This is a genomic window from Variovorax pasteuri (assembly GCF_051216435.1).
GTDB lineage: Bacteria > Pseudomonadota > Gammaproteobacteria > Burkholderiales > Burkholderiaceae_C > Variovorax.
The window spans coordinates 1-56056 of record NZ_JBPJZS010000001.1; the positions used below are offsets into that span (position 1 = coordinate 1).

A 56056-nucleotide genomic window follows, 5' to 3' on the forward strand; every position below is an offset into this window, starting at 1 on the left:
TTCAAATCCGTTCGTGCCCGTCTACGACGACTGGATGGCCTGCGAGGCTAGCGGTGGCCCTCGCGACGTGAATGCTCGGCATACTGGAGCGCCGAAGGCGTTTCCACACAGCCTCGGCCCGTTGCGGCCAAACCGTTTGGTCCTGTCGGAGTACCACACCATCGGATCGAAGTCGACTGGGCAAGCGTTTGGGGAGCCCCCTGAAAAGGGTGGTCGAACAATCTCGTTCAGGCGGCTTACTCGAACCTGCTTGTTGATTTTCGACAGCAGACGCGAGTAATGAAAGCCCGGCCACCATGCACCCATCGCCCAGCCCCATCCTCCACCAAGGCTCGACCTTCGCTGAGCTCTACCGGTCCGCGTTCAAGGCCTTCGCCACCCGCGAGGCGTTGGTTGGCGGCGACGTACGCATGAGCTACCGCCAACTGGAGCAAAGCTGCCATCGCATGGTGCGCAGCTTCCAGGCCATGGGCCTGCAGCGGCAGGACGGCATTGCCGTGCTGGCGACCAATCGGCCCGAGTCGGTGGTGACCATCATCGCGGCGCACCTGATGGGGTTGGTCAACACGCCGCTGCATCCGCTGGGCTCTGAAGATGACCAGGCTTTCATTCTGGTCGACGCGAAGGTCAAGGCGCTGGTGATCGACGTGCCGCGCCATGCCGAGCGCGGTCAGGCGCTGGCGCAGCGCAATCTCGTGCCGCATGTATTGACGCTGGGGCCGGCCCCCTACGGCAGCGACCTGCTGGCCGCATCGAACGGCCTGGACGGCAGCGACATCGCGCTCGACGTGCGGCCGGACGACATCCTCAAGATCGCCTACAGCGGTGGCACCACCGGAAAGTCCAAGGGCATCGTGCATCACCACCGCACGGTGGTGACATCGGCCTTGCAGCAACTCGCGTGCTGGGAATGGCCGCAAGAGGTGCGCTTTCTGGCGGCGACGCCGGTGTCGCATGCAGCGGGCGCGATGATCCTCACGACCTTTCTGCAAGGCGGCACGGTGCATCTGCTCGAACGCTTCACGGCCGACGGCTTTTTGCAGGCGGTAGCGGCCGAGCGCATCACCACCACCTTTCTGGTGCCCACGCAGATCTACGGCCTGCTCGATGCGCCCCACGCGCTGGATGCGCACGACCTCACAAGCCTGCGCCTGGTGCTCTACGGCGCCGCGCCGATGGCACCTGCGCGGTTGCGGCAGGCGCTTGGCCGGCTCGGGCCGGTGTTCGCACAGGTCTACGGCCAGGCCGAGGCGCCCATGACCATCAGCTATTTGCGCCGCGACGAGCACGATCTCGAACGATCCCAGTTGTTGGGCAGTTGTGGCCGCAGCCTGCCGGGCAATCAGGTGCGCCTGCTCGATGCCCACCATGTCGAGGTGCCGGTGGGTGAGATCGGCGAGCTGTGCGTGCGCGGCCCGCTGGTGATGTCGGGTTACCTCGACCGGCCCGAAGAAACGGCCAAGGCCTTCGCCGGCGACTGGCTGCACACCGGCGACATGGCGCGCCGCGATGCCGACGGGTACCTCTACCTGGTCGATCGCGCCAAGGACATGATCATCAGCGGCGGCTTCAACGTGTACTCCAGCGAGGTGGAAAGCTGCCTTGCGCAGCATCCGGCCATCGCCCTGTCGGCGGTCATTGGCGTGCCGCACGAGAAGTGGGGCGAGGCGGTGATGGCGGTGGTGGTGCTGAAGGATGGCGCGCAAGTCGAGGCCGCCGAACTGATCGCCTTCGTCACCGATCGCAAGGGCGTGGTGCAGGCGCCCAAGGTGGTGGTGTTCGCCGATGCGTTGCCGCTGACCGCGCTCGACAAGGTGGACAAGAAGGCGCTGCGTGCCAGGTACTGGGCGGGGCAGGACAGGCAGGTCGGATAGATGGACAAACGGCCGCGAGCAACGGCCGTTTGCATTCCATCCTCTTCAATCCACCTTCGCGCCCGACACCTGCACCAGCTTCTGGATCACCGGGCCGCTGGCCTCGAAGTTCTTTTTGAATTCGGCCGAGCTGTTGCCCATGCCCACCAGGCCAAAGGCCTGGAAACGCGCCTTCATGGCCGCCGTCTGCACGACCGCGCGAGCCTCTTTCTCCAGTCGTGCAAGGACTGGTGCGGGGGTCTTGGCAGGCGCGGTCAGCATCACGCCGCCGACCGGATTGAATTCCTCGTCCGGGAATCCGGCCTCGACCATGGTGGGCACGTTGGGCAGCTCGGGCAGGCGCTTGTTGCCGACGATGGCCAGCGGGCGCAGGCGGCCGGTGGCGATGTGCGGGGCCATCGTGCCCAGGGTGCCGATGCCCATCGGAATCTGGCCGCCGAGGATGTCCTGGATCATCGGTGCTTCGCCCTTGTAGGCGGCGTGAACCATGTCGAGGTTGCGCGATTCGCTCAGGTACGCCATCAGCAGGTGGCTCGATGAGCCGACACCGAAGGAGCCGTAGTTGACCTTGCCCTTGTTGGCCTGGGCCCAGCTCACCAGCTCCTTCATGTTGTGCACCGGCACGTCCTTGCCGACCGCGAACACCAGGCTGGCCGAGCAGATCTCGGTGATGAAGGCGAAGTCGCGCCGCACGTCGTAGGGAACCTTCGCGAACATGTAGGGCGCGTAGTAGATCGGCGTGGCGTGCGAGAAGAACAGCGTGTAGCCGTCGGGCGCGGAACGTGCCACCACCGAGGCGCCAAGCAGACCGGAGGCGCCGGGCTTGTTGTCCACGATGACCGTCTGCCCCAGGCGCTTGCCCAGCTCATCCGCCATCACACGGGCCAGCACGTCGGTCGCGCCGGCCGGCGGAGCCGGAACGACCAGCGTGATGGGCCGCATCGGGTAGTCTTGCGAGAAGGCGAGGGCGCTGCAGGCGATGGCGGTGATGCCGACGAGTCCCTTGGTGAAATTGAAAGCGATGCGCATGGTGTCTCCGGTTCTGATAATTTTTTTGGCGAAGCTCGCGCGACTCTCAGGCGCGTGCAACCTGCGGGCCCGGCTGCGGATGGAGCAGCTGCTCCACCAGCTGGGCCCGGCGCAAGCGCGTCGCCGCCTGGTTGACGTAGCCCTTGTCCGCGATTTCGTTGGCGTCCATCGACGGCGGCTCGGCCATCAGCAGCAGGCGCTCGACGCGCAGGCTGGCGCTGCCGGCGTCCCGACACAGGCGCTCGGCAATGGCCGCGACCAGGACGGGATGGGCCACCAACTCGGCGGCGTTCAGGCCCGCGAGTTCGGGCAGCAAACGCTGGCAGGCGGCCACGTTGGGCCAGGCCAGCGCGGCAACGTAGTTCTGGTCGTGGCCGCAGATGACTGCGTCGGAGATCAGCGGCGCGCAACGCTCGACCAGTTCGAGGCGGATGGCGCCGGTGCGCACCCAGGTGCCGGTGACCAGCTTGAAGTCTTCCGCCACGCGACCGTCGAAGCGCATGCCCTTGGCGGGGTCGTCGACATCGACAAGGCGCACCGCGTCGCCGAGCTTGAAGAAGCCTTCTTCGTCGAACGCCGCCGCCGTGAGGTCGGGCCGCGCGACGTAGCCGCTGAAGTTGTGGGCGCCGCGCACCCGGATCTCGTAGCGGTCGCCTTCCAGCGGCACCAGCTTGACCTCTGTGCCGGGTGCAGGCGCACCGATGTTGGCGAGGTCGTCGCAAGCCCACATGCGGTACGTGCCGACGCCGGCGGTTTCGGTCGAGGCCAGACCGGTGCCGAACACGATGCGCTCGCCCACGGTGCGTTCGGCCACGCGCTGGATGCGCTCGTTGACGTCCTTGGGCAGGCTGGCGCCGCCGTACCCGAAATTGATGACTCGGGCGAACACGCTGCGCGCCAGCTGCGGATCGCGCTCGAGTTCGGCCGCCAGCATGGTCCAGGCCGAAGGCACGCTGGTCAGCAGTGTGGGTGAGATTTCGCGCAGGTTGCGCACCGTGCGATCGAACAGGCCGGGCAGTGGTTTGCCGTCGTCGATGTAGTGCGTGGCGCCGAGCAATACCGCACGGCCGAGGTTGAGCACGCCGCCAAGGGCGTGGTGCCAGGGCAGCCAGTCGAGAAAGACGGGCGGCTCGTCCTGCTCGCCGAGGCTGGCGTACATGTCCGACAGGTTTGCCGCTGTCGCCTGCAGGTTGCGGTAGCTGATGGGCACGCCCTTGGGCACGCCGGTGGAGCCTGAGGTGAAAAGAATCTTGGCGATGTCCTCCGGGCGGATGGCCGCGTGCGCGGCGGCCACCTTGTCACGGCGCTGCACCGTGAGTTCGACGTTCGACAGCGCTTGCCAGGACAACGCGCCCTGCGTGGCGCCTTGCACCGCGATCACCGATACGCCGGTGCCGCCGACCGCAGCGATCGCGCGTTCGAAGGTGACGGCGTCCTGCACGAACAGCGCAGACGGGGGCACGAGTTCGCACACGCCCTTCAGGCGCGCGAAGTCGCGGCTCAGCAGCGAATAGGCGGGTGACACCGGCGCGACCGGCACACCGACGTATTCGGCCGCCAGCAGCAGCACGAGTTGCTCCAGCGAGTTGGGTGAGAGCACCACCAGCGGACGACCCTGGCCCAGGCCCAACTCCAGCAAGGCTGCGCCGATGGTCTGCACCTGCTGCCACAGGCTGCGCCAGGTGATGCGCTTCCACTCGCCTTGCGCGTCGCGTTCGCAAAAGGCAGGCAGGTCGCCGCGGCGGTCGGCCCAATGGGGGATGAAGCCCGCAAAGCCCGTGCGACCGGTGGCCTTGGGTGTGAGCGGGGAGCGCAGGATCAGCGTGCCGTCGGCGCGTCGCTCGCAGATGGCCTTGCGTATCGCATACGGCACGGCCCGGTAGCGCACGGCGGCTGGCGCAATGGGTGATTCGGCGGCGAGGGTTGTCATGCTTGTTGTGTCTCCGGGTTTTTCTGACCAACGCGAGGCAGCGGGTTTTTTGTTCCACCCGCTGCCATCCCCACTCGGCGCGCGCTTATTGCGGCGAGCCGGCCACCGCCACGACCTGGCCGGTGATGTAGTTCGACTCGGGCAGGCAGAACAGGTACACCGCGCCGGCCGCTTCTTCCGGCGTGCCGCCCCGGCCCAGCGGGTTGCGCTGCGCGTGCGACTTGAGCAGCTCGGGGTTCAGGCCCACGCGGATGTCGCGGCCCTCGATGTTCACGGTGGCACCGGCCTTGGCGTCGGCATTGGTCATGCGGGTGTGGATCAGGCCGAACGCCACGGCGTTCACGTTGACCTTGAAGCGGCCCCACTCGCGACTTAGCGCCCGCGTCATGCCGATCACGCCGGCCTTGGCCGACGAGTAGTTCATCTGGCCGGCATTGCCGTTGAGCGCCGAGGTCGACGAGACGTTGACCACCTTGCGGTACACCTCGATGCCCTTTTCCTGGTCCGCCTGCGCCTGTGCCTTGATGACCGGGTAGGCCGCGCGCAGGATGCGGAAGGGTGCCGTCATGTGGCAGTCGACGATGGCGTGCCATTGCTCGTCCGTCATGCGCTGGATCACATCGTCCCAGGTGAAGCCGGCGTTGTTGACGATGATGTCGATGCCCTTGAAGTTGTCCATCGCCGCCTTGATGTAGCGCTCTGCGAAGTCGGGTGCGCTGACGTTGCCCGCGCAGGCCACGGCCTGCGCGCCGCTCTTCTTCAGCAGCTCGACCGTCTCTTGCGCCGGATCGGCGTCCAGGTCGTTGACCACGATGCGCGCGCCCTGGCTGGCCAGCTTCATGGCAATGGCCTGGCCGATGCCGCGACCCGAACCGGTGACCAGTGCCACCTTGCCGTCGAGAGTTCCCATGCGTCTATCTCCAAAAAATTTGATGTTCAGAGCGCGACCACGGCATCGCCAACGATCTTGGTCTCGCCGTACTGGTTGCGCGTTTCGATTTCGAGCCTCACGCGCTGCTCGCCATCCACCTCGAACTTCTCGACCACCTTGCCCGCGCAGGTGATCTGGTGGCCCAGGTGCGTGATGCCGGTGAAGCGCACGCCGAAGCTGCGCAGTCGCCGCTGGTCGACCCACTGCGTGAGCAGGCGTCCCAGGTAGGCCATCGACAACATGCCGTGCGCGAACACGTCGGGCATGCCGGCCTTGCGGGCGTAGTCGAGGTCGATGTGAATCTGGTTGTGGTCGCCCGAGGCGCCCGCGAACAGGGCCAGCGTGGTGCGGCTGATGGCCGGCAGTTGCAGCCCGGGCAGGGCGTCGCCGACGTCGAGGCTTGCGAATGCGGGTTGGCTCATGGTGTGTGTTCCTGTCTTCTTCATGCGTTCTTGTGGACCAGCACGCTGCGCAGGTCCGCCACGTGCTCGCCGCGCTGGTTGGTGACGCGCGACTTGCGCTCCACGAAGCTCAGCGCGCCGCCCTTCTTGTCGTAGATGTCGGCGATGTGCGTCTCGAACTGCAGCGTGTCCCCGGCGTAGGCCATGCGGTGGTAGCTGAAGCTCTCTTCGCCGTGCAGGATGCGCGAGGTCACGATGCCCAGCGTGTCGCGCCAGGCGCTCGAAGGAATCTGGAACTCCAGCGAGAACAGGAAGGTCGGCGGCAGCGGCAGGCCCGGATGCCCGGCGTCGCGCGCGGCCGATTCGTCGAGGTAGACCGGGTCGGTCTCGCCGATGGACTTGGCGAAGAAGCGCAGTTGCCCCGCCTCGGCCGTGGCCTTGTAGACCGGCAGCTTCATGCCGATGTGCTTCTTGTCGATCATGCCGACGCCTTCTGGTAGATGGTGACCACGCCGGCGCCGCCCAGGCCCAGGTTGTGCTGCAGCGCGACCTTGGCGCCCGCAACCTGGCGCTTGTCTGCGGTGCCGCGCAACTGGTGCGTGAGTTCGTAGCACTGCGCCAGGCCGGTGGCGCCCAGCGGGTGGCCCTTGGACAGCAGGCCACCCGAGGGGTTGGTGACCCAGCGGCCGCCGTAGGTGTTGTCGCCGTCGTTGACCAGCTTCTCGGCTTCGCCTTCGCCGCACAGGCCCAGGCCCTCGTAGGTGAGCAGCTCGTTCTGCGCAAAGCAGTCGTGCAGCTCGATCACATCGATGTCCCGCGGTCCGACGCCGGCTTGCTCGTAGGCCTGCTTCGCGGCAAGGGCTGTCATGTCGAAGCCTACGACGCGGATCATGTCCTTGGCGTCGTAGGTGCTGGGCAGATCGGTGGCCATGGCCTGACCGGCGATGACCACGTCGGTGCGCAGGCCATGCTTGCGGGCGAATGCTTCGGAGACCACGATCGCCGCTGCGCCGCCGCATGTCGGCGGGCAAGCCATGAGGCGGGTGATCACGCCGTCCCACAGCATGGGCGAGGCTATGACGTCCTCGGTCGTCACGATGTTGCGGAACACGGCGAGCGGGTTGTTCGCGGCGTGGCGGCTGGCCTTGGCACGGATCTTCGCGAAGGTTTCCAGCTTGGTGCCGTACTTCTGCATGTGGGCCTGGCCGGCGCCGGCGAACTGGCGGATGGCCGAGGGAATCTCGGGCCGGCCGACCAATTCATCGACCACCTTCTGCGCACGCTCGAGCGCCGGTGCGCGGTCGTCCCAGCGGGACTTCAGCGCACCCGGGTTCATCTGCTCGAAGCCGAAGGCGAGTGCGCATTCGACCGCGCCGCTTTGCACCGCCTGGCGCGCGAGGAACAGCGCCGACGAACCGGTGGCGCAGTTGTTGTTGACGTTGAGCACCGGGATGCCGGTCATGCCGACGCGGTACAGCGCCTTCTGGCCGCAGGTGGAGTCCCCGTAGACGTAGCCGGCATACGCTTGCTGCACGTCGCTGAAGTCCAGTCCGGCATCGGACAGCGCCATGCGAATGGCCTGTTCGCCCATCACGTCGTAAGGCTCGCTGGTGCCGGGCTTCTTGAACGGAATCATGCCGACGCCGGCGACGAAAACCTTGTTTGTCATGTAGTTCCTCGGGGTGGTTTGAATCAGAGTTTTCGGGCGATGAGCTCGCGCATCACCTCGCTGGTACCGCCATAGATGCGCGTGACGCGCATGTCGACGAAGTCGCGCGCGATCGGGTACTCCAGCATGTAGCCGTAGCCGCCGTGCAGTTGCACCATCTCGTCGAGCGCCTTGCCCAGTGTCTCGGTGGCGAAGAGCTTGGCTATGGCCGCTTCTTCCAGCGTGAGGCGGCGGCGCATGTGCTCGCCAATGTAGTGGTCGATCAGGGTGCGCACGGCCACCGCCTGCGCCTTGACATCGGCCAGCTTGAACTTGGTGTTCTGGAAGTCCCACACGGTCTGGTCGAAGGCGTGGCGCTCCTTGACGTAGGCAAGTGTGTTGTCGAGCGCGCGCTCCAGCCTGGCGGCGGCCGATATGGCGATGGTGAAACGCTCCTGCGGGAGTTCGCCCATCAGGTAGGCAAAGCCCTTGCCTTCCTCGCCCAGGCGGTTGGCCACCGGCACGCGCACGTTGTCGAAGAAAAGCTCGGCCGTGTCCTGCGCATGCTGGCCTACTTTTTCCAGCTTGCGGCCGCGCCGGAAGCCCGCGCGCGTGGCCTCGACCGCGATCAGGCTGATGCCCTTGGCGCCGGCAGCCGGGTCGGTCTTGCAGACCACGATGATCAGGTCGGCCGTCAGGCCGTTGCTGATGAAGGTCTTGCTGCCGTTGATGACGTACTCGTCGCCTTCGCGCACGGCCGTGGTACGCACCGCCTTCAGGTCGCTGCCGGTGCCCGGCTCGGTCATGGCGATGGCCAGGATGATCTCGCCGGAAGCCGCGCCGGGCAGCCACTTGCGCTTTTGCTCCTCGTTGCCGGCACGCAGGATGTAGGGCGCGATGATGTCCGAGTGCATGCCGAAGGCCGGGCCGCTCACGCCGGAGCGCGCCATCTCTTCGCCGAATACGGCCGCGTGGCCGAAGTCGCCGCCGCCGCCGCCGTATTCCTCGGGCAGCGAGGCGCACAGCAGGCCTTCGCGGCCGGCCTTCAGCCAGGTCTCGCGGTCGACCTGGCCGGCCTGGTCCCAGGCGGCCTGGCGCGGCTTGCATTCGCGCTCCAGGAAGCGGCGCACCGTCTCGCGGTACATCTCATGGTCGTCTCGAAAGACGTTGCGGGTCACGTTCACGGATTTGTCTCCTGAGGGGATGCGCGGGGCAAGACTCAACGGTAAATCTCGGGGCGCGCGCGGCCACCACTCCCGATGGGGGGCGGGTTCACCCCGGGGTGCGGTCCCAGTCGTAGGCGGGCGCCTCGCCGCGCAGGAAGGCATCGACGGCGGCAGCGTGATAGGGCGCGGTCGAAGCCACCGCCTGCGCGTTGGCTTCCAGTTCGGCCAGGGTGGCGTAGGGCGTCTCGAAGCTCCTGTTGAGGAGGCTCTTGGTCAGGCCCAGGGCCTCGCGTGGGCCGGCGACGAAGCGACGAGCGAAGCGCAGCGCGTCGGGCAGCAGTGCTTCCGGCTCGTGCAATGTGTGGACGAAACCCAGCTGCTTGCCCTCCGCGGCGCTCACGCGGCGCGCGGTGAGCGCCAGTTCCTTGGCCATCGGAAGGCCGACGGCGCGCGGCAGGAAGTGGAAGATGCCCAGATCGGGAACAAGCCCGATCTTGACGAAGGACATGCAGAACATGGCGCGGGTGGAGGCCAGCACGAAGTCCGCCGCCAGCGCGATCGAGAAGCCGGCGCCGACGGCCGGCCCATCGACCGCGGCAATCACCGGCACTTCGATTGAGCGCAAGCGCTCGATCCAGCCGTGGCCGGCTTGTACGCGCCGGCGCATGGCGTCGGCGCTTCGAAATTCAGGATCGGCGTTGTTCTGGCGGGACTTCAGGTCGCCGCCAGCGCTGAAGCTCCCGCCAGAGCCGGTGAGTACCAGGGCGCGCACGCGGCGCTCGGCCTCGACGTGGTCGAGCATGTCGCGGTAGTCGGCGCGCAACGCGATCGACAGGGCGTTGCGTGCTGCCGGCCTCTGGTGCGTGAATACGGCCACGCCGTCGTCTTCGATCGAGAGCTGCGATTCGCGCAGGGCAATGACTTCGCTCGGCATGGGGCCTCCTTGCTTGGGGAGGCCGATGATCGACCTGGGCGCGCACACGCAGCCCACCCGAAGTGGGGGGCGGGTGCGTCAGGTCGGTGCCGCGGTGGCGCCCTCGGCGGCGTCCCAGCCAAGGTCGCGCACCCGCGCCACCGCCTCGTCGCGGCCGGACACGCGCAGCTTGCCGTAGATGCGGCTCAGGTACCACTTGACCGTCTCAGGCGACAAGCCGAGGGCGCGGGCGATCTTCTTGTTGGGCATGGCTTGCGCGAGCAGGCGCAGCATTTCGATTTCGCGTTCGCTGAAGGCCTCCAAGCCGGCCGGCACGGCGCCGCGCGCGCTTGGCTTGGCCCTGGCGTCGTCCGTGGGAGCGTCGGGCCGTGAGCGGATGGCCAGCAGACGCTCGACGTAGAAGGCCAGCACCGGATCGAGCGGCTCGGTCTGAGCGAGTTCGCCCAGCATCCTGCGCGCAGCCGGGTCGGCATCGACCAAGCTGCGCAGCAGGCCGAGTCGGTGCCCGCTCTGCAGCGCGTCGAGCAGCTTCACGCGGGCGGATTCGCAGCGCCCAAGGTGGGCGTCGACCACCGCACTGCGAATGAGCAGGTGCACCACGCTGCGTTGCCGGCCACGTGCTTCGCAGCGGGTGAGCAGGCTGGCGAGCTGCGCGGCGGCGCTTTCGAATTCGCCCAGGGTCACGGCCAACCGGATGCGTGCGCGCTGTGTCACCTCACCGATCTCGCCGAGTGATCCCGACTCTGATGAGTCGGCATGGCGGGCATTGATCGCCTCCAGCCGTCCCAGGGCCGCCTCGGCGGCCATCAGTTCGCCGAGCAGGAGGCGGTAATTCACTTCGTCGGCCAGGCGGTGTGCGAGCAGGCGGTCCAGTTGATGACGCGTGGCGTAGGCCTCCAGCCGCTCCAGGTGGGCGAAGGCGCCGGCCGGGTCGCCGGCCTGCCAGTCGGCTGCGGCCAGCACCCGGTACACACGCAGCACCGCGTCGGGAATCGCGATGCGCTCCAGGATGTCGACCTTGTCCTCGAGCAGCGCACGCGCCTGCCGGGCATCGTCGAGCTCATAGAGCACGTCGGTGAGCAGGCTGAGCGCAAGGTAGCGCGAATCGGCGCAGGCCTTGCCGGCCTGTTCGGCTTCGGCCGCCACGGCGCGCAGGACGCGCTCGGCCTGCGTCATCTTTCCTTCCATCGCATAGCTCAGGCCGACCATGCCGCGACCTTGCAGGCTGCCGGCGGCGGTGGCGACGAGCGGTGCGCCGTCGACCATCAGCGGCGGGGCTTCGAGCTGCACGCGGCGGGCCTGTTCGTATTCCCCCTGCTGCACGTAGAGCCACGACAGGATGTTGTGGCGCACCCCGACGGCCAGCGGATCGGCGTCAGGCGGCACCTGCAGCAGTTGCGGCAGCATCGTCAGGGCGGTGTCGGTGTCGTCGCGCTGCAGCGCCAGCGCGGCTTGCAGGGCCGCAACGTGGAAGCGGTGGGCGGCGGCATCCATCGGCAACTGGCGCGCCAGTTCGTCGAGGGTCCGGGTGCAGGCATCCAGGTCGCGCTCGAAGAACTGTGTGCGCACCAGCCACAGGCGCATGCTAAAGCTGCGCTGGAGCTGCTCCGGTGGAAGCTGGCGCAGCAGCGCCGCAAGCTCCCGCCGTTCGCCGCGCACGATGAGCGACTGAGCGCACTGGTCGACCAGCGCCGCGGCCTGCGCCGGTTCACCCGACTGCACGGCATGGCGCACTGCGTCCTGCAGCAGGCCGCGATCGCGAAACCAGGCAAAGGCGCGCGCGTGCACGGCTTGGCGCGCAGGCTCGCCGATGGCGGCAAAGCGGGTCAGCAGCGCTTCACGCAGCAGCGGATGCAGGCAATACCAGGTCTCGGCAGGCTGGTTCTCGACGCGGACGACAAAGAGATCTTCGCTTTCGAGCCGCACGAGCAGCGTCGCCAATTCGGCGACGCGGTCCGGCGCCCCGACGAGCGCGGCACACAGCGGCGCGCACACGCGTTGGCAGGGCGCGGCGTGCACGAGCATCTCGAGTTCGTCGGGTGACAGGTGCGAGCACACCTCCTGCTCGAAATACCGGGTCAGGGCGACCGCATCGCGTGTCGGCAGGCCGGCGAACGGCTTGCCCGCTTCTGGCGTGCCGGGTTCCTGCCGCTTCCTTTTCCAGTCAAGCGTGAAGAGGCGAAGGCCGGCCACCCAGCCTTCGCTGAGTTCGTGCAGGCCACGGGCCGTGCGGGCATCGATCTCGCCCAGTTGCGACTTCAGGAACTGGGCGCTCTCCGCCGCCGTGAAGCGCAGGTCGCGTTGGTCGAGTTCCAGGGTTTGTGCCTGGCTGCGCAGCCGGTCGAGCGACAGCCGCACGCTGCCGCGCGAGGCGAGCACCAGGTGCAGGTTGGGCGGGGCATAGTCCAGCAGCCATTGCAGCGCGTCGAGGATCGCTGGGTGGCGCAGGTGATGCAGGTCGTCGAGCACCAGCGCCAGATCGCGCGGATGTGCCGCGACGCCGCGTACCAGCGAAATGATCAGCCGCTCGATGGCGTCGGGGTCGGTGTCGAGGCCTGCGGTGTTCCACAAGGCACCCTCGCGCAACGGCGGCGGATCGACCCGCGCCACGCTGGCGAGCAGGCCTTCGAGGAAGCGCGCGGGTTCGTCGTCCTGCGCGCTGGGCGAGAACCAGGCGATGTCGAAGCCCAGCGGAACGATGCTCTGGCGCCAGGCCGCGATGAGCGTGGACTTGCCTGCGCCGGCGGGCCCGGTGACGACGATGCAACGCAGGCGCCGCGCCTCGAGCAGGCGTGCCAGCAGGCGCTCGCGACCGACGATGCCCACGCCCGAGCGTTGCGCCGCCGCCTCAGGCAAGGCCGGCTGCGTGGCTGAGTGGGCGGGGCGCGGTGGCATGGATGAGTGCAGGGCGGTCCAGAGGACCAACATCGCCGTGGATTGTGCTGCAGCATAAGCGCGCAGCACCGCTGCGGTGGGGCACTACCCAATGCGGGTAGGGGTGATGCGCACGGGGCTCTGCTCTACTTCATCGCATCGAATCGACGGGCCTGCGTTCCTGGACGCGGCGCGCCATTCGCCCGGCATGGGCCGGGTTCATCCTGCAACGAACTGGAGACTTCCATGGGTGTTTTGTCCGGCATTCGGGTCCTGGAGTTCGAGGCCATCGGCCCCGGGCCCTTCGGCACCATGCTGCTCGCCGACATGGGCGCCGACGTGATCCGCATCGACCGGCCGGTGGCCCACGCGGACCTTGGCCCCAAGTCGAGCGGTCCGCGCATCGACATCACCGGCCGGGGCCGCCGCTCGGTCACGCTCGACCTCAAGCAACCCGCGGCAGTGGCCGTTGCGCTCGATCTGATCGAGCGGGCCGACGTGGTCATCGAAGGCTTCAGGCCCGGCGCGATGGAGCGCCTGGGCCTTGGCCCGGACGTGGCGTTGGCGCGCAATCCGCGGCTGGTCTATGGCCGCATGACCGGCTGGGGCCAGACCGGTCCGCTGGCCGAGCGTGCCGGGCACGACCTGAACTACATCGCGCTGTCGGGCGTGCTCTCGGCCATCGGGCCGGCCGGCGCCAAGCCGACGGTGCCGCTCAACCTGGTGGGCGACTATGGCGGCGGCGGCATGCTGCTGGCCATGGGTGTGTTGGCCGCCATGCTGAACGTGCAGCGCGGTGGTGCCGGGCAGGTGGTCGACGCGGCCATGATCGAAGGTGCGGCCCAGCTCGGTTCGGTGTTCTGGGGAATGATCGCCGCGGGCAGCTGGCAGGAAGAGCGGGGCAGCAACTGGCTTGACGGCGGCGCACCGTGGTACGACAGCTACCTCACCAGCGACGGCCACTACATGACGGTCGGCGCGGTCGAAGCGCGCTTTTATGCGGAGCTGCTCGACAAGCTGGGGCTCGCCAATGCCGATCTGCCCAAGCAACACGACCGTGCTGGCTGGCCTCGCCTGCGCAAGACCTTCGAGCGTGCCTTTGCGAGCCGCACGCGCGCCCAGTGGTGCGCGGTGTTCGATGGCAGCGACGCCTGCGTCGCGCCCGTGCTCGGCTTTGCCGAAGCGCCCAACCATGCCCAGCACCGCGCGCGCGGCAGCTTCGTGGAAGTGGGCGGCGTCATGCAGCCCGGCCCGGCGCCGCGCTTTTCGGCCACGCCTTCGGCGCTGCCGAAAAGCGCCCCGGCGCGCGGCGAGCACGGCGCCGCTGCCCTGCGCGACTGGGGCTTTGATTCCGATGCCATCGGCCGCCTGCAACAGCAGGGACTGGGCCTGAAGGCAGACCCGACAGCAACCTGATGATGGAGTACAGCAAGTGAAGGCACTGGTCGCAGTGAAGCGCGTCTTGGACGCGAACGTGAAGGCGCAAGTCGGCGCCAACGGAACCGGCGTGAATCTCGCCAATGTGAAGATGAGCATGAACCCCTTCGACGAGATCGCGGTCGAGGAGGCGGTGCGCCTGAAAGAGAAGGGTGTGGTGACCGAGATCGTCGTGGTGTCTTGCGGGGTCGCGCAATGCCAGGAGACGCTGCGCACCGCCATGGCTATCGGCGCCGACCGCGCCGTGCTGGTCGAATGCGCGCAGGAGCTGCAACCGCTCGCCGTCGCCAAACTGCTGAAGGCGCTGGTCGACCGAGAGAGGCCCGAGCTGGTCATCCTGGGCAAGCAGGCCATCGACGACGACTGCAACCAGACCGGCCAGATGCTGGCCGCGCTGCTCGATGTGCCGCAAGCCACCTTCGCCTCGAAGGTCGAGATTGCCGACGGCGCCGCCACCGTGACGCGCGAAGTCGACGGCGGCCTGGAAACCGTGAAGTTCCGACTTCCCGCAGTGATCACCACCGACCTGCGCCTGAATGAGCCGCGCTACGTGACCTTGCCCAACATCATGAAGGCCAAGAAGAAGCCGCTTGTCACGACGACGCCCGTGGAACTCGGTGTTGACGTCGCGCCACGCCTGAAAACCCTGAAGGTCGCCGAGCCGCCACGGCGCGGCGCCGGCATCAAGGTGCCCGACGTGTCGACCTTGATCGACAAGCTGAAGAACGAAGCGAAGGTGATCCAGCCATGACCGTACTTGTTATTGCCGAACACGACCACGGCGCACTGAAGAGCGCCACACGCAACACCGTCACTGCGGCCCTGGCCTGCAGCACCGACGTCCACGTGCTGGTGGCCGGGCACGATGCGGCTGGCGCGGCACAGGCTGCGTCGCAGATCGCCGGCGTCGCCAAGGTGCTGCACGCGGATGCACCGCAACTGGCCGACCTGCTCGTTGAGAACGTCGCAGCCCAGGTGCTCGCCCTGGCCGACGGCTACAGCCACTTGCTGTTTCCGGCGACGGCCCACGGCAAGAACGTGGCGCCGCGCGTGGCTGCCAGGCTCGACGTGGCGCAGGTCTCAGAAATCACCCGTGTCATCTCGCCGGACACCTTCGAGCGGCCGATCTACGCTGGCAACGCAGTCGCCACGGTGCAGAGCACTGATGCGGTGAAAGTCCTGACGGTGCGTGGCACGGGCTTCGACGCGGCTGCAGCCTTCGGTGGCACGGCCGTCATCGAACAAATAGCGGCCGTGGCCGACACCCACGCCGCGAGCCTGGTGGGCCGCGAAGTGACGAAGAGCGATCGCCCGGAACTGACGGCCGCAAAGATCGTGGTCTCGGGCGGGCGCGCGCTGGGCTCCGGCGAGAAGTTCGGCGAAGTGTTGACGCCGCTGGCCGACAAGCTCGGCGCGGCGCTCGGTGCCAGCCGCGCCGCAGTGGATGCCGGCTATGCGCCCAACGACTGGCAGGTCGGCCAGACCGGCAAGGTGGTCGCGCCCGCGCTGTACATCGCGGTGGGCATCAGCGGGGCCATACAGCACCTGGCTGGTATGAAGGAGTCGAAGGTGATCGTCGCGATCAACAAGGACGCGGAAGCCCCGATCTTCAGCGTAGCGGACTATGGCTTAGAAGCCGACCTGTTCACCGCTGTGCCTGAGATTGTGGACTCGCTCTAAGGTGGCCGCAGGACTGTGCCTTTCTGCGTCAAGAATCGAAAGGACAGCCTCGGTGCACATTTCTTGTGGCTACCACGTGTACTTCGCTCCTAAACTCAGCGTCGTGGTTCTGTAGCGTTGGCTGCCCCATTGGTAGCCCAGGATGCCCCAGCCAGTCCACCCCGTGCCCAAGTCCGCGTTCAGTCCCAGCTTGGCTTCGTAACGGTCTTTGGGATAAAGGTTGCCAAGTGAAACTTCGTTGAACGCCGCCGCGTTGCTCAGACTGTCACGCCACCAATTCACTGTGATGTATGGCTGGATTTTTCGTCCGTCATCGCGGATCCACGTACGGTGCGTTCGCAGGCCGAGCCTTGAGATAGAGCCGCTTCCCCTGCCGCCGCTGACGCGTGTCCCATTTGGCTCGCTGATGTCGTTCGCTCCATACTTGACGTACGCCAACTGTGCTTGCGGCTCAACGACCCACTCCGTGAGGCCGAGCTTCATCGCGTAGCCTATTTCGCCCGAGAGCGTCAGCGCATCGGCGTGATATTTCACCTTTGGCAGAGTGTTGCCCTGCACCGTGCTGTTGAACCAGCCGTAGGTACCCCAAACATCGACGTACCACCCCAACCTGTTCTCGTCGTTCTGATACCAGGTGCCATAGGCGCCTGCGCTCCAACCCTCGACCTGCGCCTCGGCACGGGCAAGGTTTCCCACCGCGGATGCGTCCGTGTTGGCCTTGCCGTACCCCATCATCAATCCCAGATGCAGGCGATCGGCCGAGGTCGCTTCCTTGTCATTGATCAGCGACCAACTTGCGATGTCACCGCCGCCCTGGATGAGGGTGGTGTCGGTGTCAACATTGAAGTTTCCATCGCGACTTGCGGCTTTGCCGTCCTTGCGCGAGAGGCGAAGCCACCCAGATCGACGATTGTTGCTGGCTCCATCAAACGCCTGCGTCTCGATCCACTGAGGCTCACCCAGCCGGTCATGCAAACTGTGGAGGAACATGCCGCTGGCCTGGCGTTGGTTGGAAAGATATGCGCCCACCTCAGGGCGATACAACGGCGCCTTAGCGGGGGAGGGCACTACGTCGGGTACGGGCTGCGGAGGTGTTGGAGGCCCAGGTGGCACAGGTGGCGCCGGCGGCGTTGGCTGTTCGGAACGGAGGTACCACGCCTGTCCATTGGAGGCATCGACGCTGCTTCGATAAAGAAGGTATTCATACGGACCAGCGACCACGCGCGTGCTGAGGACGAACGCGCCTGGAGCTGTGGTTCCACCGTTGATCGCATCAACGACCTGAATGCCGTTTGCCAATGTCAATGCCCCGCCGCCCCCGGCATTGACGATGCGCAAGCTGCTCAGGCCAGTCGCTGCGCCGCCGTCGACGACGAGCCGATCCGAGGGAGAACCGTCACCGCCGAGAAATGTGTTCAGGCCAATGACCCCACCCGCGCCTGCATAGTTTACGGCTGTCAAGCTCTTGAAAGCACTCGCCACTGGAGCGGAAAAAAGGACCTGACTTGCGTTGTTAGTTAAAGCGGTGACGTTCGAGCTGCCGGTCATGTTCCAGACGGTGCCGTTGCTCAGAAAGATGCTCGACGTCGCGCCCGGCTCGGTTATCGCAGCGCCGTTGAGTCGGGCGCCGGAGGCCGTGACGATGGCTGTGCTGATCGGACCTGCAACGGGCATTGCCACGCTGCGTGGCAAGATATTTATACCGACACCCGACAGCCCAGCTGATTGGGTACTGAAAGTGGCGACGTCATCGGGTGCGTCTATGCGTTCGCCTGCCACCACGGTGCCTCCGATCACACGCAGCCAATTCGGCGCTCCGGTCACTTCCGTTCCAGTGAGGCTGACTTGCGCGGCGCCGCCGTTCAAGGCGATGGCGTCCGACTGGGCGCTGCGCAATATTCCGCCAGTCAGGCTCGCCCGTGCCGTCAGTCCGGCTCCACTGCTCAAGCCAAGACCAACGGCATCTGCGCCGTTGGCTTGAAGGTTGGCATTGGTCGCGGTGAGCGTGGCATCGAGCACCCTCGCAGCCGAGGCGCCTTGCCCGCTCGTTGTCACCGTGGCATCGTTGACTGTGATGCTTGCCATCGACCCACGCGCGTAAAGCCCGTGTGCGTTGGCGCCGTGTGTTTGCACAGAGCCGCCCGAGAAAGTTGCCTGCACGTTGTCGCTTGGGTTGACGCCCCAAGCCGTCAACCCAGGTCCGCTCGAAGAAACATCAACATTCGTTGCGTTCAAGCGAGAGTTTGCGCCATAGCTCAACGCCCCATAGCCCGTCGTACCGCTCGTTTCGACCCTTGAATCGCTCAATGCAATGGTCGACCCCTCGTTGGCGTAGATGCCGTACGCACCGCTGCCTGCCGCAAGCACGTTAAGGCGGGAGCCCGATATGGTCGATGCAGTCCGCGCGAAAACGGCATGGGCATTGTTCCCCGAAGGGTTGACCGTGGTGCCATCGGCGACAACATCCGAACCGAGGGCAAAGATCCCGTAGGCAATATTGCCGGCTGTCTTCACAGAACCACCCGTTATCGACAGCGTGCCTCGCACCCCGTTGAGACTGTTCGCAATGGTGCCGTACGCTCCGTAGTTGCCGGTTCCGTCGGCATACGCCGCAGCCCTCGTTTCGACAGCGACGTTGTTCAATGTCACTGTGCTGCCGAACGCATAGGCACCCGAAGCGCCGACTCCCTCCGTCAAGATGGAGCCGTTGGTGAGCGACATCCGGGCGTTATGGCTCGCAACCGCACCGTACGAGCCGACCGGCAGCCCGCCCACCGTGCCGTAGCCCCCGGTAGTGCGAATGCTCAAGCCGCCCAACGAGGTGGCCGCAACGCCAGCGTTTTGAATCCAGAGCGCGGCCGATGCGTTTCCGCTTGTGAAAAACGACGTTGGACCGTTGCGCATTTCAACCGTACCACCCGTCGCGTAAATTGAGAACGAGTTGAAGGCCGTTGCGTTCAGATTGATCGGGCCCGGCAAGGCGCCACTGGGATCTAGTACCAGCGTGCCACCGGTGAGCCTTACTGCATAACCGGGAGTTTGCACTGTCGTGCCACCGACCACTGTGGTAGTCCCGGTGCCGACGTTGATCGTGGTGCCAATGCTTCCTGGTCCTACGGTTTGGGCCATCGCGTGATCGAGCAGCATCAAAAACGCCAGTCCAACCGCGGGGCGCGCCTGCTTCCAACGATTTCCTGTCGAGGCCGCTCGTGCGGCATCCATGAACGTGATGTTCAGCATCGGACTGCGATGTCTTGGGGTGTTCCCCGTTGTAGACATTGGCGTGCGCGCTCCGCAAGGTAACCAACGCGAGTGCCAAGAGACCACCTGCATGATGGACTGCATGCTGTTCTCTTTCGCAGGTAGTTTCGAGGCCAAGCCATTGGTGAAGCCTGCGGCGCAACCTAGTTGCTGCCGCCCGCCGCCGCCTCGGACATCTTTGCGAGGGCGTCGTCGATGGTGAACGTGTTCGGCTTCTGCACCGGAGGAAAGTCTTTAAAAGTAGCAGCGAACTTGTCCGCAATGGCAAAGGCGCCAAACAGGATGTACGCGTGGTATAGGAACCAGTCGTAGTAGCTGTTGGACGTGACATCGGCACGCTCGTACGGGTCGGTCCGAAGGTTGAACAGCTTGGGCAGCCGGAGCTTTACGAAAGGTTCGGCCCACACGCCCATCGTGCCGGCCAGGCGTTGCTCCATGAACACCACCTTCCAGTTGTCGTAGCGAATTCCTAGGACATCGCCGTCATCGCTGATATAGACGAAAAGCTTTCGCGGGCTTTCTTTGTCCTTGCCGGTCAAATGACCGACGAGGCTCAGTCCGTCGAGATGGTTCTTGTAGGTTCGTCCGATCGCCTTGACACCCTTCTTCAAGTTCTCTGCTACATGCGGGTCTCCCGCGATCTCCAAAAAGGTCGGGAGCCAGTCGTGATGTTGGACGATGCCGTTGGAGATGCTGCCGGGTTCGATCCGCCCAGGCCAGCGCACCACCAGTGGAATGCGGAAGGCGCCTTCCCAATTGGTGTTCTTCTCACTGCGAAACGGAGTCATCGCACCGTCGGGCCAGCTGTTCATGTGCGGGCCGTTGTCGGTCGAATAGATGACGAGGGTGTCTTCGGCGATGCCCAGTTCGTCGAGATAGTCGAGCATTTCGCCCACGTTCTTGTCGTGATCGATCATCGTGTCGTGATACGGGGACTGCCAACGGCCAGCCTGACCTTTGCTTTCGGGCTTGGTGTGCGTGAACAGGTGCATGTGCGTGAAGTTGAGCCACATGAAGAAAGGCTTCCCGTCCTTCTGCGTGCCGTCGATGAAATTCTTGGCGGCGGCAACGAATTCGTCGTCGCAGGTTTCCATGCGCTTCGTGGTCAGCGGCCCGGTGTCGGTAATCTTTTGCATGCCCACGCGGCCCCACCGCGGTTCGACCGTGTCATCGTCTGCGTCGGACGCCCAGGAATGGATCACGCCGCGCGGCCCGTTGCGCTTTTTAAAATCGGGAAAGTCGTGCTCGGGGAAGTAGTCGTACATCTCCGGTTCTTCCTCGGCGTTCAGGTGGTAGAGGTTGCCGAAAAATTCGTCGAAGCCGTGGTTCGTCGGCAAGTGCTCGTTGCGATCGCCCAGGTGATTCTTGCCAAACTGGCCGGTTGCGTAGCCTCGCTCCTTGAGCAACGCGGCGATAGTGACGATTTTCTCATTCATGCCGATGGGCGCGGCCGGGATGCCCACCTTGGAGAGCCCGGTGCGGTAGACGCTTTGACCGGTAATGAACGATGAGCGCCCGGCGGTGCACGACTGCTCGCCGTATGCGTCCGTGAACATCATTCCTTCCTTGGCGATTCGATCGATGTTCCGCGTGCGGTAGCCCATCACCCCGTGCGAGTAGCAGCTGAGGTTGGCAATGCCGATGTCGTCGCCCCAGATCACGAGGATGTTCGGCGGCTTGCTTTCGGATGATTGAGACGCTTTTTCCTTTGAGGTCGATGCCATTGGGTTTCCCTTTTGGAGGTTGATGAGAGAACTGACGGGCGCCCATCCAGTAAGACCGTGGCTTTGCTGAATGGTGAAGACGTACGCCGGATGCAAATCTTCTGAAACAAGAATGCGCGTCTTCGGGCCCGATGGCATGCGTCCCTTGGTGCAGGGAGTCTTGCCTGTTCGGGCGTCCGACTGGGCGATCCACGCTTGGGTGTGGCCCGTGAAACGCCAGTGGAGTCCACCTGTCCCATCGGGCCGACGGAGCTGCACCATGGTGCGGTTGCGCCTCTGAATGCAATAGCCGAAGCTGCAAGCACGCAATAGCAGTTGAAGGGGAAACATCGATGAGCACGCTTCGTTTGTCTCTGAAGCTGTCGCTGGCGGCCTTGCTGGGCTGCTCGACATGCTGGATTGCCCATGCACAACAGCCGCCGGCGAGCGCGGGGACTCAGGCGGTTGCGCCTGCCACAACGGAAGTCCAGCCGCCGGCGGTTGACCCGGCAGTGTTGCGCGACCTGGACCGCATGGCGTCGTACATGCGCAGCTTGAGCAGTTTTGAGTTGGACCTTTCTTCGCTGACCGATGAATTGCTCGACGGTGATCAAACCGCCCAACTCGGCCGCTCAGCAATGTTGAAGATCCGCCGGCCCAACGGGCTGCAAGCCGACCTCGCCAATGATCGCGGCGATCGCAAATCGGTGTTCTACAACGGGCAGACGACGACCGTCTTTGACCCACAGACAAAGTACTACGCGACGGTGCCTTCTCCCGACACGATCGCTGGCGTCGCCGACCTGTTGAGCGGGCGCTACGGCATCGACCTGCCAGGCGCGGACCTCTTCTACTGGGATTCGAAGGGCTTCGTTCCCGGTCAATTCAAGTCAGCGGAGTTCCTCGGCGAAGCAATTGTGGACGGCAGCCCGACGAACCACTATGCCTTTCGCCAGGATGGACTCGACTGGCAGATATGGATTCAGCGTGGCGCGTCGCCATTGCCCCGAAGGCTTGTCATCACCACGACGGTGCTGGCAGCGAAGCCGCAGCACTCAATCATGATGCGCTGGAACCTCTCTCCGCGCACGACAGCCGGCGAGTTCAATTTCAGACCGCCAGCCGGCGCGCAGCGCATCGTCCTCCAAAAAGCTGACGGCTCAGTGGACCCCGCAGACCATTGAGCACAGCGTGAGAACCAATCCATTCAGGGGAACATCATGAACCAGCGCACGCCGAGGCATGTGCCCTCGCCCTATGACGCCGTCACCGTTGCGGTCCTAGCGCTCGCTGTATGCGGGGCCGGGTTTGTCGACGATGCGAGTGCCCAGCGCGTCGCCACCGACGTCGCGCGGACTAACGTCAACCGCGAAGTCAACGTCAACCGAAACGTGAATCGCAACGTCAATGTCAATGTGAACGCGCCATACGCTCGCCGGTACGACCATCCAGTCGCCACTGCCGCTGCGGTCACGGCGGGGATCGCGGTCACCGCAGCAGTCGTGGGTTCCATCGTGCGCACGCTGCCGCCTTCATGCACCGCAGTGGTCAGTGGGGGGTTCACCTACCAGCAGTGCGGCACGGTCTGGTATCAGCCGCAGTACGCGGGCACGCAGGTGACGTATGTGGTGGTGAATCCACCGCGGTGAGCGCACGGCGGTGAGGCCACCATGCGCCGCTGAGAATTCGCCGGCTCACAAAGCCTTCGCTGCCTTGACGGAGAGCGCTTCGCCTTGGACCAGCGTGGCTTCCACCCGTTCCCCGGCTTTCAGGTTGGCAACCACCTTGGGATCCATGATCTTGAACTCACGGGTTTCCCGCACGCCACGCAAGGTGACCAACTGGGTCTTACGGTCGACCGCTACGACGTCCATGACGGCCTGTACCCTGCGCCGCACCATCACGCCGGCTTTGGCGCCCGGCAGTGACGTTGTCACGTCCACCCAGTCGGTTCGTTCGCGAATGCCGCCCGACACTTTTTTGAGCTCGACCAGCAGCGCGCCGCCACGCTCAAGCGTCACCCGGTCTCCGATGCGGAGTTGGTTGAAGTTCTTTACTCGGTCGCCCGCGACCAGGATCAGATCGGACCCGTCGGAGCGTTTGAGCGTCAATTCGCGATTGCTGGGGTCAATGGCGGCGATGATGGCGGTGCGTATGCGAAGGCCCGCCACTGCGGCTTCGCCTGCTTCCTTGCCGACGACGATTTCCACGGAGTCCGAGGTCGCTAGCGCGGGTTTGTCCTGCGACCATGCCGAAGTTATCGGCAGGGAGGCAAGGGCGGCAAGTGCGGACAAGGTCAAAGCGAAGACAGCAGTACGTTTGGGCATGAAACAACTCCTCGGATGCGAGGGGAAGGCCCCCTCGACGCATCTTGTGGGGCGTCGAACGTGCGTCGCATCGGCTTCTCGTGCAACTTCTCATGCCCTTTGGGGTGCAGGCCGAACGACCCTCGACGCCGCCGCGGGGTTGCCCCAAAAGGCAGCGTGGCCTGCACGGATGCCCATGGCCTTCGCCATGGCTGCTGCTCATGATGACCTTCCGCTTCGAAAAAACAGCGAGCGAACGCGAAGGAACACGCATGACACCCGTCGGAGTTTCTGCTGCCGAGCAGATGTGTAGGCACCGTCCGCTGTGCAGGTGCACGTGAAGCTCGCCAGGTGAAGGTGCCATCCATGTCGTCGTGGTCGTCAATCGCCAAACTCACGTTCGGCGTTGCCTTCGCAATCACACTCCTGCGCGCTCTGTTGCGTGAGCCTTTTCAGTTCCGGATGCCGGCAGGGCTGCACAAGAACCGCGAGGTTTCAGCCGCCATCCAACCCCAAGATGGGATGCTGGAGGCGCATGTGCTGATTACCGCTATCAAGCACGAGATCAACCAGCCACTTGGCGCGATTCTCGCCAACGTCGATGCTTGCGCGCTCCTTTGGAAGAAGGGTCTGTTCCCCGAAGAGGAGATCCGCCACATCCTGGATGACATTCGCACCGACGTGCTGCACGCGACTCATGTTGTAGAAAAGCTCAGACCTCTCGTGACAGGGCGCTGGACCGAGCCCAAGAGCTTGATTGATCTCAACGAGGTCGTCGCCGACACCAAGGGCATGCTCACTCGCTTGGCGGAGCGCCACTGCACCACGCTGCATTTGCATCTGGCTGCGCAGCAGTTGCCGATGCTGGGTGATCGGACGCACCTGCAGCAAGTCATCCTCAACTTGGCGGCCAACGGGATGGAATGCATGGGCGCGCTGCCGTCCACTGGGCGTGTGCTGACGATCTCCACGAGGGTGGCCTCGCCAGGCGCCGTTGCGCTGGCGTTCGCGGACCGCGGGCCGGGTATTCCACCTCGCAGAATTGCTGAAATGATGACGACGTTCTATACGACGAAGCCCGGCGGTGTCGGCATGGGTATCCGCATCGTTAAATCGATCGTCGATGCGCATGGCGGGGAAATCGCGTTTGGCGGCAACGAGGGCGAGGGCGCGATCGTTACGGTGACGTTCGAGCTGGCCACCAGCACGGGCCTGGTGGGGCGACGCCCGCCCCGAGCTTAAGGAGGGGGCCGCCTGTCGAGACACGCGACGGTGCCCGAAAGGGCAGGCTCTCATGTACGTTGGACGGATGTCCACTGGTCCGGCTTCCATCCACCATTGGACTCAAGACGCTTCGCGATGGTCTTTTGTCCAACGCAATGAAAAGCTGAAAGGAAACCTATGAAGCTTCACAACCTCCGTCTTCTCGGGCTGTCCGCACTTGCGTGCATGCCTCTGGCAGCAGTGGCAACGGAAGGGGGTATCGGGCGCCCGATCACGGGCCAGCAGGTGACCTCGAACGCCGGCATCGTGCCTCCGACGCCTGGCCTGGTGCTGACGTTGGCCAGCATCTATTTCACGGGCGATATGGGCGCCTCGCGGCCCGTGTCGCTGGGACGGACCTTCGCGGTGGGTGTGAAGGCCACAGCTTCCTACAACGTCGCGAACCTCACCTATGTGTGGGACACCGGGCCGGGGCGCTGGAACTTCGCCTCGGGCATCGCCTTGCCTTTCCAGTACACGAAAGCGGAGATCGGGTTGGCCGGCAACCGGGTAAGCCGCTCGACCTCCGAGAGCAACACGCAGTTTGCCGACGTGCTCATCAATCCCATCGTGGCCAGTTATCACATCACCGAGACCGATCACCTGGCACTGTCGCTGCCCATCTACGCACCGACGGGCGCCTACAACGCCGACCGGCTGGCCAACGCCGGCCAGAATACCTGGACCGTTTCGCCGACCATCGCCTACACCAAGCTCCTGGGCAAGGGCTCTGAGTTCAGCGCGCTTGCCGCGTTCGATTTCTACACACGCAACAAGGACACCGACTACAAGAACGGTGCCGTGTTCCGGGTGGACGCAATGTGGACCACCAACATTGCGCCGCAATGGCATTTGGGCGTTGTCGGTGGGTGGATCCAGCAGCTTCAAAAAGACAGCGGCCCGACGGCGGACCGGTTGAATGGCTTCAAAGGCTACTCGGTGGGCTTCGGCCCGATCCTGACCTGGAGCGGAAAGATCGGCAATCAGCCCGCCGCGTTCACGGCCCGATGGGTGGCTGACATCGACACCAAGAACCGTCCTAAGGGCAATGGGGTGGCGCTCAACCTCACGCTCCCATTTTTCTGATTTCCGCGTTCACCGAGCAGTCGTCAGAAAATGGGAAAATCCATGGCCCGCTTGAAGCTGGTGCTCTACACAGCTGTGCTGGCTGCCGCGTCGGGCGCCGCGCAGGCACAGTCGAGTGACGAGATGAACGCCGCGAACAACCCACTTGCGCCCAAGGCGGGGCTGAGTTTGCAGGACCAGTACACCGACAGCCTCTACGGACTGGACGCAAAACACGGTAACGCCGCGTTGCTTCGTGGCACGTTGCCGCATCGGCTGTTTGGCATGCCACAGATCTTCCGTGCGACGCTGCCCTTCGTGTCGACGCCGGACCTGTTTCGAAACGGCAGGCGCCACACGGGCCTGGGCGACCTCAACCTCTTCAATATCTTCGTGTTCAAAGCCGGTGGCATCGAGCTGGGGATCGGCCCACAATTGACCGTTCCGACAGCAAGTCGTGACGAGACGGGCACTGGGAAGTGGCAGGCTGGTGTGGCTGCCATTGCCCTCGCGCCGCAGAAGTGGGGCCTGGCAGGAGGCCTGTTTACCTGGCAGACGTCGTTCGCCGGCAGCCGCGACAGGACTTCGGTCAATTCCGCCTCGGTGCAACCCATCGTGATCTACAACTTACCTGAAGGTTGGTACCTCCGTAGCTCCGCGACCTGGAATTTCAACTTGAAGAACGGTGACTACGTCATCCCGATTGGGCTGGGGGCCGGCAAGATCTGGAAAAGCGGAAACACGACCTACAACCTCTTCGTGGAACCGCAATGGACGGCGGCTCACCAAGGCAACGGGCAGCCAAAGTTCCAGGTTTATCTAGGACTCAATCTTCAGTTTCCGCTCTGAGGCAGCAGCTCTCGGAATAGACAATTGGCTCAGGAATGCGGGTGTGAACATGCTTCAAGAGCTGCCCCGATTTCAGTCTTGACCCGCGCGTCGGTTTCCACTGCATGGGCTGCTCGCAACGCGGGAAGCATCGCGATCGCACAACGATCCTTGAGTGCACTGGCGGTGCACATTCGAACCGCCCTGCACTCGTTCGCCAAACCTTCCGCAAGGACCGCTGCGTGCTTGGAAGGCGTACCGTACAACACAGTGGAGAAATTTTTCAAGGCGAGCCGGATGTCTTCTTGGCCGAGGTCGCTGTCGGTAAGCTCCCGGGCGGCTGCTTCGAGCTGCTGAATGTGTACAAAAACCGCAAAGATTTCAGCCGGTCCGCATTGCCCACCGATCCAAACCAGTGATCCTTCCGGCAGCGGGGCATGCGCGGCCAGATCGCGGGAGGCTTGTTCAAAGATTGAAGCGAGTCGGTTCATCGAGGTAGTGAAGATTTTTGCGTCCGCACTGTGAAGGGACAGGGCTTAGAAGTATTCAACGAAGTCACCCCGCCAGCTCGGTTGCAATGGCGAGCTGCTGCTCCGTTCGAGGAACTTTCGCACAGTGCCCCAACATATCGAGCAAGCACTTCACTTCTCGAGCAGTGTGATGATTCGTATGAAGCCTGCAAACATCCTTGCGTCCTTCAAATAGGAGCCTATCAGTGCTCTTGTTCGAAGTCATCCACCGAGCATTGCCCTTACACGCGTTTTATGTACTCAGGTTGGGTTCATCTTGGCGTGGTTGCTCACGGGGATTCGACGGGGCCGCGATCTGGGCGCGTCCCTTCGGCACCAAGTTTTTGCAGCAAGCGCTTGTAACCAGCCGACTCTCGAAGCAGCCGACCAGCGGTTTCTCTCAGCCGGTCGACCGCCTCGTTGCTCAAAAAGAAACTGGTAGGCAATTCCATGAAATAGTCGCGTTCGACGGGGTCGGGGATCGAATCGAAGCTGACGTCGATGGCGTCGAATTCGAGCTGCGGCACGGCGGCTTCGGCTTCTCGCAGGGTCATGCCCGCAACTCTGCCTTCCAGCACCTGCACTTTTCGGCGCTCTGACCAGCGGCGCGCGATGTCCTTCAGGAGTTCCACAGATTCATATGAAAAATGATCGATAGGGACGCTTGATGCCTGCAGCAATTGCGCGACCGGACCTGGTGAATAGGGCACGCGATCCCACTTCGTCTGTGGTGCAGATCGTGCATCGACGATGACCACGACGATCCTGCGAAGCCTGCCGAAGTCGGTTTGGCGTTCGAATGTCGGACTGCTTTCAATCTCTTCCAGCGCCTCGAGGAGGCCCCGAAGTCCCAAGTTGTCGGATACTCCGCCGTCGACGATGTGAAGATAGGGGCGATTGCCGCTGTCTTGAAGGCGCTCGAGGTCGCGGTAGCGAAGCAGTGCGCGGCCTGACGGCCTCTCCGCATTTAGCGGGTTGGCGACGTCCTTCGCCCAGCCTGGCGCGGCCGCACCGCATGTACCGCCATAGTTGAGATAGGTGACGGGCGATAAAACCACGGGCACTGCGGAAGATGTGGCTGCTGCGCGTGCCAGTCGCACTTTTCCCAAATCGGAGCAGATCAGATCGAAGTTCTCTTGCCCGAACGGGAAGCGCGCACCAGTGGAGAGATCTGTGCCGGTTACGGCGATCGCGGGAGTGGGCTTGCTGAGCAGATCGTCGAAGGTCGCCCCGTCAAACAAGATCTCGTCGTAGTAGTCGGCCGCCAATTCGGAACGCCCGTAAGAAGGGCTGGCAAGCTTTACCCAGTTCCAAGGTGAAAGCGCGCGCCACAACAACGTATTCTGAATGTTGCGCTTGAGAAACCGAGACTCGTACTGACCGAAAAGGGTGTCGCCATACTTTGCGTAGGCCAGCGCGGTGAAGCTACCGCCCGACACTCCCGCAATGGCATCGACTTCCGACAGGAGGCTTGTCGGTACGCCGCTCTTCATAACGGGCGTGCGACGCAACTCTTCGAGCACTCCGTATGAAAAAGCCGCCGCACGCGTACCTCCCCCAGAGAAGGTCAGCAGGAACAGTGTCTCGGGGTCGTTCTTCTGGATGTGGGTACGCCTGAGAAGATTTGCGATGCGATAGCCTGATTTCGCGTCCACCTGGAATATTGGCTCGTTGACGGGCGCAAAGGCCGTGCACCCTCCCAGCCCCGCGAGAAGGAATGCGCCGGCGAGCAGGAGTAGCAAACGCTGTCGCGTGATGCAGACGGCGGTTTTGTTTGATGCGTGGAAGGGTGCAGCGACTCGTGACATCGATGGCTCCTATGGCGACGCGACGAGCGCGGGTCGGGTACTTGGAACGTCGACAGCATTGCGCACGCGCGCACAGCGCGCCATTGCACTTTGGGGCACCTGCGTGACTAACTGACAGGACGGGGGCCTGACTGCCCCAAGGGGCAGGTTGCGGCGCACTCATAGTCCATTGATGAAGCCGGTGACGCTGCGGATGATGAGCCATCGTCATTCACGTGGGCACATCTCCAGATGATCGCTGCGCCGTCTATTGCCGCGTCTCGCCGCCTCTGCTTGCTTGTTGCAATGTTGAGCACGCTTGCTGGGTGCGGCACCGGCCATTCTTTCCTCGCGGGCGTTACCGATCCTGAAGACGGAAAGATCGACATTTCGGATTGGCTCGTCGAGCGCAAGGGCGTGCTTCCGGTGCCGATCGTGATCACCGAGCCCGCCGTCGGAAACGGCGGCGGCGTCGCGCTGATGTTCCTGCGGAACTCGATGCGCGAAAGCGCGGAAAAAAGCAAGGAATCCGGGCAGTTGGTGCCGCCCGACATTTGGGTGATCGGCGGCGGCGCGACCGAAAACGGCACCAAGGCCCTTGCACTGGGCGGCATGAAGACCTTTGACGATGGCCGCTGGCGCTATCGCGGGGGCGTTGCACGGGCCGACGTGAACCTGCAGTTCTACGGCATCGGGAGCACCGGCCTGAGCGGTGGCGCCAACAGCCTCGCCTACTCGCTCGACGGCACCATGTCCAGCCAGCAAATCCTGCGACGCATCGGAGACTCCAGCAACTGGGTCGGCGCCAAGTGGGTCTACATGAACCTGAACGGCAAGGCGGACCTGAGCAAGGACCCGCGCTCGGGCTTGCAGCCCGACCAAGTTGCACGCCGGGTGTCGGGCCTCGGCTTCACGCTGGAGCACGACTCGCGAGACAGCATCTTCACGCCCTCGAAAGGCTGGACGGGCGCGTTGGACGCCACTTTCTACGACCCCGGCCTGGGCAGCGACACGAGCTTCCAGGCGTATCGCGGGCACGTCTTCGCGTACTGGCCGGCCAGCAAAAGCTTGGTGGTCGGCGGTCGGCTGGACGGCCGCACCGTGAGCGGCCGGGCGCCGTTCTTCATGCTCCCGTTCATCGATATGCGTGGTATCCCGGCGGGGCGCTATATGGACAAGAACACGGCCGTTGCCGAGGTGGAGCTGCGTTGGGAATTCGCTCACCGGTGGGCGGCCATCGGGTTCGTCGGAGCGGGCAAGGCATGGGGGCGCGATAGCTCGTTCAGCCAGGCCTCCACCGCTGTCAGCAAAGGGGTGGGTGTGCGTTACGAGATCGCCCGAAAGCTGGGACTGTGGATTGGCTTGGACTACGCAAGAGGGCCTGAGGGAGGCGTGACCTATCTGCAGGTGGGAAGTGCGTGGCGCTGACGCTGCGACATCAACAAAGGAGTGCCATGAAAAATCCAGTGAATCGCTTGTGTTCAATCATGTTCTTCGCTGCTGTGATTGCACTGTTACCGTGGTCGACGCCGGCTGCCGCGCAGGTCAATGCCGCGCAGGGCGATGGCACGGAAGCCATCGCGCGCGAAGCAGGCTGGCCGAGGGTGGTGAATGCCACCGGCAACGTGTCGCTGGCAACCTTCGAGCCGCAAGTTGAAAGCTGGGATGGCGCGCACCTGATCGCGCGCTCGGTGGTGCAGGTCCAGATCGAAGGTGCGCAGTCCGCAACGCATTACGGGGTTGTCGCCTTCGAGGCGCGCACCCTGACCGACAAGAGCACCCGCGTTGTGTCGATAGAAGATGTGCGGGTTCGAAGCGCTGATTTCCCCAGCGCGACACCAGCGCAGTCCGACGCCTGGCGAGGCGCGATCGCGAACAGCTTCAGGGGGCGCTTGCGCACCATTGCCCTCGACCGCCTGGAAGCCGAAATGGCCGTGGTGGAGGTGGCGAAAGTGGCCGAGCGCGGGCCGTTGCGCAATGAGGCACCGCGCATACTGTTTTCAAGCATGCCCGCCGTGCTGGTGGCCGTCGACGGCGAACCCAGATACGCGGCGATGCAAGGCACGCCCTACGAACGCCTTGTCAACACACGGCCGCTGGTGTTGCGCGACAGCACGGGAGCGCACTACCTGAAGATCTTCGACGGGTGGATGAGGGCGCTTTCGCTCACCGGACCCTGGCAGGTGCTCGCTTCGCCACCGAAGGCACTTGCGACCGCGTTCCAGAAGGCGGCTGGCGCCGGCGTGATAGATCCGTTGACCGGACGCACCACGCAGGACCGCCCCGCACCGAGGCTCTCGGAACATGTTCCGACCATCGTCGTGTCGGACGTGCCGACCGAACTGATCGTGACCGAAGGCCCATCGCGGTTCGTTCCCGTCAGCGGCACTGGCTTGCAGTACGTGGAGAACACCACGGGGACGATCTTCAAGGACGCCGCGGACAACCGCATCTACGTGCTGATCGCCGGACGCTGGTTTCGTGCGGCGACCGAGAAAGGTCCGTGGGAGTTCGTGCCCGCCAATGCGTTGCCGAGTGACTTCGCCAGGATCCCCGATGACAGCCCGAAGGAAAATGCAAAGGCCTCGGTTGCGGGAACGGTTCAGGCACGCGAGGCTGCCATCGCCGCGCAGTTGCCGCAGACCGCCGCTGTGCGCATCGTCGGCACCAAGCTGACGCCGCCCCGGTTCGATGGCGCGCCGGCCTTCAGGCGCATCGAGGGTACCGAGCTCTGGTACGTGGCCAACTCCCCCACGGCGATCATTCGCACTGCGGACGAACGATTCTTCGCCGTAGAAAACGGTGTTTGGTTCGTCGCCGCCGGGATCCAGGGCCCGTGGGCGGTGGCGCAGTCGGTGCCAGCCGCCATCTATTCGATTCCCACGAGCTCGCCGCTGCACTATGTGACCTACGTGCGCGTGTACGCGGTCACGCCGTCGACGGTGTACGTCGGATATTCACCCGGCTACACAGGCGCGTTCGTCGATCCTGCAACGGGCGTGGTCATCTACGGAACCGGCTATGCCTACAGCCCGTGGGTGGGATCGGTGTGGTACGGGGCGCCGGTCACGTACGGCTACGGTGCGACTGTGGCGTACACCCCATGGACCGGTTGGGCGGTTGCGTTCGGCATGGGGTGGGCATGGGGCGCCGCGACCGTTGCCACAGGATGGGGGTGGGGCCCTTATCCGTATTGGGGGCCGTGGGCCGGCCCGGTCTGGGGTGGTGCCGCCTATGGGCCGCGCGGCGGTGCCGTGGCCTGGGGGCCGGGCGGATGGGCCGGCTATTCGGGCAATGTGTACAGCCAGTGGGGTGCCCGCGCCACCGTGAGCCGCGCAGCGGGCGGCTACAACGCGTGGACGGGCAATGCGTGGGCCGGCCAGGTCGGCTCCTCCTACAACTCACGCACGGGCATCGCATCGGCTGGCCAGCGCGGTGCGGTGCAAAACGTCTATACCGGCAACTACGCCACAGGGGCCCGCGGCGTAGCGACCGGCCCTGCGGGGAACGTGGCAGTCGGCGCGCGGGGCACCGCCGGCAATGCCTATATGGGCAATCAGGTGTCCGGCAACCGTGGCGCAGTCTATGACAGAGCCACAGGGCAGGTGACGCGGTACGGCGCTGTGGCCGGGCCCGACGGCGGCGCGGTCGCGCATGTCGGAAACGACGTCTACGCGGGCAAGGACGGAAGGGTGTACCGCAATACCGGCGACGGTTGGCAGCAACACACGCCGGGCGGGGGCTGGCAATCCGGCCCCGGCGCGGCACCTGCACCAGGCACGGCGAACATCGGCGCGCGAGGCAACGAACTCGACAGCGCACGGGAGGCGCGCAGCGCCGGCCAGCTGCGCACGCAGAACCTGCAGCAGTCTTCCGTCGGCATGCGGCGCGCCTGGCAAGGCGGGGGCGGCTTTCGCGGCGGTGGCCGGCGCCGCTGAAATCGAATCGACCGGAAGCACCTCATGACCACGACCGCCGACGCTCAACGTTCGACAACGCCCGGCGCGCTAGCGCGGGTGTTTCCCATCCTGCGGTGGGCACCGCGCTACAAGACTGACTGGCTGCGTGCCGACGTGATGGCAGGGGTGACGGTCGCGGCGTTCTGTATTCCGGAGAGCATGGCGTACGCGGGGCTCGCCGGCCTCCCGCCGCAGGCCGGGCTCTATGCGAGTCTGCTGGCCGTGTTCGCGTATGCGGTGTTCGGCACCTCGCGGCAGGCGGCCATCGGCCCGACGTCGGCGTTGTCGATCCTGGTGGCAACCGGGCTTGCCGGCCTGTCGCTCCGCGACCCCTCGCGCTATGCGCAGATGGCCGCCTTGCTTGCACTGATGGTCGGCGCCATCGCCATCGTGGCGCGCATCCTGCGGCTGGGTTTTCTGGTGAACTTCATTTCGGAATCCGTGCTCACGGGGTTTTCCGCCGGCGCTGCGATCTACATCGCCACGACCCAATTGGGCAAGCTGTTCGGTATCGAGGGCGCGAAAGGGGAGTTCATCGATCGCGTCGTGTACATCGTGCAGAACCTGGGCACGACCAACTTATGGTCGCTAGGGCTGGGGCTGTCCGTCATTGCCGTGCTGCTCGTCACCGAAAAGATCGCACCGCGTGTGCCCTGGGCGCTGCTGGTGGTGGCAGCGTCGATCCTGCTGATGATGTTCACGGGCCTCGGCGGCCACGGCATCAGAATCACCGGCGAAATTCCGGCGGGTCTGCCGCCGTTTCAACTTCCCTCGTTCGCACTGGAGGACGTGAAGGCTTTGCTGCCGACGGCGTTCGCTGTGTTCCTGCTGTCCTACGTGGAAGGGATGGGCGTGGTGCGCACCTTTGCTGCAAAGCACAAGTATCCCGCCGATGCGAACCAGGAGCTCATGGCACTCGGCGCGGCCAACCTGGTTTGCGGAGCCGGTTCCGCGCTGCCGGTAGGTTGCAGCATGTCGCGCTCCGCCGTCAATGACCAGGCAGGCGCGAAGACGCCGCTGGCCGGTGCAATCTCCGGCCTGTTGCTGGCCGTCATTGTCATCTTCTTTACAGGCGCATTCACCAGCCTGCCCGAGCCCGTGCTGGCTGCGGTGGTCATCATCGCGGTGAAGGGCCTGATCGACATCGCAGCACTTCGCCGGCTGTGGCGCATCAGTCGAACAGAGTTCTGGATTGCGCTGGCGGCCTTGGCGGGGGTGCTGGTGTTCGGCATGCTCGAGGGCGTGATGATCGGCACAGTGCTGTCGCTGCTGCTGCTGGTCTGGCGCGCGAGCAACCCCAGCACGGTGGAGCTCGGCCGTATTCCCGGCACGTCGTATTTCAGCGATCTGGCGCGCCATCCAGACAACCGCGTGGAACCGGGTGTGCTGGTGTTCCGTGCGAATGCAGGCCTCTTCTACGCGAACGTTGGCAAGGTGAAGGCCGATCTGATGGAGGCCATTGCCAACCAGCACGAGACGGTGGACCTCGTGATATTCGACCTCTCGTCTTCGCCGTACGTCGACATCGCCGCGACCACGATGTTCGAGGAATGCCACGACGAATTGAAAGAGCGAGGGATCACCTTACGCGTCTCGAATCTGGGCGGCTATGTGCGTGGCGTGATGCGCCGCGCCGGTCTTGAAAGCCGATTCGGCAGCCTGGGCCCTGGACTCGATGTCGAATCCCTCGTGGAGTCACATGCTTTTTTTGCGCCGGATGCGTCGAGCGGTACCAAGCCACGTGATGCCTCCGCGACGACCCTCGCCCCCCTGCGCTGAGTTGCTGCTCGCCCCCTTGCCGTCACCAGAGAAAGACCGCCATGGAATTCCAGGAAATCATGCATCGCTTCTGGACCGACATGATGTCCCGGCCCAGCGGACCCTATGCGTTTCGCTTCGTGCTGCAGCCGGTGATGGCTGTTCTCATTGCCGTGCTGAACGGCATCCAGGATGCGAAGACCGGCCGTTCGCCGTATTTCTGGACCATCGTGCACGACCCGGCGCAGCGGTCGGGCCGCCTTCGCGAAGGCGTGAAGGCCACCACGCGGATCCTGCTGCTCGGCGTTGCGATGGAGGCGATGTACCAGATCAAGACCTTCGGTTTCTTCTACGTGGGGGAAGCGATCGCCATCATCTTTTTCCTGGCGTTCCTGCCTTACCTGCTGGTGCGCGGGCCTGCCGCGCGAGTTGCGCGCTGGTGGCTGGACAGGTCGCACAAGCCCAGGCAGCCCGGGTGAGGCCGTGGCGCTCCAGGGCCTGTTTGCGGCGTCGCAGCAGCAGCACGACAGCCTGTTCGCCGGCGGTCCGCCGACGAAGTTCTTCCGGTGCATCGGCGTGGGTCGCTGGCCACTGCGGCATCGCGCCGCCATGGTGGCAGCTGTCGGCTGGCTGCCTTTGGTTCTGCTTGCCGTGTTGTCGCTTCTCGATGGTGAACACCAGGTGTGGCACGCGTTCTGGCGCGATGCGTCGGTGCATGCGCGCTCGCTGATCGTTGCGCCGTTGCTGGTATTGGCCGAGGGCATCTGCATCCCGCGCCTGGGCGCAATCGGCTTCGTGTTCAGGCAGCGGCAGCTCGTGCCTGCGTCACAGGAGGTGGCTTACAACGCATTGCTTCGAAAGATCGGGCGGCTGCGGGACCTGCGGTGGCTGGAGATCGTGGCCGTCGGTCTGGCGTTCTCGGCGGCTTTGCTCGTTGCGCAAAACGTGCCGCCGAGCTTCCTGCCCGACTGGCATCGCGGCAACCCGGCGATGCCATTGGGGCGCTCGCTCGCGAGCTGGTGGCACACGCTGGTCAGCCTGCCGTTGTTGCTGATCCTCCTGCTTGGATGGATCTGGCGCTGGACTCTCTGGATTCGCTTTCTCTGGGGTGTTTCCCGGCTGGAACTGCGCCTTGTCGCCGCGCATCCCGACGGTGCCGCCGGACTGCTGTTCGTGAGCTTTTCGCTGCGCGCGTTCTCCATTCTCGGCCTGGCGATCGGCGTGCTGGTCGCGGCGACCACTCTGGCGCACGTGTGGGCCGGCACGCCGGGCAGCGTGGAACTGCTGGCCACGTCGATGCTCGGCACGCTGGCCTTCGTGCTCGCGGGCTTTGCTGCGCCGGTGCTGATCTTCAGCGGCAAGCTGATCGATCTCTGGCACCGCAGCAATCTCCTGTACGGCGCGCTGGCGCAGTCCGCGGGCATGGCCTTCGAGGACAACTGGATGAGCCAGCCGCTCAAGCTGGAGGCGCAGAAACTGCTGGGCTCGAACGAAGCTTCCGCCTTGGCCGACCTGCACCAGGTCGTGCAGGGCGCGGGTGCGCTGCGGCTGCTGCCAGTGGACCTGCGAAGCCTGATCATCCTGGCTGCGGCGACTGCATTGCCGTTTGCCGTGATCGCCCTCGCGCTCGTGCCCATGGACCGGCTGCTGTCGCACGTCCTCAAGTTCTTCCTTTGACCGCCGCGCTGCCGAGCGGTGAAGCCGTTGCCCCGCCTACCCCAAAGTGCACAGCCTGCCGCCCCTTAAGCGGATTCACCTGCTTTCCGAATGCCGGAACCATGGTCTTGCCCCGATCCGGGGCGCCGGGTCTTCTCAACTTTGTCGAGGTTTCGAAATGAACAAACTCTTGGTTTCGGTACTTGCCACCTTCGTTGCGTCGCTGGCGCAAGCGCAGAACCCCAGCGGTACCACCCCTGAACAGGGCAATGCCACCAACAGTGCGAGCCAGAAGCGAGCGCAGGCCCGCAGCGATGCAAGGCAGCACGGCGCGGTGGCCCCGCCGGCGGGTGACGTGGCCGCCACGCCCGAGGGCGGCTCGTTCGGGACGGACAAGGCCGGCGTGGCCGGCGAAGAGCGCGCCGAGACCAGGGATCAGCGCCGGCGCAACAAGGACGGCAGCCTGAAGCGGCGCAGCACCCAGGGCGACACGCCCAAGTAGGTTGTCCAGATCGAGGGCGGGATCACGGCCGGTCGCCAGGGAAGACCTGGCGCCAGTCCTGCTTCATGTCGACGATGGTCCAGCCGCGCGCCTTGCCTTCGTCCCAGGCCTTGTCGAGCGTGCCGATGCGCGACTTCCGGTCGTAGGCGAACTCGCGGTCACCATCGGTGTGATGCACGATGCCGATGAACCGGAGCCCGCTGCCCGCCGCGGTCCACTGCAGCATTTGCAGGTCGCCGTCGGAGTTGCCGAAGGCGAGGATGGGGCGCCGCCCGATGAAGCGCTGGATGCCCACCGGCTTGCCCGCCTTGTCGTCGACCAGGTCGATCTGGGGCAGGCGAATCAGCACCGGCTGGCCGTCCTTGCCGGTGCCCAGCTTGAGCTGCCCGGTCGAGCCGATGACTTGCTCTGGCGGGATGCCGTAGACCCGCTGCGCAAAGACGCGCATGAACTCGATGCCGCCACCGGAAACGATGAAGGTCTTGAACCCGTTGCCATTCAAGTGGTCGAGCAGCTCGCGCATCGGCTGGTAGACCAGTTCGTCATAGCGCCGCTGGAACCGCGGATGGCGCGACGTGACAAGCCAATGTGCGACTGCTGCGGAGAACTCGTCGGTGGACATGCCCGCGTGCGTGACTGCCAGCACCTCGGCCAGCCCTTTCTCGCCAGCGGCCGCCATGCCTTTCATGTCGCCCTTCAGGATGGCATCGAACACGGGCTTGCCTTTCCATTCGGGATGCGCGGGCGCCAGTTCGCGAACACGGTCGATCGCGAACGCAAATTGGAAGTAGATGGGCTGCTCCGCCCACAAGGTGCCGTCGTTGTCGAACACTGCGATGCGCTGATCCTTCTCGACGAAGCCGGGCGCTCCCGGTGTCGTCACGTCGGTCACGAATTTCAGGATGGCACTCTTGGTCGGCCCCTCGTTCCAGGAAGCCAAAGGCTGGGCATTCAAGCTGGTAGCTGCCAGCAAGAGCACCGCAGGCAGTATCAGCGCCAACAAGCGCCCGATGAGCGACCGGCCTGTCGATAGGGGGTCCATGTACGGTCTCCTTGCTAAGTCAAATTGATGAAGGGGAATTCGTTGACGAACGACAGCTGCGCTCTGACAACCGCCATGGAGCGCCCAAGTCCAAGGATTAAGACGACGAGGTTTGCCGTCAATCGTCCAAAGGTGATTGCCAAGCATGCACTTGGGTGCGAAGTGGCGCTTTTGCCCCATGGTGCATTTCGGCGTGCACGTTCGACGGCTGTGCATGGAGGCGGCTTCAAATCAACATTTCGTGCGGCGGGCTCGTTCGACCACGCGCCGGTTTCGCACCCGACCTTTTCAAAATCCATCGTGATGGGAAGTGCCAAATGACAAAGGACAAGAATTGGGAAGCGCCCCGCGAGAGGTTTGACGTAAAACCTTCGGTGGAGACTCATTTTTCGTGGCTGCGGACTCGAATGAGCGTGGAACGAACGCTCATGTCTTGGGTGCGTACGTCCACCGCGCTGATCGGCTTCGGTTTCACCATCGTCCAATTCTTCGCAGGACTGCAGAAAGGCGAGGGACCTTCGCAGCTTCGCTTTCCTGAGGCATCGGGTTACTTCGGCCTGGGCCTGATCGTTGCCGGGGTTGTCGCGCTGGCAATTTCCGCAAGGCAATATCGATCCATGCTGCACTATCTTTGGAGTGAAGATTTCACGCCAGTGGCTGGGTTGGTGGACAACCAGATAAAGACGCCGCTGCTTGGCGTCGCGATTGTGCTGGCGGTGATTGGTGCATTTGCTGCGGTCTCCGTGATCATCAACCTGTTCTGAACGAGGCACTTTATGCATGCGCACGCGCGATTCGAGCAAACGGCCAGTGGCCACGGGGCGCAGCACGAAAACATGGTGCTGCTCCCTGGGGGGAGTTTTCTGATGGGTTCGAACGACCACTATCCGGAGGAATCGCCGGCGCACAAGGCCCGCGTCGGCAGCTTCTGGATCGACACATACGCAGTGACAAACGCGCAATTCAAGCGTTTCGTCGAAGCGACGGGACACGTCACCTCAGCCGAGCGGCCGGCTGACCCCAGAGACTATCCCGGAGCCGCGCCCGAGTTGCTGGCGCCCTCATCGGTGGTGTTCAGAAAGCCGCCAGGGCCCGTAAGTCTTGCCAATCCGTACCAATGGTGGGCTTATGTGGCGGGCGCGAACTGGCGTCGCCCGCGTGGTCCGGGTAGCTCGTTGCAAGGGCTCTGGAACCACCCGGTGGTGCACGTCGGATTCGACGACGCGCAGGCCTACGCGTCATGGGTCGGAAAAACCTTGCCGACCGAGGCGGAGTGGGAGTTCGCTGCGCGTGGCGGACTCGAGGGGGCAGCCTATTGTTGGGGAGACGAGTTCAACCCTGAAGGGCGAGCCATGGCCAACACCTGGCAGGGGGATTTTCCGTGGCAAAACCTGCAGGAAGACGGCTACGAGTGGACAGCACCGGTCGGCACGTTCGCGCCAAACGGCTATGGCTTGTACGACATGGCGGGCAATGTATGGGAATGGACGACCGATTGGTACCAATCACATGGAAAGATCATCAAGGCGTGCTGCACCCTGGACAATCCACGTGGGGGCTCAGAGGCCGACAGCTGTAACCCAGACAGCTCTTCCACCCGCATACCGCGACGCGTGATGAAGGGCGGCTCTCACCTGTGCGCTCCCAATTATTGCCACCGGTATCGGCCGGCTGCGCGAATGGCCCAGCCGATCGATACGGCGACGAGTCATCTCGGTTTTCGCTGCGTTGTTCACGTCTAGCCGAACGGGGCGCGCATGGTTGCGGGCCTACTGCCGCAGGCGAACAGCCCACAACCTCAGGACTTGCCGGGCGCCGAAAGCCTAAAGCCAAAGGTAAGCAGCGTAAGCCCGACGGCCAATGCAGTGGCACCAACGAGCGCCCTTCGCGTCTCATCGCTCGACAGTCCAACGGCCAGTCCAACTCCGAACGCCAGCGTAGAAATGCTGATGGTGACCAGCGGCCAGGCGGTGCCCGAGCGATAGTCCCTACCCAGACGCTTCGCCGCCATTGCATAGCCCAGGCCGACTAGTCCCATCGAGATGCATAGCGCGATGGTTGCCGTGAAGAGAAATACAGCGGAGAGGATCCGATCTTCTATGTTCGGATGCGCAAGCACCAGCGTGCCAACGCTCAGCCGCGCCAGAGCGTCGACGATGGCGGGCGCGGCAAGCCAGCGCGTGCTGGGGTTCCCCCGCATGAGCACCGCGACGCCAAGGGCTACCAGGCCGTCTACGGTCAGGAAGCACCCCGTGGTGTGCAACGCTTGCCGCGCGCCCGCCGCGGGGGCCGCCCACAGGTAAATTGCAAACAGCAAGTCATAGGCGCCCCTTGCGATCAGCGCCGTCTTCAAATTCATGGGGCGTCTCCGGCCAGCGACACTGGCGTTATTGCGCGATGACCCGCGCGGCCTCGCCGTTGCCCTCGATGTACACCGCCTGTCCGACGCGCAGCCCTGGCACCACGGGCTGGGTGATCGAGACCAGCACCCCGCTTGCTGTACGCACGATTACCTGTTGCGCCGCGACAGGCGTGTCGTACCTCTTCTGGATTTCGTTCCCGGCGATGGCGCCACCGACAACGCCGATGACCTGCGCGACATCGCGTCCGGATCCGTTGCCGATCAGGCTGCCGATGCCCAGGCCACCCAGGCCGCCGACGATGGCGCCGACGCCGGCATGGTGAGAACTTTGCAACTGGGTGGGCGTGATCTGCTCGATAGTGCCCTGGCGGATCGCCCTCGATCCCGTTGCAGGCGCGGGATCCGGCGAGGCGCATGCACTCAGCACAACAGCCACGACGAGCGCGGCAAGACGGGTGGAAAGATTTGACAGCAGCATGATGTTCCTTGGAAAAATCGCCGGACAGAAACAGCCAGCGCCGAACGATCATGGTGGTGCCCCGTAGGCCGGGCAATCGCTCACGTGTGCACGACAGGCTGCACTTTCGGGCAGCAGATGCGTGCGGCAAATGGTTACTTCTATACGCCAGCACTGTGCAACCCGACGCACGCTCACGCATCGCGCCCACTGCCCCCACGGTGCAGCACGCGTTGCCCGAAGAGGCAGTTCCGCACCCGTGCGAGCGCGGGGAAGATGGCGACGGGTCGACGACCCTTCACTTCAACGTACACAGGAGCACCTGATGGCTACACCAGCAAAACCGAACATTCTTTTCATCATGGCGGACGACATCGGATGGTTCAACGTCAGTGCCTACAACCACGGAGTCATGGGCTACCGCACGCCAAACATCGACCGAATTGCCCGCCAAGGAGCGATGTTCACCGACTTCTACGGGCAGCAAAGTTGCACCGCAGGCCGCGCCGCGTTCATCACGGGTCAAACACCGATTCGTACCGGCCTGACCAAAGTTGGAATGCCGGGGGCAGCCAGCGGTTTGAGCTTCGAGGATCCTTCGATCGCACAATTCCTGAAGTCGTACGGCTACGCCACTGGCCAGTTCGGAAAGAACCACCTGGGCGACCGAAACGAGCATCTGCCCACCGTGCACGGTTTCGACGAGTTCTTCGGCAATCTGTACCACCTTAATGCGGAGGAAGAGCCCGAGTACGACAACTACCCGAAAGATGCTGAGTTCCGCAAGCGCTTCGGGCCGCGCGGTGTCATGAAGTGCAAAGCCACTGACAAGGAGGACGCGACGGTCGACGCGCAGTTCGGCAAGGTCGGCAAGCAGGTCATCGAGAACACGGGCGCCCTTACACGCAAGCGCATGGAGACCGTCGACGAGGAGTTCATCGGCGCGGCCATCGACTTTATGGATCGCAAGACCAAAGAGGGCGCTCCGTGGTTCTGCTACTTCAACCCGACGCGCATGCATGTCTTCACGCACCTGAAGGAGTCGTCGCGCGGCAAGAGCGGCTTCGGCCTGTACCCGGACGGTATGGTCGAGCTGGACGGCTATGTCGGCCAGCTCCTGCAGAAGCTCGACGATCTCGGCGTGGCGGATAACACCGTCGTGGTCTTTACCACGGACAACGGTGCGGAGGTATTGTCTTGGCCCGATGGCGGCGCAACGCCGTTTCGCGGCGAGAAGGACACCAACTGGGAAGGCGGGTGGCGCATTCCGTGCGTGATGCGCTGGCCCGGCGTTATCGAGCCGGGTCGTGTGATCAACGACATCTGCTCCTTGCAGGACTTCATCCCCACGTTCGCCGCGGCGAATGGCGAGGCCGACCTCGTGGAAAAAGTGAAGAAGGGCTACACGATCGGTGAGAAGACCTACAAGGTCCACCTCGACGGCTACAACCTGCTGCCATTCCTCGCAGGCAAGGAAGACAAATGTCCTCGTCAGGGGTTCCTGTACTGGAGCGATGATGGGGAGATGATGGCGATGCGTATGGGAAAGTACAAGATCGTGTTTGCCGAACAACGCAGCAAGGGACTCGATGTGTGGCGCGAACCGCTGTCGCAAATGCGAATTCCGAAGTTCTTCGATCTGCGCTCCGATCCGTTTGAGAGGGCCGAAGAAAGCATCAAGTACAACGACTGGTTCGTGGAAAACGTGTTCCTGCAGTATGCGGCGCCGCCCCTTCTGGCGCAGTGGCTGCAAAGCTTCAAGGAATTCCCGCCCCGCGCTAAGGCAGCGAGCTTCAGCATCGATCAGGTCGTCGAAAAACTGATGCCGAAAAACTGAGCGACAAGGCCCCCGGCTACACAGCGGACGTTGCCGGGCAGACGCTCACGCGCCATGACGTTGCCGATCGGGAACGTCTGGCAGCCGCGATCAAGATGCGCAAACGCGCAACTTTGAGATGCTACAAACTTCTCAATTCTTGACAATGGAAGTCATGCCGATACCCGCTGCGAGGAGCGTAAAGCCGAAGAAAAGTGCATTGGATCCGATCAATGTGCGCTCGCCGTCGATACCAAACAATTCCAACGCTAGGCCTATCCCAACCGCGAGTGTGTAGAAGCAAATCAGAATTGCCGGCCACGCCGTGCCTACCCGATAGCCGGTGAAAGAGGCTTGCCGCGCGAACAGTACGTAGGCCAGGCCGCCGAAACCCACTGCGATGTGGAGAACCGTCATTGCGCTGAAGAACAACGCTGCGGAAAGGAGCCAGTCGGTCACTTCAGGATAAGTGAAGATAAGTCCGGCCACCGACAAGCGCAGCACGGCATCAATCATCGCCAGCGGGAACAGCCAGCGGGTGCGAAGGTCTGCATAGATTGCGGCAGCCAGGCCTAGTGCGAGGAATCCATCGATCACCAGATACCAGGCAGTCGCATAGATCGAGTGGTGCGTGCCTGACAGCGATGCTGCTGAAAAGTAGACCGCAAACACCAGGTCAAATGTCCCGCGGACTATCAAGCTGGCTTTCGGTTTCATCAGCACTCTCCCGGACATCAAAAAAGCATCCCCGGCTGCTTGCCTTTAGCTGGGGAGCGTTGGGGCGCAAGGTTTTTCCGGTCAGGTTGCGAATGTTTGTCATCGAAGCGTGGTGGGCGCTTGGCAAGATCGCATTCGACCGGCTTGAAGTGGTCCGCTCCGATGCTTCATCATGGTTGTGCTTCGGCGCCGCCGCAACCGATCGCGCGTGCATGCCGCATTGCACTTTTGTGCACTGAAGCCCCCGAGGTCGGAGGCAGTCGTGGCCTTACGTTGCAGCGACGGTCGGCAAGTTGAGTTGGCTTGCGGCTCGAACCAGATCTGCAACTGATCTCACTTCCATTTTTTCCATCATGTTCGCCCTGTAAGCCTTGACAGTGCGTTCAGCGGCCCCTAGTTCCCAACTGATCTGCTTGTTGAGCGACCCCCGAACGACCATGTCCAGAACCTGTCGTTCGCGGGGGCTCAGGCGAGCGTATCGAGCTTCAAGCGCGGATCGCTGCCGACTCGCGATACGCTGGACTGAGTCCTTGGACACTGCGCCCTGCACGGCTTCAAGGAGCATCTCGCTGTCCACTGGTTTGAACAAGACGTCGGTCGCGCCGGCCTTCATCGCGCGCAGGGTCTCGTGAACAGTGGCTTGTGCAGTTACGAAGATCACGGGGAGCGGATCCGGCCGCGCCGCAATCATTTCTTGGAGGTCGAGGCCACTTGGACCTGGCATATGGATGTCAAGGATCATGCATCCGGGAGCAGGTCCCACGCCGGCAAGTAGCATTTCTCCCACGGAACCGTATTCCGCCACTTGATAGCCGGCAGCTCGAAGAAGTCTATTTAAGGCACGCCGGAAAGACTCATCGTCATCGATGAGTCGTAACACTGGAAGATCGTTACGTAACGGCGGGAATTGATCAGGTGTCACGTTCTGCCCCCAAACGGTGTTGAGCGTCTCAATAAAAGGCCGAAAACGCAGTATTTGGGGTATTGAAGCGATTTCGTTAGGACATGACAAGTTGCCCTAAGGTGCAGAAACTGTAGCTCATTAAATTTGTGCTTCCCGCGGATTGCCGGCATCGAAGAAGTGGGCTATTAGGTGGTAGCGCTTAGTCATAAATAGAACTTTTTCCTTCGATTTTCATTTGCGTGCGACCCCACCCGGAACTTTAATTTTTAGGGTGGTGCGTTCCATAAAACACAACATCTTTGGCTCTTTCGCAAGCGCCCAGATCTGTCCCCCTGCTTTAAGGGCGGCAAGTGACGCCTGCTCGAGGCGGTTGCCGCAGGTACGAGGTCACAGACAATACCCAGTCATAAAGAGGTGCATGGACACCCTCTCACTTGCCTAGCCCTACGACTCCGCGTCGCGCAGACGCTCCGCAAAAAACTCCTCAGACTGGGAGGATTTGTCGAACACCCGTTAGCAGCTAGCCATCGTGGACCGGGGCCCGGGCCGAACTAAGCCTGATGCAGGGCTGCGTCGATCAGTCCCCGACACCGGTTGTTCGGCGCTCAGCTAGGAATGCGGGCGATGACCTTAATTTCGAAGTCGAATCCCCCGAGCCAGGTGACCCCGACTGCCGTCCAGTTCGGATACGGCGCCTGGGGAAATACCTCGCCTTTTACAGTCATGACCGTGCCGAACTGGTTCTGTGGATCGGTATGGAAAGTCGTCACATCGACGATGTCGTCAAGCCCGCATCCACCCGCTTTCAACGTCGCCGCGAGATTGGCGAATGCCAGGCGAACTTGCGCCTCGAACTCAGGCTCGGGCGAGCCGTCGCTGCGGCTGCCGACCTGACCCGACACGAATAGCAGATTGCCCGATCGGATCGCTGTGGAATAGGTCTGCGATGTGTAGAGGTCTTGTCGACCGGCGGGGAAAACAGCGTCGCGTGCGCTCATTTCGATACTCCTGATGTTGATGGATCCAGGCACTTTAGTTTTTTGCTTCGCTCGGATAAACCCGCGAACTGCCGCAACACTTGTTTGCGTATTCAATCCAATGATCAGATACCCGGAACAACCAAGGGGCGCACGAATGGACAGGTTCGACAGCATGAAGGCGTTCGTGCGGGTGGTAGAGGCGGACAGTTTCACGAAGGCGGCCGGACACCTGGGCATGAGCCGGACCACGGTCACCCAGATGGTGCAGCAACTGGAGGCGCACTTGCGAATCAAGCTGCTCAACCGCACAACGCGGCGGGTGAACGTCACCACGGATGGCGCCGCCTACTACGAGCGCGTGCTTCGCCTGCTGGCCGAACTGGACGACATCGAAGGCAACCTCCCAGGTGCCTCCACATCGCCGCGCGGCCTGCTTCGCGTGGATGTGCCGAGCCCTTTGGCCAATATCATCCTGGTGCCTGCGCTGCCCGCATTCCACAACCGTTTTCCCGACATTCAGCTGGAGATGAGCGCGAGCGACCGCAAGGTCGACCTGATCGGCGAGAACGTCGATTGCATAGTGCGCGGAGGCGAGGTCAAGGAAGGTTCGCTGGTGGCGCGCCACGTCGGCGACCTGCAGCTCAACGTATATGCCGCGCCGTCCTACCTGGTAGCGGCGGGCACGCCCTCGCACCCGAATGAACTGCACGATCTCCGCCATCGCATCGTGCACTACCGCTGGGCTGGCAAGCTGCCCTATGCGATGACCAAGGGCGACGAGCGCGCGACGATGGAAGGGCGCTACCTGCTGGCGATCGACGACGGAAATGCCTACCTGACCGCCGGGCTTTCAGGGCTGGGCGTGCTATGGCTGCCGGCGTACATGGCAAAGGAACATGCTGCAAACGGCGCGCTGGTGCAGCTCTTCACGGACTGGCGGATAGACCCGATGCCGCTCTACATGGCCTATTCGCCCAACCGCTATGCCCGCAATCGCTTCGGGTGTTCATCGACTGGATTGTCGATCTTATGGCACAGCATGCGCCACGCACCCCCTGACTGGCCAGCTAGCGCGTCACTGACTGAAGAACTGCTGGCCGCAATCAAGGTAATGCGTTCGTTCGTACGTTTTGAGTCTGCAGCGGCCGACCTCACTTCAACCCCGTGCAGTGCGCAGCGAACGCCCACTTGTTGGCCAGTTCATCGATTATCTTTTTCATCGGCTTGCCGGCGCCATGGACCGCCCTGGACCGCCCTGGAGTTGCCTGTCCGCTTGGACCGGGACGGAGCCGGCTGAGCCTTTGCCAGAACATCCTTTAGCCAGGCCACGATTTGCTCCTCCGCCCGTGGGGCGATGCTCACTTGCCGCTCGACCAGGTTGAAAAAGCCCGCGCTGGCGAGCCAAACGGGCCTCAATTCCACTTCCAAGGACGAATCAGTACATCTTCTTGGGCAACTGGGACGAGCGAACCAGCTTGCGCTGCCGGCTGACAGCTGCTGCCTTCTTGCGCTTGCGCTCGGTCGTCGGCTTCTCGTAGAACTCGCGCGCGCGAAGCGCTGTTATCAGACCTAACTTTTCAATCGTGCGCTTGAATCGTCGCAGGGCGACCTCGAAAGGTTCGTTGTCTTTAACACGGACAGTGGTCATCGGATTTAAATGTGTTGGCAACGCTACGGACTGCCAACGCGCGATAAGTTGGGCCGTCGGGTCAACCGAGTTGAATGGCCCTTGATTATCGGGTACCCCAACAGCTTGCTTTGTCCAAAATCAACCACCCGATGTCGAGAGCCTCTACGGTGCGGGCGGGTCAGTGCACGGTAACTTCCGGCGCAGCGGCAAATGGCAGAACGCCTTGAGCGCGCCTTCGCTGATGGTCACGCCGTCCGCCTCGGCCTGCAAGGTAAAGCGGACGGAGGGGGCGCAACCGGCATTGACGCAGCATCACTCATCGAATCGTGTGACGAGTACCGCCATGAGGCGGTGCTTTGCGGCTTGGCCGAACTGGTGCAGACCGCGCCGGCTGAGGATCTGTTCAAGATCCCCGTCTTCGTCTTTCGAGGACGGCGCGGTGACATCCTCAAGGTGCTGTTGTCGACGGCCGAGGCCCGATGCTGTCGACCAGGCGATTTGGAGCGGGGACGCCTCATCTAGCCGCAGGCCACGAAGCGAGGTCGAGCATGTCGTAGTGCGTGAACTGCGCTCCGCTCTCATCTTCGAGGACCAGATGCTCGACTTGATCGGCATCGGCGCTGGTTGCCGACCAGATCTTTCGGATGTCGCGAAGGTGCCAGCGATCAGGATCACTCTCCATTGGCGCCAGATATTGAAGGTGGCGCAACGACTGCGGCCCAACGGTCGCGAAGAGATCGAGTAGATCGCTCTCGTAGATCAACAGAGCTCGCTCCGAGACCTCAAGGTCATCTTCTTGCACCACCCACGTCGGAAAGAAGAAGGGGATCGACAAGTTCAACTGGATCGCTCTCCAGCATCTCGCACCAGGTCCGGCGAGCATGGAGGAGATCTTTTCCTCATTCGAATCCATCGTCAGAAACATTTGAAATGAACCCTATAAGTTGCAGCTCGATGTGAAGCTTGGTCGCGAATGACTTGTTGATCTGATGCCCAAGAGGTTCAAAAAGCTATGCAAACAATACTGATTACTTCTCAAAAGTCTATTTTGCTACTCAAACGCATCAAACGGATATCTTAGCGCTGTCGATAAAAAATGCTAGACGGGGGATTCTTGGTGGATGGGCCAACCTCAACCAAGAACGCAGAGCGCAAGGCAAAGGGTGGCGCTCCATCTACGTGTCATTCGAGCGGAACTCCGCATCTCCCAGGAGCAGCTTGCCGAGGCTGCCGGACTTCATCGGACGTTTGTAGGGTCCGTCGAGAGGGAGGAGAGGAATATCTCGATCGACAACCTCGAACGCCTTGCAACTGCACTGGGTGTCGACGTTTCGCTTCTAGTTTCACCAGTGGGTCAGCGCTCCTAGCAAGCGATTGGAGTACCAATCTGACGGTAAGGACCAGCATGCTCCAGCGGTTGGCCTGGGTCGCGCTATGGCGGAACAAGTCGTGCAAGCCTTGAGCTGAGACTTCCACTGAGTTCGCAGTCGCAGCAGTATGAAATCAGAAGACTGCTTTGCTGACGTCGCCGAAACTGCTTGACTTCCTTACTGCGGTAGGGAGTGACGGCTGTAACGCCCGCTCAACCAGTTGAGACGAGGGGCGGGGCCTTGCGCGAGGTCCTCTCTCACCGATGGGCTTGAATTGTCCACAGCGGAGCGAATGGAAAGTCGCTGGCGCTTCGCGGAGAGAGGTCTGTTCGATCACGATGTCACGGCCCCCGCCGAGATCGCATGGAGGCAATATGATCAGCTTTCAAACAAAGCGAAATCCTTCCACTTCGGGATCTGTTCCGCAATACAGGGCACGGTTGTCGCCCTTCACCGTCCTCTTTCTGGCCGTAACGGAAACAGCGCAGTCAGATCAAGCACTTAGCAAGTCAAAGCCACCAGGTCAAGGCCGCAGTCCAATATCCTTGCCGCCCGAGACGCACACCATGACCTTGTCGCCCTCCTCGATCATGTTGTAGTCGACGATGGCCTGCCCGACCTGGCGGCACAGGCGCTTTTCGAGCTTGTGCGTTTCGCGTTCGATCTTCAGGGAGTGGGTGGCGTCCGCGGCGGCGGGCGCCTCGTCGATCCAGACGGCGTTCATGGGCAGGCTACTTCGGGGAGTCGGGGGAGGGTGCGATTGTCCCCGATCATCCTTTCACCTGCCATCGCGGCGTTTTCATGCGGTTCACTGCACCGGAAACGCCGTGCGCATCGCATCGACAAAGCGGCGCAGCTTGGCCGGGTAGAAGCGCGCGTACGGGTACACGACGTACACGGGCGCATGGGCTGCCTGCCACTGCGGCGCCAGGTGCACCAGCTGCCCGGCCTCCAGCGCCTCGGCCAGCATCCAGGTCGACAGCACCCCCACGCCCACCCCCAGCACGGCCGCGCTGCGCAGCGCGTTCAGGCTGTCGGTGATCATGCGCGGGCGGATCTGCACCCTGTGCACCTCGCCACTGGTCTCATGCGTCAGCACGACCTCGGTGCGGTAGAAGTTCTTCGCGGCCAGCCAGGGGAGCGCCTCCAGGTCGCGGGCGTGCACGGGCGGCGCCACGTCCTTGAACAACGAGGGCGCGCCCACCGCGATGCGCGGCACCTCGGACAGCCGGATGGCCACCACCGACGGGTCGGTCACTTCGCCCACGCGAATCGCGCAGTCCACGCCCTCGGCGATGAAGTCGGGCGTGCGGTCCTGCGGGCCGTCGTGCAGCAGCCATTCGACCGTCATCTGCGGGTAGCTGTGCAGGTAGGCGGCCAGCGGTCCGACCAGCAGCTGCTGGCCGAACACGTGCGGCGCCACCACGCGCAGCCGCCCTTCGGGCTGGTCGACGGCGCCGCGCACCTCGGCCTCGAAGGCGTTCCAGCTCAGGATCAGTTCCCGGGCGCGCTCGAAGCAGCGCTCGCCGTCCTCGGTGAGCTTCATCGCATGGGTGGAGCGCTGCAGCAGGCGCACGCCCAGCGAACGCTCCAGCGCCTGCAGGCGGCGGCTCACGGTGGGCTGGGTGGTGCCCATCTGCGCGGCCGCGGCCGACAGGCTGCCGGCCTCGACGATGCGCACGAAGGTCTGCATCAACTCGATGCGGTCGGCGGAAGCGGTGGGTGGGAGCGGAGCGGCCATACGTACAGCGTATATCAATTGTTCAAAGCAAGGGGCTACCTTCAAGGGGCTGTGGCGAGCACACTCCAGCCCTTGTTTTCGAATCCTAGGGTTAACACCATGTCTTCCATTCATTCAACGCATGAGAGGCTGCCGAACTCGCTGATCCTGCTGCTGGCCGCCAGCGCAGGTTTCGGCGTGGCGGCGCTCTACTACAGCCAGCCGATGCTGGGCGTGCTGAGCCCGGACATCGGCGCCTCCGCCCGCTCGGTGGGCTTCGTGCCCACGCTCACGCAGCTGGGCTACGCGCTGGGCATCCTGCTGCTGGCGCCGCTGGGCGACCGCTTCGACCGGCGCCGCATCATCCTGGCCAAGGCCACCGTGCTGGTGCTGGCGCTGCTCGGCGCGGCGTTCTCGCCTTCGGTCGGCCCGCTGCTCGTGGCCAGCCTCGTCATCGGCCTGGCCGCCACCCTGGCGCAGGACGTGGTGCCGGCCGCCGCCGCGCTGGCGCCCGAAGCGCACCGCGGCAAGATCGTCGGCACGGTCATGACGGGGCTGCTGCTGGGCATTTTGCTGTCGCGCGTGCTGAGCGGCTTCGTGGCCGAGCACTTCGGCTGGCGCGCGATGTTCGTGGTGGCGGCGGCCAGCATCGCGTTCATCGGCGTGGCCGCGGCGCGCGGCCTGCCGCACCTGCGCCCGACCACGCAGCTGGGCTACGGCGCCTTGCTGGGCTCGCTCGGCAAGCTGTGGCGGCGCCACGGCGCGCTGCGCCGCGCCACGATCGCGCAGGCCTTGCTGTCGGTCGGTTTCAGCGCTTTCTGGTCGACGCTGGCCGTGATGCTGCACGGCGCGCCGTTCCACCTGGGCAGCGCGGCAGCAGGAGCCTTCGGCCTGGCCGGAGCGGCCGGTGCGCTGGCCGCGCCCATCGCCGGCCGGCTGGCCGACCGGCGGGGGCCCGAGCTGGTGATCCGCATGGGTGCGGCGTTGGTGGTGGTGTCGTTCGCCGCGATGCTGTTCGCGCCGCTGATGGCGCCCGCCGCGCGGCTGGGGCTCATCGTGGCCAGTGCCATCGGCTTCGACTTCGGCCTGCAGGCCGCGCTGATCGCACACCAGACGGTGGTCTACGGCATCGACCCCGGTGCGCGCAGCCGGCTCAATGCGGTGTTCTTCACGGGCGTGTTCGTCGGCATGGCGACGGGCTCGGCGCTCGGTGCGCTCGTGCTGGCGCAGTGGGGTTGGCCGGGCGTGGCGCTGATGGCCGCGGTGTCGGCACTGGGTGCGCTCGGCGTGCGGATGTGGCCGGCAGGCGCCGGGCCCGCCGTGGCCTGCGGTTCAGCCGCCTGAAAAGGCGTTCACCACTCGCCGGCTTCCATGCGGATCGCCACCTCGCAATCGTCGAAGATTTCGAGCTTGGCGATCTTCACGCGCACGCCCACCACGCCGGGCAGTTGCAGCAGGCGCTGCACCAGCTTGCCGATGAGGCTTTCGAGCAGGTTGACGTGCTCGGCGGTGCACTCCTCGATGATGATGCGGCGCACCTTGCGGTAGTCGAGCACGTGGAAGATGTCGTCGTCCTGCGGCAGCAGCGGCTGCGGGCCGAGGCTGAGTTCGGCGTCCACCAGGATGGGTTGCGGCGCCGTCTTCTCGTGGTCGAGGATGCCCAGGTTGGCATCGAATCGCAGGCCCTGCAGGGTGAGGGTCTGGCGGCCCTGGGTGGGCGAGGGCGTGGAGGGGGTAGACATGGTGCTGCTCACATGAGCGAGAAATCGCGCTCGAATTTCATCAGGTGCTGGCCGCCGTCCACCAGCAGGGTGGTGCCGGTGATCGAGCTGTTTTCCAGCGCGAACTTCACCGTGGCGACCACGTCGGCCGGGGTGGAGGAGCGGCCCAGCGGCGACAGCTTGTGCAGCCGCGCGAAGGTGTCGTCGTCCAGCATGTGGCTGGGCAGCGTGAGGCCGGGCGCCACGCCCACCACGCGCACGCGCGGGGCCAGCGCCAGCGCCAGCATCGGCGTGGCGGCTTCGAGCGCGGCCTTCGACAGCGTGTAGCTCAAGAAGTCGGGGTTCGGGTTCCACAGCTTCTGGTCGAGCAGGTGGATCACGGCACCGTGCGCGTCGCGCGCCGCCAGGTGCTCGTGCAGCGCCTGCGCCAGCAGGATGGCCGCGCCGGTGTTGCTGCGCGCGTGGCGTTCCATGAGCGCGTAGCTGAAGGTGGCGGCCTCGTCGTGCTCGAACAGGGCTGCGCTGTGCACCACCGCATCGACGCCGCGAAAGCGCGCGACCACGCGGGGCAGCAGCGCGCGCGTGGCGGCCTCGTCTTCCAGGTCGGCGGCGAAGAGCGCCGAATCGCCCGAGAGCGCCGCGCAGTCGGCCACCGTCTGCTCGGCCTCGGCGCGCGAGCTGCGGTAGTGCACCGCCACCTGCCAGCCGCCCGCGGCGAGCCCCAGCGCGATCTCGCGGCCCAGCCGGCGACCCGCGCCCGTGACGAGAACGGTGCGGCGGGTGGGGGAGGAGGATGCGGTGCTCATGCGGAGGGGAGATGAGAGGAGAGAGACAATGGCGCCGTGACGACAAAGACAACCCCCAGCAGTTTACCCACCGCCCTCGATCACCTCATCGCGCGCTCCGTCGAGCGCGCGGGCGGCTGGATCGGGTTCGACCGCTTCATGGCGCTGGCCTTGTACGCACCCGGCCTCGGCTACTACGCCAACAGCTCCGCCAAGTTCGGCCACATGCCGTCTTCGGGCAGCGACTTCGTCACCGCACCTGAGTTGACGCCGATGTTCGGCAAGACGCTGGCCGCGCAGGTGGCGCAGGCGCTGGAGAAGACCGGCACCGACACGGTCTGGGAATTCGGCGCGGGCTCGGGTGCGTTGGCGGTCCAGTTGCTGCATGCGCTGGACGAGATGGGCCGTACCGACGTGCGCTACCGCATCGTCGACCTGTCGGGCACGTTGCGCGAGCGGCAGCAGCAGGCGCTGGTGCGCTATGCGGACCGTGTCGAGTGGCTCAACGAACTGCCCGAAGCAATGGAGGGCGTGGTCGTCGGCAACGAGGTGCTCGATGCGATGCCGGTGCAACTGCTGGCACGCGTGGGCGGGCAATGGTTCGAGCGCGGCGTGGTGCGCAACGCGCAGGACGACGGCTGGACCTGGGCCGACCGCGCGACCGAGCTGCGTCCGCCGGTCGACGTGCCGGGCGCGCATGACTACCTCACCGAAATTCATCCGCAGGCGCGGGCTTTCATGGCCACCCTGGCGGACCGGCTGAAGAAGGGCGCGATCTTTCTCGTCGACTATGGGTTTCCTGAAGGGGAGTACTACCACCCGCAGCGGCACATGGGGACCGTGATGTGCCATCGGGCGCACCAGGCCGACGGCGATCCGCTGTCCGACGTGGGCTACAAGGACATCACCGCGCATGTGGACTTCACCGGCATCGCGCTGGCGGGGCAGGACGCGGGGCTTGTCGTGCTGGGCTATGCGAGCCAGGCGCGGTTTCTGCTGAACTGCGGGCTGCTGTCTCTGATGGAAGCTGGGACTGTGGCTGAACGTGCCATGGCGGCGCGGCTCATCCATGAGCATGAGATGGGGGAGCTGTTCAAGGTTGTGGGGTTTGCTGTTGGTGAGGGGTGGGATGCGATGGGGTTTGTTGAAGGGGATCGCAGTCATATGCTCTGAGGTCGGGGCGTGTTTGTTTTCCGGGGCCGGGACTCGCCCCGGCGGGCGACTTACTTTCTTTTGCTTCGCCAAAAGAAAGTAAGCAAAGAAAAGGCGACCCCACTGTCTGCGACCCCTGCGCTGCGCTACGGGGCAACCTGCGGTGCTCGCGTTTCGCGGGGTCTCGCAGAACTCGCTTCGCTCAAACAGCTGCGAGCCCTGATCCGCGAAACACTGCGCTCCTCGGCGCAGCCAGAGGGGGTGCAGACCAATCGGGCCATTGCTTCGCTCGGCCAAGCCGCCGCACGCGCTTCGCGCCTGCGGCGGTTGGTAATGGCGGCTCTTCGGTCTTGGTTGTTGGCTGTTTGCTGTTTGCTGTCTGGAGCCGAGCGCAGCGAAGGCGCTTCGGTATCCCACCCCTTCTGGATGCGCCGAGGAGCGCAGCGTTTCGCGGATCAGGGCTCGCCCTTGTTTGAGCGAAGCGAGTTTGGGCGAGACCCCGCGAAACGTGAGCACCGCAGGTTGCCCGCAGCGAAGCGAAGGGACGCAGCCAGCAGGGGTCGCCTTTCTTTGCTTACTTTCTTTGGCGAAGCAAAGAAAGTAAGTCGCCCGCCGGGGCGAGACCCGGCCCCGGAACCCAATAGGAACCCAACAGAACCCCAACAAAGCCAAAGAACAAAGTCATAAGCTACCAACAAAGAGTTCGTTGGCTATCCCCCCACCGACCCCTACATTCCCGGCATGACAGCCGTTCTTTCCCAAGCGCCAGAGGCCAAGGCCCCAACGCAGCACTTCGAAGTGCGCCCCTTCGCCGCCCCCGTAGGCGCCGAAATCATCGGCCTCGACATCGCCAGCCCGATCAACGCCGAAGACTTCCAGCGCATCCACAAGGCGCACCTCGACCACCACGTGCTGGTGTTCCGCGACCAGCAGGTCACCCCGCAAGCCCACATCGATTTCAGCCGCCGCTTCGGCCCGCTCGAAATCCACGTGCTGCACCAGTTCCAGCTGAAGAACCATCCCGAGATCCTCATCGTCTCCAACATCAAGGAGAACGGCGAGCCCATCGGCCTGGGCGACGCGGGCGTCTACTGGCACTCCGACATCTCGTACAAGCCCAAGCCCAGCCTCGGCTCGCTGCTGCATGCGCAGGAGCTGCCCAGCGAAGGCGGCGACACGCTCTTCGCCGACCAGCACCTCGCCTGGGAAGCGCTGAGCCCCGAGTTGCAGCAGCGCGTGCTGCCGCTCAAGGCCGAGCACAGCTACCTCGCCAAGTACGAAGAGTTGCGTTCGAAGAACCCCTGGCGCCCCAAGCTGTCGCAGGCGCAGATCGACCAGGTCGCGCCCGCCGTGCAGCCCGTGGTGCGCACGCACCCCGAAACAGGCCGCAAGGCGCTGTTCGTCAGCGAGCATTTCACGACGCGCATCGTCGGCCTGCCGCAGGACGAAAGCGACGCGCTGCTGGCCGAGCTGTTCGCCCACAGCGTCAAGCCCGAATTCGTGTACCGCCACACCTGGGCGCCGCACGACCTGGTGTTCTGGGACAACCGTTCGCTGATGCACCTGGCGGCCGGCACACCCGACCACCTGCGCCGCCGCCTCAACCGCACCACCATCGTCGGCGACACGCCTTTCTGATTCCTGATTCCAACGGACCGATTTCAATGAACCGCTTCACGCGCAAAGCCGCCGCCCTCGTCACCGGCCTCGGCCTTCTGGCCGGCAGCCTTTCTTTTTCGGCTTCTGCGCACGCCGAAGGCCAGATCCGCATCGCCGAGCAGTTCGGCATCGTCTACCTGCTGCTCAACGTGGCGCAGGAGCAGAAGCTCATCGAGAAGCACGCCAAGGCCGCGGGTGTGGACGCCAAGGTCGAGTGGGTCAAGCTCTCGGGCGGCTCGGCGGTGAACGACGCGCTGCTGTCCGGCAACATCGAGATCGCGGGCGCCGGCGTGGGCCCGCTGCTCACGCTGTGGGACCGCACCAAGGGCAAGCAGAACGTGAAGGGCGTGGCCTCGCTGGGCAACTTTCCGTACTACCTGGTGAGCAACAACCCGAACGTGAAGACCATTGCCGACTTCACCGAGAAGGACCGCATCGCGCTGCCCGCCGTGGGCGTGTCGGTGCAGTCGCGCGTGCTGCAGTTCGCCTCGGCCAAGCTGTGGGGCGACAAGGAATTCAACCGCCTCGACAAGATCAGCGTGGCGCTGCCGCACCCCGACGCGGCCGCGGCCATCATCAAGGGCGGCACCGAGATCACGGGCCACTTCGGCAACCCGCCGTTCCAGGAGCAGGAGCTCGCGGGCAATCCGAACGCGCACATCGTGCTCAATTCGTACCAGGTGCTCGGCGGGCCGTCGTCGGCCACGGTGCTTTACGCCACCGAGAAATTCCGCAACGAGAACCCCAAGACCTACAAGGCCTTCGTCGATGCGCTCGACGAAGCGGCCAAGTTCGTCACGGCCAACCCCGAGAAGGCGGCCGACATCTACCTGAAGGTGAGCAACGCCAAACTCGACCGCGAGCTGCTGCTGAAGATCATCAAGAACCCCGAGGTGCAGTTCAAGACCACGCCGCAGAACACGTACCCGCTGGCGGAGTTCATGCACCGCGTGGGCGCGATCAAGAACAAGCCGGCTTCGGTGAAGGACTACTTCTTCGACGATGCGCAGAACACGTCGGGGAATTGATGGGCACGGCGAAGGTGCGTTCCGGGTTTGACTCCTTCCCCCTCTGGGGGAAGGTTGGGATGGGGGCGGGCAGAGCGGTGACGAAGCAAGCGCCGTCTGCCCCCACCCCTGCCCTCCCCCGGGAGGGGAGGGAGCAAGACCAGGTGCAAGACTCCGCGCCGCTGCTGCAAGTCGACGCCGTCAGCCTCGAATACCGCACCCCCGAGCGCGTC

The 56056-nt window shown here is 64.1% G+C and carries 51 protein-coding genes and 2 pseudogenes (1 of these 53 cut by a window edge); 27 read left to right on the plus strand and 26 right to left on the minus strand.

What is annotated here, in order from left to right:
- The first annotated feature begins 296 nt into the window (after positions 1-296).
- The gene (locus ACSFBM_RS00005; protein WP_435482565.1) at positions 297-1874 is read left to right on the plus strand and encodes an AMP-binding protein; all 1578 of its coding nucleotides are present in this window, start codon (positions 297-299) and stop codon (positions 1872-1874) included.
- Between the two features lie 45 nt (positions 1875-1919).
- Here ACSFBM_RS00005 and ACSFBM_RS00010 read toward each other — a convergent pair whose 3' ends face one another.
- From ACSFBM_RS00010 to ACSFBM_RS00050, 9 genes are all read right to left on the minus strand, one after another.
- Complete coding sequence (locus tag ACSFBM_RS00010) at positions 1920-2903, minus strand: Bug family tripartite tricarboxylate transporter substrate binding protein (RefSeq protein WP_435467432.1); 984 nt, start codon at positions 2901-2903, stop codon at positions 1920-1922.
- Positions 2904-2949: 46 nt separating this feature from the next.
- On the minus strand, positions 2950-4833 hold the full coding sequence (locus tag ACSFBM_RS00015) for a feruloyl-CoA synthase (protein WP_435467431.1): 1884 nt from the start codon (positions 4831-4833) through the stop codon (positions 2950-2952).
- Positions 4834-4918: 85 nt separating this feature from the next.
- Entirely contained in the window at positions 4919-5743 is an 825-nt protein-coding gene (locus tag ACSFBM_RS00020) for an SDR family NAD(P)-dependent oxidoreductase (RefSeq protein ID WP_435467430.1), read from the minus strand.
- A gap of 26 nt (positions 5744-5769) precedes the next feature.
- On the minus strand, positions 5770-6186 hold the full coding sequence (locus tag ACSFBM_RS00025) for a MaoC family dehydratase (protein WP_435467429.1): 417 nt from the start codon (positions 6184-6186) through the stop codon (positions 5770-5772).
- A gap of 20 nt (positions 6187-6206) precedes the next feature.
- Positions 6207-6647 (minus strand): MaoC family dehydratase N-terminal domain-containing protein, encoded by a 441-nt coding sequence (locus ACSFBM_RS00030; RefSeq protein WP_435482566.1) that lies wholly within the window; start codon positions 6645-6647, stop codon positions 6207-6209.
- On the minus strand, positions 6644-7834 hold the full coding sequence (locus ACSFBM_RS00035; RefSeq protein WP_435482567.1) for a lipid-transfer protein: 1191 nt from the start codon (positions 7832-7834) through the stop codon (positions 6644-6646). The genes ACSFBM_RS00030 and ACSFBM_RS00035 overlap by 4 nt, the downstream gene beginning before the upstream one ends.
- A 23-nt stretch (positions 7835-7857) precedes the next feature.
- A complete protein-coding gene (locus ACSFBM_RS00040) occupies positions 7858-8997 on the minus strand; it encodes an acyl-CoA dehydrogenase family protein (protein ID WP_435482568.1) in 1140 nt (379 codons plus the stop codon).
- An 88-nt stretch (positions 8998-9085) separates the two neighbouring features.
- Entirely contained in the window at positions 9086-9913 is an 828-nt protein-coding gene (locus ACSFBM_RS00045) for an enoyl-CoA hydratase/isomerase family protein (RefSeq protein ID WP_435482569.1), read from the minus strand.
- 78 nt (positions 9914-9991) lie between these two features.
- Positions 9992-12808 (minus strand): winged helix-turn-helix domain-containing protein, encoded by a 2817-nt coding sequence (locus ACSFBM_RS00050; RefSeq protein ID WP_435482570.1) that lies wholly within the window; start codon positions 12806-12808, stop codon positions 9992-9994.
- 225 nt (positions 12809-13033) lie between these two features.
- On the opposite strand from ACSFBM_RS00050, the gene ACSFBM_RS00055 reads away from it, so the two are divergent.
- The 3 genes from ACSFBM_RS00055 to ACSFBM_RS00065 are packed head-to-tail and all read left to right on the plus strand — an operon-like array spanning position 13034 to position 15904.
- Complete coding sequence (locus ACSFBM_RS00055) at positions 13034-14203, plus strand: CaiB/BaiF CoA transferase family protein (RefSeq protein WP_435482571.1); 1170 nt, start codon at positions 13034-13036, stop codon at positions 14201-14203.
- Positions 14204-14219: 16 nt separating this feature from the next.
- Positions 14220-14975 (plus strand): electron transfer flavoprotein subunit beta/FixA family protein, encoded by a 756-nt coding sequence (locus ACSFBM_RS00060; RefSeq protein ID WP_435467419.1) that lies wholly within the window; start codon positions 14220-14222, stop codon positions 14973-14975.
- Positions 14972-15904, plus strand: a complete 933-nt coding sequence (locus ACSFBM_RS00065) for an electron transfer flavoprotein subunit alpha/FixB family protein (protein WP_435482572.1) — start codon at positions 14972-14974, stop codon at positions 15902-15904. Before ACSFBM_RS00060 ends, ACSFBM_RS00065 begins: the two co-directional genes overlap by 4 nt.
- A gap of 69 nt (positions 15905-15973) precedes the next feature.
- Here the strand turns inward: ACSFBM_RS00065 and ACSFBM_RS00070 are convergent, their stop codons facing one another.
- Both ACSFBM_RS00070 and ACSFBM_RS00075 read right to left on the minus strand, forming a co-directional pair.
- A complete protein-coding gene (locus ACSFBM_RS00070; RefSeq protein ID WP_435482573.1) occupies positions 15974-19144 on the minus strand; it encodes an autotransporter family protein in 3171 nt (1056 codons plus the stop codon).
- A 164-nt stretch (positions 19145-19308) separates the two neighbouring features.
- Positions 19309-20889: an arylsulfatase gene (locus tag ACSFBM_RS00075; protein WP_435483701.1), complete on the minus strand. Its 1581-nt coding sequence runs from the start codon at positions 20887-20889 to the stop codon at positions 19309-19311.
- A 332-nt stretch (positions 20890-21221) separates the two neighbouring features.
- Between ACSFBM_RS00075 and ACSFBM_RS00080 the strand changes: the two genes are divergently transcribed.
- Together ACSFBM_RS00080 and ACSFBM_RS00085 are read left to right on the plus strand one after the other, a co-directional pair.
- Complete coding sequence (locus ACSFBM_RS00080; protein WP_435482574.1) at positions 21222-22052, plus strand: DUF2092 domain-containing protein; 831 nt, start codon at positions 21222-21224, stop codon at positions 22050-22052.
- A gap of 36 nt (positions 22053-22088) precedes the next feature.
- Positions 22089-22517, plus strand: coding sequence for a hypothetical protein (locus tag ACSFBM_RS00085; protein ID WP_435482575.1), 429 nt, complete (start codon positions 22089-22091; stop codon positions 22515-22517).
- A 45-nt stretch (positions 22518-22562) separates the two neighbouring features.
- Here ACSFBM_RS00085 and ACSFBM_RS00090 read toward each other — a convergent pair whose 3' ends face one another.
- A complete protein-coding gene (locus ACSFBM_RS00090; RefSeq protein ID WP_435482576.1) occupies positions 22563-23195 on the minus strand; it encodes a hypothetical protein in 633 nt (210 codons plus the stop codon).
- Between the two features lie 345 nt (positions 23196-23540).
- Between ACSFBM_RS00090 and ACSFBM_RS00095 the strand changes: the two genes are divergently transcribed.
- The 3 genes from ACSFBM_RS00095 (at position 23541) to ACSFBM_RS00105 (ending at position 26351) form a co-directional block, all read left to right on the plus strand.
- On the plus strand, positions 23541-24416 hold the full coding sequence (locus ACSFBM_RS00095) for a sensor histidine kinase (protein ID WP_435482577.1): 876 nt from the start codon (positions 23541-23543) through the stop codon (positions 24414-24416).
- A gap of 159 nt (positions 24417-24575) precedes the next feature.
- Complete coding sequence (locus ACSFBM_RS00100) at positions 24576-25523, plus strand: SphA family protein (RefSeq protein WP_435482578.1); 948 nt, start codon at positions 24576-24578, stop codon at positions 25521-25523.
- Between the two features lie 42 nt (positions 25524-25565).
- The gene (locus tag ACSFBM_RS00105) at positions 25566-26351 is read left to right on the plus strand and encodes a hypothetical protein (protein WP_435482579.1); all 786 of its coding nucleotides are present in this window, start codon (positions 25566-25568) and stop codon (positions 26349-26351) included.
- 29 nt (positions 26352-26380) lie between these two features.
- On the opposite strand, the gene ACSFBM_RS00110 is transcribed toward ACSFBM_RS00105, so the two are convergent.
- Positions 26381-26821: a hypothetical protein gene (locus tag ACSFBM_RS00110; RefSeq protein WP_435482580.1), complete on the minus strand. Its 441-nt coding sequence runs from the start codon at positions 26819-26821 to the stop codon at positions 26381-26383.
- A gap of 308 nt (positions 26822-27129) precedes the next feature.
- Complete coding sequence (locus tag ACSFBM_RS00115; protein WP_435482581.1) at positions 27130-28647, minus strand: patatin-like phospholipase family protein; 1518 nt, start codon at positions 28645-28647, stop codon at positions 27130-27132.
- A gap of 285 nt (positions 28648-28932) precedes the next feature.
- Between ACSFBM_RS00115 and ACSFBM_RS00120 the strand changes: the two genes are divergently transcribed.
- The 6 genes from ACSFBM_RS00120 to ACSFBM_RS00145 all read left to right on the plus strand — a co-directional run bounded on the left by ACSFBM_RS00120 (position 28933) and on the right by ACSFBM_RS00145 (position 36501).
- Positions 28933-30054, plus strand: a complete 1122-nt coding sequence (locus ACSFBM_RS00120; RefSeq protein WP_435482582.1) for a BamA/TamA family outer membrane protein — start codon at positions 28933-28935, stop codon at positions 30052-30054.
- The gene (locus ACSFBM_RS00125) at positions 30045-32564 is read left to right on the plus strand and encodes an autotransporter (protein WP_435482583.1); all 2520 of its coding nucleotides are present in this window, start codon (positions 30045-30047) and stop codon (positions 32562-32564) included. The genes ACSFBM_RS00120 and ACSFBM_RS00125 overlap by 10 nt, the downstream gene beginning before the upstream one ends.
- Positions 32565-32588: 24 nt before the next feature.
- Positions 32589-34364 (plus strand): SulP family inorganic anion transporter, encoded by a 1776-nt coding sequence (locus tag ACSFBM_RS00130; protein ID WP_435482584.1) that lies wholly within the window; start codon positions 32589-32591, stop codon positions 34362-34364.
- A 41-nt stretch (positions 34365-34405) separates the two neighbouring features.
- On the plus strand, positions 34406-34822 hold the full coding sequence (locus ACSFBM_RS00135; RefSeq protein WP_435482585.1) for a hypothetical protein: 417 nt from the start codon (positions 34406-34408) through the stop codon (positions 34820-34822).
- Positions 34823-34826: 4 nt separating this feature from the next.
- Positions 34827-36020, plus strand: coding sequence for a hypothetical protein (locus tag ACSFBM_RS00140; RefSeq protein ID WP_435482586.1), 1194 nt, complete (start codon positions 34827-34829; stop codon positions 36018-36020).
- A gap of 157 nt (positions 36021-36177) precedes the next feature.
- Positions 36178-36501: a cell envelope biogenesis protein TolA gene (locus ACSFBM_RS00145; RefSeq protein ID WP_435482587.1), complete on the plus strand. Its 324-nt coding sequence runs from the start codon at positions 36178-36180 to the stop codon at positions 36499-36501.
- Positions 36502-36523: 22 nt separating this feature from the next.
- On the opposite strand, the gene ACSFBM_RS00150 is transcribed toward ACSFBM_RS00145, so the two are convergent.
- On the minus strand, positions 36524-37543 hold the full coding sequence (locus tag ACSFBM_RS00150; protein ID WP_435482588.1) for an HAD family hydrolase: 1020 nt from the start codon (positions 37541-37543) through the stop codon (positions 36524-36526).
- Positions 37544-37860: 317 nt separating this feature from the next.
- Between ACSFBM_RS00150 and ACSFBM_RS00155 the strand changes: the two genes are divergently transcribed.
- Together ACSFBM_RS00155 and ACSFBM_RS00160 are read left to right on the plus strand one after the other, a co-directional pair.
- Entirely contained in the window at positions 37861-38307 is a 447-nt protein-coding gene (locus ACSFBM_RS00155; protein WP_435482589.1) for a YidH family protein, read from the plus strand.
- Positions 38308-38319: 12 nt separating this feature from the next.
- On the plus strand, positions 38320-39285 hold the full coding sequence (locus tag ACSFBM_RS00160) for a formylglycine-generating enzyme family protein (RefSeq protein WP_435482590.1): 966 nt from the start codon (positions 38320-38322) through the stop codon (positions 39283-39285).
- A 56-nt stretch (positions 39286-39341) separates the two neighbouring features.
- On the opposite strand, the gene ACSFBM_RS00165 is transcribed toward ACSFBM_RS00160, so the two are convergent.
- A complete protein-coding gene (locus ACSFBM_RS00165; protein ID WP_435482591.1) occupies positions 39342-39902 on the minus strand; it encodes a hypothetical protein in 561 nt (186 codons plus the stop codon).
- 28 nt (positions 39903-39930) lie between these two features.
- A complete protein-coding gene (locus ACSFBM_RS00170) occupies positions 39931-40383 on the minus strand; it encodes a glycine zipper 2TM domain-containing protein (RefSeq protein ID WP_435482592.1) in 453 nt (150 codons plus the stop codon).
- A 304-nt stretch (positions 40384-40687) separates the two neighbouring features.
- Between ACSFBM_RS00170 and ACSFBM_RS00175 the strand changes: the two genes are divergently transcribed.
- Positions 40688-42199 carry an arylsulfatase gene (locus ACSFBM_RS00175; RefSeq protein ID WP_435482593.1) on the plus strand — a complete coding sequence of 504 codons (1512 nt, stop codon included), beginning with the start codon at positions 40688-40690 and terminating at the stop codon, positions 42197-42199.
- A 132-nt stretch (positions 42200-42331) separates the two neighbouring features.
- On the opposite strand, the gene ACSFBM_RS00180 is transcribed toward ACSFBM_RS00175, so the two are convergent.
- Positions 42332-42895 carry a hypothetical protein gene (locus ACSFBM_RS00180; protein ID WP_435482594.1) on the minus strand — a complete coding sequence of 188 codons (564 nt, stop codon included), beginning with the start codon at positions 42893-42895 and terminating at the stop codon, positions 42332-42334.
- 92 nt (positions 42896-42987) lie between these two features.
- On the opposite strand from ACSFBM_RS00180, the gene ACSFBM_RS00185 reads away from it, so the two are divergent.
- Positions 42988-43134 (plus strand): hypothetical protein, encoded by a 147-nt coding sequence (locus ACSFBM_RS00185; RefSeq protein ID WP_435482595.1) that lies wholly within the window; start codon positions 42988-42990, stop codon positions 43132-43134.
- A 29-nt stretch (positions 43135-43163) separates the two neighbouring features.
- Here the strand turns inward: ACSFBM_RS00185 and ACSFBM_RS00190 are convergent, their stop codons facing one another.
- Together ACSFBM_RS00190 and ACSFBM_RS00195 are read right to left on the minus strand one after the other, a co-directional pair.
- Complete coding sequence (locus ACSFBM_RS00190) at positions 43164-43817, minus strand: response regulator transcription factor (RefSeq protein ID WP_435482596.1); 654 nt, start codon at positions 43815-43817, stop codon at positions 43164-43166.
- 587 nt (positions 43818-44404) lie between these two features.
- Positions 44405-44797: a RidA family protein gene (locus ACSFBM_RS00195; RefSeq protein ID WP_435482597.1), complete on the minus strand. Its 393-nt coding sequence runs from the start codon at positions 44795-44797 to the stop codon at positions 44405-44407.
- Between the two features lie 136 nt (positions 44798-44933).
- Between ACSFBM_RS00195 and ACSFBM_RS00200 the strand changes: the two are divergent.
- Positions 44934-45838, plus strand: a pseudogene (locus ACSFBM_RS00200) (LysR family transcriptional regulator).
- A 376-nt stretch (positions 45839-46214) separates the two neighbouring features.
- On the opposite strand, the gene rpsU reads toward ACSFBM_RS00200, so the two are convergent.
- A complete protein-coding gene (gene rpsU, locus ACSFBM_RS00205) occupies positions 46215-46427 on the minus strand; it encodes a 30S ribosomal protein S21 (protein ID WP_435442894.1) in 213 nt (70 codons plus the stop codon).
- Positions 46428-46619: 192 nt separating this feature from the next.
- Between rpsU and tnpB the strand changes: the two genes are divergently transcribed.
- Entirely contained in the window at positions 46620-46931 is a 312-nt protein-coding gene (gene tnpB, locus ACSFBM_RS00210) for an IS66 family insertion sequence element accessory protein TnpB (RefSeq protein ID WP_435482598.1), read from the plus strand.
- On the opposite strand, the gene ACSFBM_RS00215 is transcribed toward tnpB, so the two are convergent.
- Complete coding sequence (locus ACSFBM_RS00215) at positions 46924-47322, minus strand: hypothetical protein (protein ID WP_435482599.1); 399 nt, start codon at positions 47320-47322, stop codon at positions 46924-46926. The two genes, tnpB and ACSFBM_RS00215, sit on opposite strands and share 8 nt — an antisense overlap.
- A gap of 208 nt (positions 47323-47530) precedes the next feature.
- On the opposite strand from ACSFBM_RS00215, the gene ACSFBM_RS00220 reads away from it, so the two are divergent.
- Entirely contained in the window at positions 47531-47776 is a 246-nt protein-coding gene (locus ACSFBM_RS00220; protein WP_435482600.1) for a helix-turn-helix domain-containing protein, read from the plus strand.
- 544 nt (positions 47777-48320) lie between these two features.
- Here the strand turns inward: ACSFBM_RS00220 and ACSFBM_RS00225 are convergent.
- Positions 48321-48503 (minus strand): annotated as a pseudogene (locus tag ACSFBM_RS00225) (tRNA 2-thiocytidine(32) synthetase TtcA); the annotation flags it as partial.
- 84 nt (positions 48504-48587) lie between these two features.
- Positions 48588-49520, minus strand: a complete 933-nt coding sequence (locus ACSFBM_RS00230; RefSeq protein WP_435482601.1) for a LysR family transcriptional regulator — start codon at positions 49518-49520, stop codon at positions 48588-48590.
- 99 nt (positions 49521-49619) lie between these two features.
- On the opposite strand from ACSFBM_RS00230, the gene ACSFBM_RS00235 reads away from it, so the two are divergent.
- Positions 49620-50843, plus strand: coding sequence for an MFS transporter (locus ACSFBM_RS00235; protein WP_435482602.1), 1224 nt, complete (start codon positions 49620-49622; stop codon positions 50841-50843).
- A gap of 8 nt (positions 50844-50851) precedes the next feature.
- Here ACSFBM_RS00235 and ACSFBM_RS00240 read toward each other — a convergent pair whose 3' ends face one another.
- Together ACSFBM_RS00240 and ACSFBM_RS00245 are read right to left on the minus strand one after the other, a co-directional pair.
- A complete protein-coding gene (locus ACSFBM_RS00240) occupies positions 50852-51241 on the minus strand; it encodes a dihydroneopterin aldolase (protein ID WP_435441305.1) in 390 nt (129 codons plus the stop codon).
- An 8-nt stretch (positions 51242-51249) separates the two neighbouring features.
- Positions 51250-52026 carry an SDR family oxidoreductase gene (locus ACSFBM_RS00245; RefSeq protein ID WP_435482603.1) on the minus strand — a complete coding sequence of 259 codons (777 nt, stop codon included), beginning with the start codon at positions 52024-52026 and terminating at the stop codon, positions 51250-51252.
- A gap of 36 nt (positions 52027-52062) precedes the next feature.
- Here ACSFBM_RS00245 and ACSFBM_RS00250 point away from each other — a divergent pair, with 36 nt between their 5' ends.
- From ACSFBM_RS00250 to ACSFBM_RS00265, 4 genes are all read left to right on the plus strand, one after another.
- Complete coding sequence (locus ACSFBM_RS00250) at positions 52063-53178, plus strand: class I SAM-dependent methyltransferase (protein WP_435482604.1); 1116 nt, start codon at positions 52063-52065, stop codon at positions 53176-53178.
- A gap of 720 nt (positions 53179-53898) precedes the next feature.
- Positions 53899-54795 carry a TauD/TfdA dioxygenase family protein gene (locus tag ACSFBM_RS00255; protein WP_435482605.1) on the plus strand — a complete coding sequence of 299 codons (897 nt, stop codon included), beginning with the start codon at positions 53899-53901 and terminating at the stop codon, positions 54793-54795.
- Between the two features lie 26 nt (positions 54796-54821).
- Complete coding sequence (locus ACSFBM_RS00260) at positions 54822-55844, plus strand: ABC transporter substrate-binding protein (protein WP_435482606.1); 1023 nt, start codon at positions 54822-54824, stop codon at positions 55842-55844.
- Between the two features lie 59 nt (positions 55845-55903).
- Positions 55904-56056, plus strand: partial view of an ABC transporter ATP-binding protein gene (locus ACSFBM_RS00265; RefSeq protein WP_435482607.1) — the 5' end (the start) only. It continues 720 nt past the right edge of the window; the window shows 153 of its 873 coding nt (coding positions 1-153); its start codon is at positions 55904-55906; its stop codon lies off the right edge, out of view.

Bases quoted from the DNA above. Each gene is read 5' to 3' on its own strand.
- ACSFBM_RS00095 (WP_435482577.1), top strand. From the start codon at position 23,541: ATGTCGTCGTGGTCGTCAATCGCCAAACTCACGTTCGGCGTTGCCTTC.
- ACSFBM_RS00010 (WP_435467432.1), bottom strand. From the start codon at position 2,903: ATGCGCATCGCTTTCAATTTCACCAAGGGACTCGTCGGCATCACCGCC.
- ACSFBM_RS00085 (WP_435482575.1), top strand. From the start codon at position 22,089: ATGAACCAGCGCACGCCGAGGCATGTGCCCTCGCCCTATGACGCCGTC.
- ACSFBM_RS00020 (WP_435467430.1), bottom strand. From the start codon at position 5,743: ATGGGAACTCTCGACGGCAAGGTGGCACTGGTCACCGGTTCGGGTCGC.
- ACSFBM_RS00070 (WP_435482573.1), bottom strand. From the start codon at position 19,144: ATGCTGAACATCACGTTCATGGATGCCGCACGAGCGGCCTCGACAGGA.
- ACSFBM_RS00185 (WP_435482595.1), top strand. From the start codon at position 42,988: ATGTTTGTCATCGAAGCGTGGTGGGCGCTTGGCAAGATCGCATTCGAC.
- ACSFBM_RS00005 (WP_435482565.1), top strand. From the start codon at position 297: ATGCACCCATCGCCCAGCCCCATCCTCCACCAAGGCTCGACCTTCGCT.
- ACSFBM_RS00050 (WP_435482570.1), bottom strand. From the start codon at position 12,808: ATGCCACCGCGCCCCGCCCACTCAGCCACGCAGCCGGCCTTGCCTGAG.
- ACSFBM_RS00025 (WP_435467429.1), bottom strand. From the start codon at position 6,186: ATGAGCCAACCCGCATTCGCAAGCCTCGACGTCGGCGACGCCCTGCCC.
- ACSFBM_RS00105 (WP_435482579.1), top strand. From the start codon at position 25,566: ATGGCCCGCTTGAAGCTGGTGCTCTACACAGCTGTGCTGGCTGCCGCG.
- ACSFBM_RS00115 (WP_435482581.1), bottom strand. From the start codon at position 28,647: ATGTCACGAGTCGCTGCACCCTTCCACGCATCAAACAAAACCGCCGTC.
- ACSFBM_RS00215 (WP_435482599.1), bottom strand. From the start codon at position 47,322: ATGGATTCGAATGAGGAAAAGATCTCCTCCATGCTCGCCGGACCTGGT.
- ACSFBM_RS00075 (WP_435483701.1), bottom strand. From the start codon at position 20,889: ATGGCATCGACCTCAAAGGAAAAAGCGTCTCAATCATCCGAAAGCAAG.
- ACSFBM_RS00235 (WP_435482602.1), top strand. From the start codon at position 49,620: ATGTCTTCCATTCATTCAACGCATGAGAGGCTGCCGAACTCGCTGATC.
- ACSFBM_RS00165 (WP_435482591.1), bottom strand. From the start codon at position 39,902: ATGAATTTGAAGACGGCGCTGATCGCAAGGGGCGCCTATGACTTGCTG.
- ACSFBM_RS00175 (WP_435482593.1), top strand. From the start codon at position 40,688: ATGGCTACACCAGCAAAACCGAACATTCTTTTCATCATGGCGGACGAC.
- ACSFBM_RS00055 (WP_435482571.1), top strand. From the start codon at position 13,034: ATGGGTGTTTTGTCCGGCATTCGGGTCCTGGAGTTCGAGGCCATCGGC.
- ACSFBM_RS00170 (WP_435482592.1), bottom strand. From the start codon at position 40,383: ATGCTGCTGTCAAATCTTTCCACCCGTCTTGCCGCGCTCGTCGTGGCT.
- ACSFBM_RS00015 (WP_435467431.1), bottom strand. From the start codon at position 4,833: ATGACAACCCTCGCCGCCGAATCACCCATTGCGCCAGCCGCCGTGCGC.
- ACSFBM_RS00255 (WP_435482605.1), top strand. From the start codon at position 53,899: ATGACAGCCGTTCTTTCCCAAGCGCCAGAGGCCAAGGCCCCAACGCAG.
- ACSFBM_RS00120 (WP_435482582.1), top strand. From the start codon at position 28,933: ATGTTGAGCACGCTTGCTGGGTGCGGCACCGGCCATTCTTTCCTCGCG.
- tnpB (WP_435482598.1), top strand. From the start codon at position 46,620: ATGGCAGAACGCCTTGAGCGCGCCTTCGCTGATGGTCACGCCGTCCGC.
- ACSFBM_RS00135 (WP_435482585.1), top strand. From the start codon at position 34,406: ATGGAATTCCAGGAAATCATGCATCGCTTCTGGACCGACATGATGTCC.
- ACSFBM_RS00155 (WP_435482589.1), top strand. From the start codon at position 37,861: ATGACAAAGGACAAGAATTGGGAAGCGCCCCGCGAGAGGTTTGACGTA.
- rpsU (WP_435442894.1), bottom strand. From the start codon at position 46,427: ATGACCACTGTCCGTGTTAAAGACAACGAACCTTTCGAGGTCGCCCTG.
- ACSFBM_RS00090 (WP_435482576.1), bottom strand. From the start codon at position 23,195: ATGCCCAAACGTACTGCTGTCTTCGCTTTGACCTTGTCCGCACTTGCC.
- ACSFBM_RS00030 (WP_435482566.1), bottom strand. From the start codon at position 6,647: ATGATCGACAAGAAGCACATCGGCATGAAGCTGCCGGTCTACAAGGCC.
- ACSFBM_RS00230 (WP_435482601.1), bottom strand. From the start codon at position 49,520: ATGGCCGCTCCGCTCCCACCCACCGCTTCCGCCGACCGCATCGAGTTG.
- ACSFBM_RS00130 (WP_435482584.1), top strand. From the start codon at position 32,589: ATGACCACGACCGCCGACGCTCAACGTTCGACAACGCCCGGCGCGCTA.
- ACSFBM_RS00180 (WP_435482594.1), bottom strand. From the start codon at position 42,895: ATGAAACCGAAAGCCAGCTTGATAGTCCGCGGGACATTTGACCTGGTG.
- ACSFBM_RS00220 (WP_435482600.1), top strand. From the start codon at position 47,531: ATGGGCCAACCTCAACCAAGAACGCAGAGCGCAAGGCAAAGGGTGGCG.
- ACSFBM_RS00110 (WP_435482580.1), bottom strand. From the start codon at position 26,821: ATGAACCGACTCGCTTCAATCTTTGAACAAGCCTCCCGCGATCTGGCC.
- ACSFBM_RS00260 (WP_435482606.1), top strand. From the start codon at position 54,822: ATGAACCGCTTCACGCGCAAAGCCGCCGCCCTCGTCACCGGCCTCGGC.
- ACSFBM_RS00160 (WP_435482590.1), top strand. From the start codon at position 38,320: ATGCATGCGCACGCGCGATTCGAGCAAACGGCCAGTGGCCACGGGGCG.
- ACSFBM_RS00245 (WP_435482603.1), bottom strand. From the start codon at position 52,026: ATGAGCACCGCATCCTCCTCCCCCACCCGCCGCACCGTTCTCGTCACG.
- ACSFBM_RS00195 (WP_435482597.1), bottom strand. From the start codon at position 44,797: ATGAGCGCACGCGACGCTGTTTTCCCCGCCGGTCGACAAGACCTCTAC.
- ACSFBM_RS00045 (WP_435482569.1), bottom strand. From the start codon at position 9,913: ATGCCGAGCGAAGTCATTGCCCTGCGCGAATCGCAGCTCTCGATCGAA.
- ACSFBM_RS00240 (WP_435441305.1), bottom strand. From the start codon at position 51,241: ATGTCTACCCCCTCCACGCCCTCGCCCACCCAGGGCCGCCAGACCCTC.
- ACSFBM_RS00145 (WP_435482587.1), top strand. From the start codon at position 36,178: ATGAACAAACTCTTGGTTTCGGTACTTGCCACCTTCGTTGCGTCGCTG.
- ACSFBM_RS00065 (WP_435482572.1), top strand. From the start codon at position 14,972: ATGACCGTACTTGTTATTGCCGAACACGACCACGGCGCACTGAAGAGC.
- ACSFBM_RS00035 (WP_435482567.1), bottom strand. From the start codon at position 7,834: ATGACAAACAAGGTTTTCGTCGCCGGCGTCGGCATGATTCCGTTCAAG.
- ACSFBM_RS00100 (WP_435482578.1), top strand. From the start codon at position 24,576: ATGAAGCTTCACAACCTCCGTCTTCTCGGGCTGTCCGCACTTGCGTGC.
- ACSFBM_RS00150 (WP_435482588.1), bottom strand. From the start codon at position 37,543: ATGGACCCCCTATCGACAGGCCGGTCGCTCATCGGGCGCTTGTTGGCG.
- ACSFBM_RS00080 (WP_435482574.1), top strand. From the start codon at position 21,222: ATGAGCACGCTTCGTTTGTCTCTGAAGCTGTCGCTGGCGGCCTTGCTG.